This is a genomic window from Kribbella sp. NPDC055110 (assembly GCF_053607525.1).
Genome location: NZ_JBSGTS010000008.1, coordinates 164363 through 220917, shown reverse-complemented (window position 1 = coordinate 220917; position 56555 = coordinate 164363). Strand labels below are relative to the sequence as shown.

Below are 56555 nucleotides of genomic sequence, written 5' to 3'. Positions count from 1 at the left end.
CTTCGTGCGGGCCTGCCCGACGAGCTTCTTCAGCGGGTCGCCGGAGTCCAGCAGGCCGGCGACGTCCGGGTCGCCGTACGGCAGCAGCACGACCTGGTTGCCGCGGGCTCGGCCAGCGTCGAACTCCCTGAGCCAGTTGGTCGCAACGGCCTGTCCGGTGCCGGGCGTCGTCTGACCGTTCTCGCCGACCACCACGTATCCCTTGGCCAGCTGCCGGATCTCGTCGAGCATCGCCGGGTCGACCAGCCACGTGACCTGGTGCTGCAGGCCGAGCGCGAGCAGCCGCCCGAGCGGTCCGGTCGGAGCCAGCGAAGTGGCCAGCGACTCGTTGGCGAAGTTCTTGCCGCCGAGCTGGGTCGGACGGTGCCGCAGCGGTACGACGAGGGCGGTGTTGACGGTCCGGGTCAGTGGTTCCTTGCCGAGCACCGGCATCAGGGTGCGGGCCCGGCCGGCCATGATCCGCGAGCTGTTCGGCGGCTGCCCCCGGAACGCGACGCCGACGACGTACACACCGGTCTGGTCGGAGATCCGCCATTCCTTCCACGGCACCGTGAGCGTGAACTCGACCGTTTCCTTCGGCGCCAGCGGCTGGTCGAACGGCTGGAAGGTCTGCTCGTCGTTGGTCAGGTTGCGGCAGCTGTCGCGCTCGCTCATCGGGACGTTCTGCTCGGCCGAGATCGCGTCCAGCGCGGTCGTGCTGGCCAGGCGGGTCCGGTCGATACACGCCAGCGCCTGCGGCTCCTCGAACGTCACCGAGCTGGTGTTCGTCACCCGGCCCTTGATCACGACCGGCTGGTTCGGCTTCGGCGCGGTCGGGCCGAACGAGTCGATGGTCACCTGGACGGTCGGCTCGTCTAACGGCGCGGCTTCCGCCTTCGCCGGGGCGCCCAGAGTCGCTGCCGACGCAGCAACCACAAGGCAGGCTCCCGCCACCGCGGAGAGCCTCAGTCGCCGTCTGAACACGCCGTCACCGTAACCTAGTTCCCCGTGTCACCCTTTGCCGACCAGTCACCCTCCGCCGGATCGTTGCCCGCCGCACAGCGCCGAGCCGTCCAGGCCTTGCTGGAACTCGCTCCAGTGGTCGACGAACTGGGCAACCGGTTCGCCGACGCAGGCCACGAGATCGCCCTGGTCGGCGGTCCTGTCCGGGACATTCTCCTCGGCCGGGGGAGCAAGGATCTGGACTTCACCACGTCAGCGCACCCCGATGTGATCGAGCGGTTGCTGTCCGGCTGGGCGGACCATGTCTGGGATATCGGCAAGGCGTTCGGCACCATCGGCTGTCGTAAGGGCGAGTGGGTCCTGGAAGTCACGACATACAGGTCGGAAACCTACGATCCCACCTCGCGCAAGCCGGAGGTGTCGTACGGCGACAGTCTCGAGGGCGACCTGGCCCGCCGGGACTTCGCGATGAACGCGATGGCGGTCCGGCTGCCGTCGCGGCAGTTCGTCGACCCGTACGGCGGGATGGAGGACGTCGCGCACCAGCGGATCCGGACCCCCGGTACGCCGGAGGACTCGTTCTCGGACGACCCGCTGCGGATGATGCGCGCGGCCCGTTTCGCGGCGCAGCTCGGATTCACGCCCGACCCGGCCGTAGTGACGGCGATGACCGCGATGGCCGACCGGATCACGATCGTGTCCGCCGAGCGGGTCCGCGACGAGCTGGAGAAGCTGATCTGCGCCGACCACCCGCGGATCGGGCTCGACCTGCTGGTCTCGACCGGGCTCGCCGAGCACGTGCTGCCGGAGCTGCCGGCGCTGCGGCTGATGAAGGACGAGCACAACCGGCACAAGGATGTGTACGAGCACTCACTCACCGTCCTGGATCAGGCCATCGACCTGGAATCGCGTCTGTCTGTTCCGACGCCCGATTTCGTCGTTCGGTTCGCGGCACTCATCCACGACATCGGGAAACCGAAGACGCTGAAGTTCGAGGGTGCGCGGAAGGTGACGTTCCACCACCACGACGTGGTCGGCGCGAAACTCGCCCGGAAGCGGATGAAGGCGCTGCGATTCAGCAACGAGCAGATCGAGCAAGTCAGCAAACTGATCGAGCTGCACCTGCGCTTCCACGGGTACGGCGACGGCGAGTGGACGGACTCCGCCGTACGCCGCTATGTCCGCGACGCCGGGGACCAGCTCGAGCGCCTGCACATCCTGACCCGCGCCGACTGCACCACCCGCAACCGCCGTAAGGCCGAGTCGCTCCGCGCCGCCTACGACGACCTGGAAACCCGCATCGAGCGCCTGCAGGAGCAGGAAGAACTGGACGCCCTCCGCCCCGACCTCGACGGCAACCAGATCATGCAGATCCTCAACATCCCCCCAGGCCGCGAGGTGGGCGAGGCGTACAAATTCCTCATGGACCTCCGCCTCGACGAAGGCCCCCTAGGCGAGGCTGCGGCCCGCGAAGCCCTCCTCCGCTGGTGGGCCGACCGCGGGTAGTACGAACCGCCAGGCCATCACAATCACCGGTCGGCGACCGAGTCACGCCTGCGGTGAGCCCGACGGTGACGATTGTGATGGCTTGGCGGTCCGGTTCAGATCGGCTGTGCGGGCTGGGTCGCGTAGGCGACCGCGATGGTCTCGGCTGACTGGGCGTGCGGTTCGTACGTTGTCGTGTGGCCGTTAGCGGTGATGGCCGCGACGGGGAGGGCTGGGTCGATGGAGTTCGTGAGGTAGGCGGCGTCGTACGTGGGGAGGTCGGTGACGGGGATGGGGGCGGTGTCGAAGGAGTCGAGGCCGCGTTGGAGGAGTTGCTGGCGGATGCCTGGGAGGGTTGGTGCAGTGGGGAAGACGAGGTGTGGGCCGCGGGCGAAGCAGATGTTCCAGATGGAGGCTTCGGAGAGCTCGGCCGTCGCGGTGTAGAAGACCGCGTCGTCGTACCCGGCCTGCTTGGCGGCGCGGGCGTAGTACGTGAGGTCGAACGTGCCGGTGTGCTTGAGGTGCGGGACGGCGCGTTCGTGCTGGTACGCGAGCAGGCGGAGCGGACGGGTGCCGGCGGCCACGGGCGGGCCGACGCGCGTCAGCAGGTGGAGTTCGTCGTCGGCGAAGACGTTCACGCGGATCGAAAGGTCGCCGGAGCCCGCCTGGTCGAGCGCCGCGCGGAGGTCGGCGCGGACGCGGTCCTCGGGCAGCGGCCGGCCGAAGACCTCCCGCGTACTGCGGTCCAGACGCTCGAAGTGCAGGTCCAGCCCGTCGACATGACCGTCGCGGACCTGCATCGAGGTGAAGTGACCGTACGACGTTGCTCGCAGCAACATCGGGTCGACCATCGGTAACAGGGTCCCGTCCAGCAGCAGGAAATCGCTCACGCGCACTAGTCTCCGGGTGTGGACGTGTGGAGCATCATCGGGTGGGGCGGATCCGCGCTTGTCGTGTGGTCGTTGTTGCAGACCCGGATCCTGCGGTTGCGGGTCCTGAACCTGATCGGCTGCGTGATCCTGGTCGGATTCAACGTGGCGGTCGGCGTGTGGCCGATGGTCGGGATGAACGCGGTCCTCGCGGTCATCAACGTCGTCCATCTCTGGCGGCTGCTCCGGCACCGGCACGACGAGACGGCGTACCAGGTGCTGCCAGTGAACGCCGCGGACGCGTACCTCGGGTACATCCTGCAGCGGCACTCGAAGGACATCACCCGGTTCAACCCGGGCTTCACGCCCGCCGCGAGCCCGTACGCGTTCCTGGTCCAGCACGGTGACCGCACCGTCGGCGTCGTCCTCGCCCACGACGCGGGCACCGGCCGCGCGCAGATCGACCTCGACTACGTGGTGCCGAAGTACCGCGACTTCACCCCGGGCGAATTCGTGTACCGCCGCAGCGACGTCTTCACCGACCAGGGCTTCCACCAGGTCATCGCCCCACCCCGCATGCGCGACTCCACGCCGTACCTGAAAAACCTAGGCTTCCACCACGAAGGCAACGCCCTCGTCCTCAACCTCCCCCAAAGCTAGCCACCCACCCTCGCCAAGAGCGGCTACCCGGTCTCCTGTCCGGCCTGTGGGTGAACTGCAGGCCCGTGAGACAGGTTCTGGTGGGCTGGAACCCGGTATTCCCTGTCCGCGGCCCCCAGAAGATGTCTCTCCCCCCGGCAACCGGGCGACCCACGCATCCAACACGCGAGCGGATATCCCCTGGTCTTGTGGGTTCTCCGCTCGTGCACCAGGGGAGAACCCACAAGACCAGGGGATAACCGCTCGCGTTTAGAGGTTCTTGGCGTAGCAGAGGGAGTTGGGTTCGTTTTCGAAGGGTGGGTATGGCGGGGTGGGGTGGTAGCCGTGGTTTGTGTAGAGGGCGATTGCCTCGACTTGCTTGGTGCCGGTTTCGAGGCGGAGGTGGGTCAGGCCGGTGGTCCGGGCCTGGTTCTCGACGACGTCGAGGAGCATGCGGGACAGGCCCCAGCCGCGGGCGGAGGGGGCGACGTACATCCGTTTGATCTCGCCGAGACCGGGCGCGACCGGCTGTAGTCCGACGCACCCGACCGGCGTTCCTTCGAGCGTCAGCACCGTGAACGCGATGTCGGGATGCAGCGCAACCAAAGGCTGGTCATCGCCGTACATCGCCGCCAGTTCGGCCTGTTGCGCGGCGGTCAGGGCCAGCACCTCCGCGTCGGTCGGCGGTGCCGTTCGCAGTTCCACTCCCTCGATCACCATGCCATCGGACGGTAGCAAGATGGCATGACGCTCCTGTTTCCATTTCCTCTCTGGTCCGTCGGCCGACCGTGAGGTTCAGCGATAGATCCGGAGATCGGCGAGACTCCACCAGTTCCCGGCGGTACCGGTCTGCGTGACGCGGACGTAGCGGGCCCGGGTCGGAGGTAGATCGATCGTCGTCAACTGGCTGCTCGACGTACCGCTGGCGACCGTCCGCCAGTTGCTCCCGTCGTTGCTGACGGCAACCGTTTGACCGTGGGCGTAGTCGCCGATGTTGCCGCCGCTGTCCAACGCAATCTGCCGGAACGTCTGCGCCTTGCCCAGGTCGGCCTGCACCCACTGACCGGGTGCCTGCGCCGCCTTGCTCTGCCACACAGTCGATCCGTCCGCGTCGACCAGCAATCCAGCATCGGCCCCGTTGACGCTAGCCGTCGCGCTCTGAATCGACAGCTCATGCGGTACGTCGGCCGCCGTCCGCCCCCAGGTGTACGTCGCGATCGACCCACCGGGCAGCTCGTACTCGAAGGACTGGTCGCCGACCGCCACCGCGAACGACCGCGGGTCGTCGTTCTCGTTGTGCACCACGAGCGCCGTCGTACCGTCGGGGTTGCGGAATGCGGCCGACATCAGTTGCCCGTTCCATCCGGTCGTCCCGTACGACGTACTCCCGATCCGCACCGCACCGGGTTTCACGAACTTCGACAGGTGGCCGATCGTGTAGTACTCCGCATCCGTCGACACGGTCCCGTCCGGCTGCAGCGTGACCAGGCCGGTGCACGTGTCGCAGCCGCCGAGGTGCGGGCCGCCGGTCGAGTCGAGGGCGATGTTCCAGTTGACGACCGACTTCGCCCAGTTGCGCGTCGTACCGAGCATCAACGTGCGCGCGTGCCAGGTGAGCGTGCCGCGGAAGATCTGCGGCGGGGTGTCGTTCGGCCCGTGCGAGCCGGAGCACTCGGTGAACCAGATCCCCTTCGACGGGAACGCCTTGTGCAGATCGGTCTGCTTGGACGGGTCGCCGGAGTAGCAGTGGTACGCCGTACCAGCGATCCACTTCGCCGCCGACGTCTGCAGCAGCTTGTACGGGTAGTCGGTCTCCGGGTCCTCACCAGGCGGAGTGGACGCGACGTCACCGGGATGCGTGGTCCAGTTGTGGTCGTAGCCGAGGATCTTCGTCCGCGGGCTTACCTTCTGCAGCAGCGGACCCAGGGCGGTGATCATTGCAGCTTCCTGCCGGACGGGCAGGTCGGTGCCCGGGTACGCGCTCGGCTTGCGGTTCTGCGGCTCGTTCTGGATCGAGAGGAAGTCGACCGGTACGCCGGCCCGCGTGTAGGCCTGCACGAACTTCACCAGGTAGCGCGCGTAGGCGTCGTACACCTTGGGGTCGTCCTTCAGCCGCCCGCCGACGAGCGAGTCGCCGGTCTTCATCCACGCCGGCGGACTCCACGGCGTCGCCATCACCTTGAGCGCGGGGTTGAGCTGCTTGGCGCGACGCAACAAAGGCAGTACCTGCTGCTCGTCGTGGGCGATGCTGAAGTTGCGCAGTCCGAAGTCGGTCTGACCGGCCGGTATGTCGTCGTACGTGTAGTGCTCGGCCGCGGCCGTGAAGTCGGACGAGCCGACCGGCTGCCGCAGGAAGCTGACGCCGATGCCCTGCTGCGGGTCGAACAGCTTGCGCAGCGTCTGCTCGCGGTCCGCCGGGCTGAGGCGGTACAGGACACTCGCCGACGAGTCGGTGATCGAGGCACCGAAGCCGTCCATGGTCTGGTACGTCGTCCGCGGGTCGACCGTGATCGTCGTCCGGTCGCTCGCGCCGTCGTGGAAGGAGACCGGCGCGCGCTCGTGGAGCAGCTCGGCGCGATCGGGCGTGGTGACCCAGACGTTGACCTGAGTCGTCGGGGGATGGGCCTGGGCCGGGCCGGTGAGTGACGCCACCGCGAGGGCAAGGGCGACGCCGAAGGCGGGTGTTCTCATCGCACACTCCTCTGGATGAAACAAACGTCCACAGAGAACGCTCGCCGCCAGGGACTGTCAAGGTCTGGGAGCGTGGGTCTAGAGTGCTGAGCGTGAAACAAAGCGATGTAACAAATGCCACGCGCTAGAGCGACGATGCGCGACGTCGCGGCGGCCGCCGGGGTGTCGCTCGCGACTGTGTCCCGCGTGGTCAACCAGATCGGCGGCATCGCGCCGGAGACTCGGCGGCTGGTGGAGCAGGCGATCGAGGAGCTCGGGCTGCCCGGGCCTGTGCCCCGCGGCGGTACGCCGAAGCCGGTCGACGGAGCCGTCTACGTGCGCTGCCCGTACGTCCTCACCGACTACTTCGGCCTGATCGTGTCGTCGATCGCCGAGACGCTGGACCGCCACGGCCGCCAGGTCGTTCTCAATGCGGGCGAGGCCACGCAGCACGATCCCGCGCTCGCGAGTCTGGCCTCCCGCCGCGGGATCGGCGGCGCGATCCTCATCCTCCCGCCGGAGCCGGGCGAGGATCTGGTTCGGCTGAGCGCGCGGCGCTTCCCGTTCGTCGTGGTCGATCCGCGTACGACGCTGCCGCGGGACATCCCGTCCGTGTCCGCCGCTCACCACTCCGGCGCTCGGCAACTCACGACGTACCTGACGGGGCTCGGGCACACCCGGATCGGCGTGATCGCCGGTCCGCGCGAGTGGCTCGCCGCCGACGCGCGGCTGAGCGGTCATTCGGCTGCGCTCGCGGACGTCGGCATCCTGCCCGACCCGTCGCTGGTGCGGCACGTGCAGCCGACCACGCTGCATGGCTACCGCGCTGCCGGCGAACTGCTTGACCTCGATCCGCGGCCGACCGCGTTGGTCGCGTTCAACGACAAGGCCGCGATCGGTGCGCTGCAGGCCGCGACCGAACGCGGACTCTCCGTCCCGCGAGATCTCTCGATCGCCGGCTTCGACGACCTCGACCTCGCCCGCGCGACGACCCCGCAACTCACCACCGTCCGTCAGCCGCTGCAGGAGATGGGACGGATGGCCGTCAGCCTGCTGATCCGGCTGCTGGAGCGGCACGAGGTCGAGGCGCTGCACGTGGAGCTGGCGACCGAGCTCGTCGTCCGGGGGTCGACCGGTCCGCGAGTGTCCACAATCGACAGATAGGCAGTGCGCAAAACGGCTCGATTGTGGCAGGTTTTAGACATGAACCTTCGGATCGGCATCGCCGGGATCGCCATCGAGTCCAGCACGTTCTCGCCCCACCGAGCCGGCCTGGCCGATTTCGACGTACGGCGTGGAGACCACCTGCTGGAGCGGTACGACTTCCTCGGCAAGGACTGGGCGCAGGGCATCGAGTGGGTCCCGCTGCTGCACGCGCGGTCCCTCCCCGGCGGTGCGGTGCTGTCGGAGGTGTACGACGAGCTGTCCGCGGAGATCATCACGCGGCTCGAGAACGCCGGCCCGTTGGACGGGTTGTTCTTCGACATCCACGGCGCGATGAGCGTCGTCGGGCGGCAGGACGCGGAGGCCGACCTGGCGACGCGGATCCGTTCCGTGCTCGGTCCCGACGTACTCGTGTCGGCCTCGATGGACCTGCACGGGAACGTGTCCCGCGAGCTCGGTACGGCGGTCGATCTGATCACCTGCTACCGGATGGCGCCGCACGAGGACGCGATGGAGAGCCGCGAGCGGGCGCTGCGGAACCTGGTGGAGCGGCTGCGGTCCGGGCTGGGGAAGCCGGGGAAGGCGTGGGTTCAGGTGCCGGTGCTGCTGCCGGGCGAGAAGACGTCGACGCGGCTCGAGCCGGCCAAGTCGATCTATCGGCGCGTGGGCGAGATCGCGGACGAGCCCGGCGTACTGGATGCCGCGGTCTGGGTCGGGTACGCGTGGGCCGACGAGCCGCGGTGTCGCGCGGCCGTTGTTGTCACCGGCGACGACCATGCACTGATCACCGAGCGCGCCACCGAGTTGGCCAAGGCCTACTGGGACGCCCGCGACGGCTTCGCCTTCGTGGCGCCCACCGGGACTCTGCACGAGTGTGTTGCGGCCGGGCTCGCTTCTACCGCCCGCCCGTTCCTGATCAGCGACTCCGGCGACAACCCGACCGCCGGTGGCGCGGGCGACACGTCCTGGACGCTCGGTGAGCTCCTCACGATCGAGGAACTGACCTCCGGCAAGGCCACCGCGATCCACGCGAGCATCGCCGACGCCGAGGCTGTCGCCGCCTGTGTTGCGGCCGGCGTTGGGAATCCGGTCGAGGTCGCCGCCGGTGGCAAGGTCGACTCCGGCCCCGCGGGTCCGGTCACGCTCTCCGGCATCGTGTTCTCGATCTCCGAGGATCCTGTCGGCGGCACAGTCGCGGTCGTGCAGATCGGCGGCCTGCACTCAATCCTCACCACCCGCCGCAAGCCGTACCACCACCTCGCCGACTTCACCCTCCTCGGCCTCGACCCGGCAGCCACCGACCTGGTCATCGTCAAGATCGGCTACCTGGAACCAGAGCTCTACAACCTCGCCGCCGACTGGCTCCTCGCCCTAACCCCCGGCGGCGTAGACCAAGACCTCCTCCGCCTAGGCCACCACGCCGTACGCCGCCCGCTCTTCCCCTTCGACCCGGAAATGTCAGCCCCCGACCTGACCCCAGAACTCCTACCGCCGGCCTGACCGCCCCACGAACCCGGCGGTTGAGGAGGATTGCCCACCCGAAACGGGAAGAAATCCTCCCCAACCCGCCGCTTTACAGCTTGCGGAGGAGGTGGAGGGCCTCGATCGCGTGGTCGATCAGGTTGTTGGCGGTGTAGGTGCGGTCCTTTTCGGGGAGGCCGGACCATTCGATGGCGAGGTCTTCGGTGTACGAGAGCCACGCGTGGACGCGGAGGTACTCGCGGGACGTGGGTTCGTCGGCGACCTCGGGGGTGCCCAGGTACGTGAGGATGCGCTTCGTGAGCCGCGCGCGCGTCTCGTCGTACACCTCGACGGCGAAGTCGTCGCCGCCCGCCGCGCCGCGGACGAAGGAGATATACGCGGTACGCCGACGTGAGATGAAGGCGACGAACTGGACCAGCATCTCGCGGAGCTGCTGCTCCGGCGCCAGCGTCTCGTCCGGTTTCGTGACCCGGAGCAGGCGGCGGCCGGCCGCGGAGATGACGGCGAGGTAGTAGTCGCGTTTGCTCGGGAAGTAGTGGAACAGCAGCCCGCGGGAGATTCCGGCCTCGCCGGCGATCGCGTCGATGGACAGCTCATGGATCGGCTGGTCGCGAAGCATCATCAGGCCGATCTTGACCAGTTGCTTCTTGCGGTCCTCCGCTGACATCCGGTGATCCATGCTATTGAGCATTGCTTAGAAGCTGAGCTACGGTCAAGGCGAGGGAGAGGAGTCTTGATGGGGTTCGAACCTTCGACCCGGGCTCAGGATCTGATCGCGCGCGTGGACACCTTCCTGCGCAGCGAGATCGAGCCGGTCGAGGCGGATCTGCACACCGCGATCCGCACTGCCGGTGACCCGTGGCAGCCGCAACCGATCATAAAGGACCTGCAGGCGAAAGCCCGTGACGCAGGCCTGTGGAACCTGTTCCTCCCGCCCGCCGAGCCGGGGAACGAGCAGTACGGCGAAGGCCTCAGCAACCTCGACTACGCCCCGATCGCGGAGCTGACCGGCCGGTCGTTCATCGCGCCGTACATCTTCAACTGCAACGCGCCGGACACCGGGAACATGGAGGTCCTGCTCCGGTACGGCAACGACGACCAGAAGAAGCGCTGGCTCGAACCGCTGCTGGACGGGACGATCCGTTCCGCGTTCTGCATGACCGAGCCGGACGTCGCGTCCTCCGACGCCACCAACATGCAGGCGACCGCCGTCCTCGACGGCGACGAGGTCGTGATCAACGGCCGCAAATGGTGGAGCACGGGCGTCGGCCACCCGGACTGCGAACTGCTGATCTTCATGGGCCTCACCGATCCCGACGCCCACCGGTACGCGCGCCACACGATGGTCCTCGTCCCGCGCGACACCCCGGGCGTGAAGGTCGAGCGCCTGCTGCCCGCGATGAGCAGGTACGACGAACCGCACGGCCACGGCGAAGTGTCGTTCACCGAGGTCCGCGTGCCTGCCGCGAACATCCTGGTCGGACCGGGCAAGGCGTTCGAGATCGCCCAGGGCCGGCTCGGACCGGGGCGTGTGCACCACTGCATGCGGCTGGTCGGCCTGGCCGAGAAGGCGCTCGAGCTCGCCCTGCAGCGCGGCACCAGCCGGACCGCGTTCGGCAAGCCGCTCGTCAACCTCGGCGGCAACCGGGAGCGGATCGCGGACGCGCGGATCGCGATCAACCAGGCACGGCTGCTCGTGCTGCAGACGGCGTACCTGCTGGACACGCAGGGGCTCGCGGGCGCGGTGAGCGAGGTCAGCCAGATCAAGGTCGCCGTACCGCGGATGGCGCAGGACGTCATCGACATGGCGATCCAGCTGCACGGTGGCGGTGGGCTGTCCGACGACTTCCCGCTCGCTGCCGCGTGGACGAGCGCACGGGCGTTGCGGCTGGCCGACGGGCCCGACGAGGTGCATCGTGGGGTGATCGCGAGGATCGAACTCGCGTCGTATCTTTCTGCGGTTCAGGAGGCCAAGTGAGTCGGGTCCTCGTCACCGGCGCGGCCAGCGGGCTCGGTGCCGCGCTGGTTGCGCGGTTCGTTGCCGAAGGCCACCAGGTGCTCAGCACGGACATGGCCGAGGACGACGGTACGACGACGTACCTGAAGCTCGATGTCCGCAGCCCGGACGACTGGGACGCGGCGGTCGCGTGGTGCTCGGACAACTGGGGTGGTCTGGACATCCTCGTGAACAACGCGGGGATCGCGACCGGTGGACGGATCGACGTCGAGACGCTCGACGAATGGGACCGGGTCGTCGACATCAACCTGATGGGCGTGGTCCGCGGCTGTCGCGCGTTCGTGCCGCTGTTCAAACGGCAGCGCTCCGGCCAGATCGTCAACACCGCGTCGGCGGCCGGTCTCGTCCACCCGCCGATGATGAGCTCGTACAACACGGTGAAGGCCGGCGTCGTCGCGCTCTCCGAGACGCTCTCGCACGAGCTCTATCCGTACGGCGTGAACGTGTCGGTGGTCTGCCCGTCGTTCTTCCGGACCAACCTCGCGAACTCGATCCGCGGCGCGGACAGCGCGATGGGCGCGACCGCTCGGCAGCTGATCGAGAAGTCACCGCGGTCCGCGGACGACATCGCGGCCGCGGTGCTCGAGGGCGTCAAGAAGAAACGGTTCCTAATCATCCCCGACCGGCCGGCCGCGATGGCCTGGCGCACCAAGCGGTTCGCCCGGCCGCTGTACGACCGGCAGATGCGGAAGATCGCGGCGCGAGCGCGGCAGCGGGCCGAGGGCACGGATGGGTGATGGTGCGCGGGCAGTCCGCGAGGAGGACGCGTTCGACGTGCCGGCGGTCGACACCTGGCTGCGCGCGCAGACCGCTTTGCCGGCCGGACTTCCCGAGGTCAAACAGTTCTCCGGTGGTGCGTCGAACCTCACCTATCTGTTGCGGTACGGCGATCGCGACCTGATCCTGCGCCGCCCGCCCGCGGGCACGAAGGCGAAGAGTGCGCACGACATGGGCCGCGAGTACCGCATCCAGGCCGGCCTCAAACCGGTGTTCCGGTACGTCCCGGAGATGGTTGCCCACTGCAACGACGAGACGGTCGTCGGTTCCGAGTTCTACGTGATGGAGCGGGTGGTCGGGACGATCCCGGGGCATCACGCGCTGGGCGTCGACCTCACGCCGATCCAGACCCGGCAGCTGGGTTTCACGTTGATCGACACGCTCGCCGAGCTGCACGCGGTCGATCCCGCGGCGGCCGGGCTGTCCGATCTCGGCCGCGGCGCGGGGTACGTCGAACGCCAGGTCACCGGCTGGTCCGAGCGTTATCGCAAGGCGAAGACGTGGAACGTACCGAGCTACGAGCGCGTGATGGAGTGGCTCGCCGCTCATCAGCCGGCTGACGTGCGCACGTGCGTTATCCACAACGACTTCCGGCTCGACAACGTCGTACTGGCCCCGGACGATCCGCTGCGCGTGGTCGGCGTACTCGATTGGGAGCTAGCAACGCTAGGGGATCCGTTGATGGATCTCGGGAGTGCGCTCGCGTACTGGGTGCAGGCCGACGACGACTGGGCGTTCCGCCGGTTCCGGCTGCAGCCGTCCGACGTGCCCGGCATGCCCACACGGGACGAGATCGTGCAGTACTACGCGAAGCGGTCCGGGCTCGAGGCGGAGAACTGGGCGTTCTACGAGGTGTTCGGGTTGTTCCGGCTGGCGGTGATCGCGCAGCAGATCTACTACCGCTACCACCACAAGCAGACCCGCAACCCGCGGTTCAAGAACTTCTGGCTGCCGGTCAATCTGCTCGAGCGGCGCTGCCGCAAGATCACCCGGCAGGCGTGAGTGGCTGTCATCTACCTGATTCGGCACGCGCAGGCATCGTTCGGTGCGCGCAACTACGACAAGTTGTCGGAGTTCGGTGAGCAGCAGGCGAAGCGGCTCGGTCAGACGCTCGCTTTCGTGCAGCCGGAGCTCGTGATGTCCGGCTCGATGCACCGGCACCAGCAGACGGCATCGCTGGCGGGATTCACCGCGGAGGTGGATCCGGGCTTCGACGAGTTCGACCACCAGGAGGTGCTCGTCGCGCACAAACCGGCGTACAAGCGGCACACCGTGATGGTCGCCGACCTCGCTCGCACCGGGAATCCGAAGCGCGCCTTCCAGGACGTCTTCAGCGCGGCGACCCAGCGCTGGATCGACGGCGGCGACGGGTACACCGAGACGTTCCACGCGTTCTGCGACAGGTCCGAGGCCGCGGTACGACGGACCGCCGAGCGGCTCGGGAAGAGTGAGACGGCGCTCGTCTTCACCTCCGGCGGGCCGATCGCGGCCGTGGTGAGCCGGCTGCTGTCCGGCGGCGACGGGCTGTGGGCGAAGCTGAACCCGGTGACGATCAACACCGCGATCACCAAGGTCGTGTCTGGCCGCCGCGGGCTGACCGTGGTGAGCTACAACGAGCATGTCCACGTCGGTGCCGACCTGCTCACGTACAGATAGGACTCCGATGCGACGGAACCTCCTGATCACCGGCGCCAGCTCCGGCCTCGGTGCCGAGATGGCCCGGCAGTTCGCGGCGAAGGGCCACAACCTGGCGCTGACCGCGCGCCGGACCGAGCGGCTGGACGCGCTCAAGGCCGAACTGACCGCGCGTTATCCACAGGCCACGATAGTTGTCCACAGCCTGGATGTGACCGATCACGACCAGGTGTTCAAGGTGTTCCGGGAGATCGACGCGGAGCTGCTGCTGGACCGGATCGTCGTGAACGCCGGCCTCGGCAAGGGCGCGCCGCTCGGCACCGGCCGGTTCGACGCCAACCGCGACACCGCATTGACCAACTTCGTCGGCGCGCTCGCCCAGGTCGAAGCCGCTCTCGAGCTGTTCCGGGCGCGGAACGCCGGTCATTTGGTGCTGATCGCGTCGATCTCTGCGCTGCGCGGGTTCCCGAAGACGGTCACGACGTACGCCGCGACGAAGGCCGGGCTCGCCTCGATCGGGGAAGGGCTGCGGCTGGAGCTGCTGGGCAAACCGATCAAGGTCAGCACGATCTACCCCGGGTACATCCGGTCCGAGATGAACGAGCGGGTCGCGAACGCGCCGTTCATCGTCGACACCGAGCCGGGGGTGCGCGCGATGGTCGCCGCGATCGAGGCCGAGAAGGCGAAGGCGTACGTGCCGGCGCGGCCGTGGTGGCCGCTCGCCCAGGTCATGCGGTTCGCGCCGCTGCCGTTGCTGAAAAGGATGATCTGAATGCGCTGGGGTCTGACTGTCCCGCTGACCGGCGTACCGCTGCGTGATCACCGCCCGCTGATCTCGGAGCTGTACGAGTTGGGGTACACCGACCTGTGGTCGGCGGAGGTGGCCGGCGCGGATGCGTTCACGCCGCTGGTGCTCGCGTCCGAGTGGGACTCCTCTTTGCGTTTGGGGACGGCTGTCGTACCGGTGCACACGCGCGGTCCGGCGGCGCTGGCGATGAGTGCGGCGGCGTTGGCGGATCTCGCGCCGGGGCGGTTCGTGCTCGGGATCGGGGCGTCGTCGGAGACGATCGTGACCGGGTGGAACGGGATCGCGTACGACCCACCGCTGGCGCGCACCCGCGACGTACTGCGATTCCTGCGGCAGGCGTTCGCGGGGGAGAAGGTCGACGGCGAGTTCGACAGCTTCACCATCCGGCGGTTCCGCCTGGAGAAGGCGCCCGACGTACCGCCCGCGATCATGCTCGCCGCGCTGCGACCGCAGATGCTGCGCCTGGCCGCCCGCGAGGCCGACGGCGCGATCACGAACTGGTTGTCCGCGGACGACGTACCCCAGGTCCGCGAGGAACTCGGACCGGACAAGGAACTCGCCGCGCGCATCTTCGTCTGCGTCACCGAGGACGCCGACATGGCCCGCAACATCGGCCGCTTCCTGATCGCGACGTACCTGACCGTGCCCGGGTACGCCGCCTTCCACGACTGGCTCGGGCGCGGCGAAATCATGAAACCGATGCGCGACGCCTGGGCCACCGGCGACCGCAACGCCGCCATGGCAGCCATCCCCGAAGACCTCATCGACGCCCTGATCGTCCACGGCACCCCCGCCGAATGCCGAGCCCACATCAACCGCTACGTGGACAACGGCCTCGACACCCCCATCATCGCCACCCTCCCCACCGGCACCAACCTCCTACAAACCGCCCGCGCCCTAGCCCCCCGCTAAGCGGTCTGCGGCGCGTGGCCGGTGACAGTCCGGGGAGTCCTACCCACCGGAAACGACCAGCAGAACTCCCCACACGATCAAGCCACGGCTACGGCCCGTCCATCTGGTCGCACATCCTTCGCGCCGAGACGATCCCGGTAGCCGGCAGTCGCGCTGCTACTGGCGGGTGGTGATTTGGAAGGCGCTGATGCAGAGGGGTTCTGGGGGGATCTCGTGGATGACGATCATGCCGGTGACCGTGGAGCGCTTGGTGGTGCCGGTCAAGGGGATGACGAAGGTGGTTTGCTGACCGACCAGCTTGCCTGCGGTGAGTCTTGTGGGCGGAGTGAGGAACGTCTGCATCAACGTCGGGATCAGTTGCCGGGAGCTCTCACAGGCCAGTGCGGTCGCCGCTGCGGAGTTGTTGGCGTTGAGCTGGGTGATGAAACGGCGGGCGAGGTTGGTCGCACCTGCTGCGCCCGTCCCGGTCGCGCTTGGGCGCGCAGTCGTCGGGCGGGCAGTTGGGCGCACGGCAGTTGCGTGGGCGGTGGTTGGGCGGGTGGTTGTTGTGGGCTTGCCGGGGGTGGAGGTGGGGTGGTTGTTGACGAGGCGGTAGGTGAGTAGGCCGATTGCGCCGAGGGCTACCAGGGTTAGTACGACGATCAGGGCGATGATCAGTCCGGCGCGGTTCTTTCGCGGCGGCTGCCCGTACGTGGGCGCAGATTTGTAGTCGCCCGACTGAGGTTGCCAGCTGTAGTCGGGGCCGGGAGGCGGTGAGCTCACATGTTCAGTGTGGCAGCGGGATCAGCTCAATCGGTGCTCTCGCAGCCACATCGTTGCGCGCCTGGTGGAGGCTCGGGAGAGCCATGCGTCCTGGATGACCTCAGTGAGTTCCTGCTTGGTGAGTTCGCCTAGTTGGCTGGCCCGGACGAGGACCGAGGGATGGCCGTCGAAGTGTGGAGTGGAGAAGAACGGGTTCGAGTCGTCCGACAGCAGCGCCAGCTTCTCGTTCTCGGACTCGACCCAAACCATGATCACGTCGTCGTACTTGTCCCCGCTCACCGGATCCACCGCATCCGGTCGCGGCGTACGGAAGAACACGAACGACTTCCCGCCGACCTGGTAGACGGGGCGATCCGTCCCGTCGTCGCGCTCCCACTTGGTGACGTACGGCATCGCTGACGCGATCTCGTGGACGTCGGCCACGCTGGCTTTCCTCGGCGCCATCCGGATCAGTCCAGGATCGATCAGCGCGAGCGTGACATCAGGCGGACACAGAGCGGTTGGGACGGTACGTCCATGATGTCGACGGTACCGGCCCACGGGACACTGCCGTTGTTCGTGCCGGCGAACGGGACCGAGATCCGGGGGTAGTAGCTGCGCACCGAGGCGGCGGGTCCGGTGACCGACAGCTTGGTCGGTGGGTCGACGAAGACCAGCAGGCCTTCCAGCAGTTGCTTGCTGTCCGTGCAGCCGAGTGCCAGCGCGCGCTTCTTGTCGTTCGCGTTCAGGAGTGCGAGGAACCTGGTGGCGAGTGTGCCGGCCTCGGTGAGGCGCGGTGCGGGTGTGGACGGCGCGGACGTGGGTGCGGACGTGGGTGCGGATGACGGTTCGTACGACGGCTCGGAGGAGGTGGGCTGTGGCGCTCCGGTCGGTTGGCTCGAGGCAGGGGACGGCGCTGCGGGGCCGCCCTGGTTGTCGTCGCCGGTGAGCCCCGGGAGGATCAGGGCGACGATGCCGAGCACCGCGAGTACGCCGACGACCGCGATCGCGACGTACAGCAGCGTCGGCGGCCGCCGCGGTCCGCCGGGGCCGTAACCACCCGGTCCATAAGCAGGGCCTGGACCGTAGCCTGGTCCCGGTGGGCCGTAGGGCGGCTGGGTGGGTTGTTGCTGCCAGCCACTGTTTGGTGGGCCGTAGGGGTTCGGGGGCTGCGTCACGGCGACAGTGTGGCAGCTCCAGGGATCCAGATGGTGAAGGTCGAGCCGGAGCCGAGGCGGCTGGTGACGGTGATCAGGCCGCCATGAGCTTCGGCGAGGTGTTTGGTGATCGCGAGGCCGAGGCCGCTGCCGCCGGTGGTGCGGCTCCGGGAGTGTTCGGCGCGGTAGAAGCGGTCGAAGACGTGCGGGAGGTGGTCCGCGGCGATGCCGGTGCCGTTGTCCGTGACGGTCAGGCTGTAGCCGCCGTCGACCGGCCGTACGCCGACGACGACCTGGCCGCCGGGTGGCGTGTAGCGGATCGCGTTCGAGACCAGGTTTCCGAGGGCCTGGCGTATGCGAGCGCTGTCGACCACTGCAAGGGACGGGCCGTCGACCGCTGCGCTGAGGGTCACCCCGGCCCTGTCGGCGGCTGGTCCGTGGGCGGAGACGATCTGCTGGACCAGCTCGGACAGGTCGCGTTCGCCCGGATGCAGGCGGAGCATGCCCGCGTCGGCGAGGGCGAGGTCCTGGAGGTCGGCGACCAAGTGCTCCAGCAGCCCGGTCTCCTCGAGCAGAGAGGTCACGAGCGCCTGATCGAGCGGTACGACGCCGTCCTCGGACGCGACCAGATATCCCTTGATGTTCGCCAACGGTGTCCGCAACTCATGCGCAACATCGCTGACCATCGCCTTGCGCTGGAAGTCGTGCCGCTGGATCGACTCGGCCATGTCGTTGAACGCATGCCCGAGCCGCGCCACCTCGTCCTTCCCGCTGACCGGCACACGCGCAGCGTGGTCCCCGTTCCGCATCCGCTGCGTCGCACCCGTCAACGCCACGATCGGCCGGACCAGCCGACGTCCGGCGAAGAACATCACCAACGCCGCGATCAGCAGTACACCGAGCGCGGTCGCGGCCGTCCGCAACAGTCCCTCGCCGGAGAAGACGTTGAACGTGCTCTTCGCCCCGAGGTACAGCTTCGCGGGCGGAGCGACGTACGGCGTCAATGCCTGGACGCGGGCCTGGGTGGTGCAGTCGATGAACTTGTCGGTGACGTCGCCCTTGGCCTTGGGCTCGATCGACTTCAGTCCCTCGAAGTCGTTGATCTGGTACTTGATGCTCGCGGCATCGAGGCAGGCGACCGCGCGCCGGACCTCGTCGTCGTTGACGATCTTGGCCTTGGCGCTCGGGGCGTACAGCCCGGGCTGGTAACAGCTGTCGTCCTTCGAAGAGATCCCGGGCTTCTCCATCACGCGCGCGCCGGCGAGCGACTCCGTCGACTCGATCATCACCTGCGGGACCGCCCCGGCGGTCTGCGCGACGCTCGCGGGCCTGCCCTTCGCGGTGTAGCAGTCGGCTGCCTGTTGGGCGAGCTTTGCCTGCTTCTGTTGCTCCTCCTCGGTCAACCCCCAGTCGGGCGCGGCCACGAACGGCGGGATCGCGGTCGCGGTCGTGACGAACCCGCCCGCCGCGCCGGCCGCCACCGTCTTGCGGGCGGTGTACACGTTCATCACGCTCGAGATCCCCGCCAGCTTCGCACCACCGGAGTTCCGGACGTCGATGGTTGCCGCCGGCACCGACGGGAGGTCCGGCGCGGCGCCGAGCATCCGGGCCGAGTCCGCGATCACCGAGCCGTCGTCGGCGGTGACCGCGACCCGGCGGCCGAGTTTGTCGGCCAGCTCGTGCACCAGTTTGTCCACGCCCGACCAGGTCGGATGATCCGCGGCGTACTTCGACAGCTGGCCGTAGATCTCGCCGTCGACCTGCAGTTGTCCCGTGTTCGCGTCGATCTCGCCCTGCAGCTTCTCCGACGTGCTGTACGTCGCGATCACCGCAGTGGCGATGACAGCTCCGAGCGCGACCGCGAGCGACAGTCCGAGGAACCGGACCAGCACGCTACGACGCATGACTCACCGCCTTGTCCGCGAGTTTGTACCCCACGCCGTACACGGTCTTCAGGTACGCCGGTGCGCCCGAGGACGGCTCGATCTTCTTCCGCAGGTTCATCACGTGGACGTCGACGGTCCGGTCGAACACGTAGTGGTCGAAGCCGAACGCGTGCTCGAGCAGCTGCTGCCGCGAGAACGCCCGCCCCGGCGAGGCCGCGAGACAGGCGAGGATCTTGAACTCGGCCGGTGTCAGCTCGATCAGCTCCCCGGTCAACCGAACCTCGTGGCGTGAAGGATCGATCTCGAGGTCGCCGACGCGGTACACCTCACCTTCTGCTCTACTCCGAGTCCGCCGCAGTACCGACCGGACCCGCGCGACGAGCTCGCGCGGGTTGTACGGCTTGGTCAGGTAGTCGTCCGCGCCGAGGTCGAGCCCGAGCAGCAGGTCGTCCTCGGTGGAGCGGGCGGTGAGCATGATGATCGGCACGTCGCCGTCTGCCCGCAGGACCCGGCAGACGTCCAGACCGTCGACCTTGGGCATCATCACGTCGAGCACCAGCAGGTCCGGGCTGCGCCGGCGGGCCTCGTCGATGGCCTCCCGGCCGTCGTGCACGACGACGGTCAGGTGCCCTTCCCGCTCGAGGTACCGCCGGATCAACTCCGCCTGCTTGAGGTCGTCTTCGGCGACCAAGATCCTGGCTGGCATACCCCTCAATGTCCCCGAAGTTGATGAGAATCCGATGAAGATCGGCTGAGAGCATCAGGTGCAAACGGGACCTTCACAGGTTCTTCACGGCCGCGGCGGCACGCTCCACGGCATGAAGAGAACAGCACTCGCCGTGATGGCGGTCCTGGCATTGGCCGCCTGTGGGAACGACAAGGCGCCGGTCGCGTCCGATCAGCAGAGCGACAAGAGTCCGCTCGCGGAGTACATGGGCGACGGCTTCGTCAGTTCGTCCGGCGGCGGGTTCAAGATGGCGGTCCGGGCCGGCGGCGCGCAGCAGCCGAGCGAGGAGGAGCTGGCCAAGCAGCGCAAGGTCGAGGACGCCACCGTCACCTGCATGAAGGCGGCCGGCTTCGAGTACGTCGCCGTACCGCCGGAACAGAACGCGAAGAGCAAGTTCAGCGAAGCGTTCAACCTGCCGCCGGACAAGTTCGCCGAGCAGTACGGGTACGGCATCAGCACGATCGACTGGTCCAAGGCCGGAGAGGACGACTCGAACCCGAACACCAAGATCCGCAGCGCGCTGTCGGCGGCCGCGCAGAAGGCGTACGACAAGGCCCTGAACGGACCGAACGCGACCGGGAACGGCGCGATCGTGATCGAGGGCGGCAAGGACGGCCCGAGCTCGAGCGGTCAGCAGGACCTGGGCTGTCGCGGCAAGGCGGTCAAGGAGGTGTACGGCGACGGGGCGGACCGGAGCGTCGACTTCAAGAAGTTCGACAGCCTGTTCAAGGACATCCAGGCGCTGCAGAAGCGGATCGACGGCGACCAGCGCGTGGTGGACGCGACCAGCGCCTGGTCCGACTGCATGGCCGACGCCGGGCACTCCGGTCTCAAGAAGGTCGACGACCCGCGTGAGCAGATCCAGAAGAAGCTCGACGAGCTGACCGGGAACAAGCCGCCGGCGAAGAACGGCCCGTCCAAGACGATCACCGGCCCGCCGTCGTTCGACAAGGTCGACTCGGCGAAGCTGTCCGAGCTGCGCAAGTCCGAGATCGCCCTCGCGGTGGCGGACCAGAAGTGCAAGGCCAGTGGGTACGACGATGCGTACAAGAAGGTGCAGTACGCGGCCGAGAAGGAGTTCGTCGACCAGCACAAGGCCGAGCTCGAGTCGTACCGCGACGAGACGGCGAACCGGTGACCGCTTCGCCCAAGTCCCGGCGCCGGGTGCTGGTCGGGGTGTCCGCGGTTGCCACCGTCTCGCTCGGAGTCGGTGTCGCCGCGGGCAGCCGGATCAGCTCGCCGGAGGACGCCGCCGCGAAGACCGCGGCACCGAAGGCGTCCCAGATCACCGTGCCGGTGGCGAAGAAGGCGCTGTCCAGCAAGGTGGTCGGCCGGGGTGACGCGTCGTTCGACGGCGCGGTGAACATCCGGGTCGAGACCAGCGGGCTGACGACACCGGCGATCGTGACCGGGAAGGTGCCGGCTGTCGGGTCGACGATCACCGAGGGCAAGGCGCTGCTCGAGATCACCGGGCGGCCGGTGATCGGACTGGCCGGCGTACTGCCGATGTACCGGACGCTGTCGCCCGGGTCCAAGGGGCCGGACGTGCTGCAGCTGGAGCAGACGCTCGACCGGCTCGGGTACGACCCGGGAACGGTCGACGACGAGTACACGCTCGACACGTCGGGTGCGGTGGAAAACCTGTACGAGGACGCCGGATACGACGCTCCGACGCCGGACGAGAAGTTCACGCAGGCCGTCGACCAGACGAAGAACCAGGTCGACGCGGCGAAGAAGCAACTCCGTCAGGCTCAGTCGCAACTGAAGGCGGCCAAGGACGCAAAGGCTAAGGACACGTCCGTGCAGCAAGGCGCTGTCGACGACGCGGAGCAGAACCTCGCGGATGCTCAGGATGCGCAGAACGAGGCCGAGTTCAAGGCCGGTACGCCGCTGCCGGTGTCCGAAGTCGTCTACGTCAAGACGCTGCCGCGCCGCGTCGACGACGTGAAGGTCGAGCGCGGCGGGACCGTGAACGGCGTGGTGATGTCGGCCAGCGGTGCGTCGCTGGTCGTCACGGTCAAGGTCGACGCGGAGACCGCGCAGCGCCTGAAGGCGGGTATGCCGGCGACGCTCGATCTCGGTGACAGCGTGTCCGTCGCCGGGAAGGTCCGCCGGGTCACGAAGAACGGGAACCAGTACGACGTGGTGGTCGCGCCGAACGCGTTGACCGCGAGCCAGTTGGCTCTGCTGCGGGACGCGAACGTGCGGGTGACGATCCCGATCAAGAGCACCAGCGGCAAGGTTCTCGCCGTACCGGTGGCTGCCCTGTCGTCCGGGTCCGACGGTGCGTCGCGGGTCGAGGTACTGCGGAACGGGAAGGTGGAGCTGATCCCGGTCACGGTCGGGCTGACCGCCGACGGGTTCGCGCAGGTCACCCCGAAGGGCGACGCGAAGTTGTCCGAGGGCGATCAGGTGGTGGTCGGACGATGAGTACCGCGGTCGCGTTGCCGGCGCCGGTCGTCGAGATGATCGGCGTACGACGGTTCTTCCCGGGGCCGCCCGAAGTACAGGCGATCAACGGGATCGATCTGACGATCGGGCAGGGGGAGTACCTGTCGATCGTCGGGCCGTCCGGGTCCGGGAAGTCGACGTTGCTGCACCTGCTCGGGTTGTTGGACAACCCAACGGGTGGGGTGTACCGGCTGGACGGCGTGGACACGATGAGCCTGCGCGAGCGGCGCCGCGCCGTACTGCGAGGGGAGCGGATCGGGTTCGTGTTCCAGTCGTTCCATCTGCTCGATCACCGCACCGTGCTGGAGAACGTGGCGCTTTCGATGGTGTACGTCGGAGTGCCGCGGCGGCAACGGATGGCGCGGGCGCGGGTCGCACTGGAGCGGGTCGGGCTGTCGCATCGGATGGAATTCGCGCCGACCACGCTGTCGGGTGGTGAACGGCAGCGCGTCGCGATCGCGCGGGCGCTCGTCGCGGAGCCCAGTCTGCTGCTCGCGGACGAACCGACCGGAAACCTCGACACGGCGAACGCGGAGGCGATCCTGCAGGTGTTCGACGAACTGCACTCCGAGGGCATGACGCTGGCCGTCATCACCCACGACGACCACGTCAGCCGCCGGGCGCAACGCCAGGTCCGCATCGTCGACGGAACCCTCCAGTGGTAACCCAAGCAGGCCCCCCGGATCCCGCCGGCGGGCCGTCCACGTCGCCGGGAGCGGCGTCGTCCTCCACCCCGACCCGCTCCCGGCGTCGCCGGCTCAGATCTCGTCCCGCCGTGCGGGACCTGCTCGACGAAGCGCTGGCTGGCGTCGCGGCCCGGCCGACCCGATTGATTCTCACCACCCTCGGCACCGTGCTCGGAGTCGCCGCACTGGTGGGAACGGTCGGGCTCGGCCAGACAGCGGCCGGACAGATCACGCAGCGGTTCGACCTGGCCGCAGCGACCCGGGTAGTCGTGCAACCGGACGACAAAGGCGGGCAGGAAGGGGAGGCGGCGACCCAACTGCCGTGGGACGCGCCGGACCGGATCAAGAGGCTGAACGGCGTGGAAGCGGTCGGGACCGTCAGCAATCTCGTGATCGGTGACGACCTGGTCGAGAACGTCACCGGCCTGGACGGCGGTGCGGGCAAGGCGCTCCAGGTGATGGCCGGGTCATCCGGTCTCTGGGACGCCGTACGCGCGGTGCTCAAGACCGGCCGGTTCTTCGACGACGGTCACGACCGGCGCGCCGACAAGGTGGTTGTCCTGGGCAAGCATGCGGCGGAGCGGCTCGGTATCAACCGGGTCGACTCGCAGCCGGCCGTGTTCATCGGCGACGAGCCGTACACGGTGATCGGGATCCTCGATTCGGTCACCGGCCGCGCCGACCTGAATGACGCGGTGATCATGCCGAACGGGACGGCGAAGCAGGCCTACAACCTGGAGTCGCCGGACGCGGTCGAGATCCGTACGGCGGTCGGCGCCGCGCAACTGATCGCGGAGCAGGCCCCGATCGCGATCGAGCCGAACAACCCGAGCACCTTGACCGTGGACGCTCCGCCGAAGCAGGGCGCCGTACGCAAGGGTGTGGAGTCCGACCTGAACGCGTTGTTCCTGCTGCTCGGTGCGGTCGCGCTCCTGGTCGGCGGGCTCGGCATCGCGAACGTCACGCTGCTGTCGGTCCTGGAACGCATCTCGGAGATCGGTCTGCGCAGAGCACTCGGCGCGGCCCGAAGACACATCGCGGTCCAGTTCCTGGTGGAGAGCGTGATCGTCGGCTTCCTCGGCGGACTACTCGGTACGGCGGTCGGCGTCATCCTGACCGTCGGCGTGTCCTGGGTCCGCGACTGGACACCGATCCTGGACAACCGGCTGGCGTTCGGTTCACCCCTGCTGGGTGCGTTCATCGGTCTGGTCGCCGGTACTTATCCCGCCTGGAAAGCCTCCGCCATCCAGCCGATCACCGCCTTGCGAGGCACGTGAGTAGACCACGGCGGTGATCGCGAAGCCGACCACGATCAGCGCGAGCACCGGGTAGGACTTCCCGTTGTCGGGCAGGATCGCCGCGCCGAGTGCGGCCGCGGAGACCTGCCCGACGTTGAAGATCATGTCGTACAGCGAGAAGACCCGACCGCGGTACACGTCGTCGACACGCGTCTGCACGAGCGTGTCGACGCTGATCTTGATGCCCTGCGCGCAGAACCCGGTCAGGAACCCGCCGACCACCATCGCGGGCTTGGTGTAGAACCCGATCGGTACGGCGCTCACCACCGCCGCGGCCGCGAACAACACAGTGATCCACTGCCGCAACGCCATTACCCGAGTGCCCCACGGCGTGACCAGCGCGGCGACGAACAGGCCCGCGCCGACCGCACCGGTCGCGATCGCGAGGCCGCCGAACGCTTGATCCAGCTGACCGGGACCGTAGAAGTAGTTGCGGTACAGCAGGATCATCGCGACCGTCATCAGCCCGAAGAAGAACCGCAGCGACCCGATCGCGGCGAGGCCGAGTGCGGCCTGCCGGCGTTCGCGGAGGTGCCGGCCGCCGTCGACGAGACCGGTCGCGATCGTGCGGAGGGCCTCGAGGATGCCGGGCTCGTCACCGTTCAGGTCCGGGCCGAGCTGGTCGCGCCGCAGCCGGAGCGCGAGGAGGGCGGCGGCCGTGTAGATGACGACGGTCAGCCCGAGGACGACCAGGTCGGAGTCGACGAGCAGCTTCACCCCGGCGCCGATCCCGCCGCCGATCAGGAACAACGCCGTACCGGACGTCGGGGTGACGGCGTTGGCCATCACGAGCTCGTCGCGCTCGACCACGTGCGGGAGACCTGCGGACAGGCCGGAGAGCAGGAAGCGGTTGACGCCGAGGGTGAGCAGTACGGCGAGATAGAACAGTGCACCGGCGTTCCCGGCCGCGACGATCGCGCCGACGCCGATGACGAGCGCGGCCCGGGTCAGGTTCGCCGCGAACAGGATCTGGCGGCGCGACCAGCGGTCCAGCAGTACGCCGGTGAACGGTCCGAGGATCGAGTACGGCAGCAGCGACACCGCGAACAGCCCCGCGATCGCCGCGGCGTCCGGCGCCCGCTCCGGCGAGAACAGCACGTACGACGCCAGCGCGACCTGGAAGACCCCGTCCCCACACTGCGACGTCAGCCGAACCGCAAACAGACGCCGGAAATCACGCCGCCGGAGAAGCGTCGAGAGGTCCCGCATAAACCGCACGACTGCACTGTAGCTATTCCGCTTGATGCAGGCGTTCGGCGGCGGTATCACCCCGCTTGCCGACCGGCTCGACGCCGGTGACCTTGCCGAGCCCGAGCAGGGGCATGTTGCCGTAGATGGTTTCGGTGTTGCCGGCCGGTACGACGTACGTCTCGTGCCAGATGCCGACCGCGCCGCCCTTGAACGACTTGCGGAAGTACTCGACCCAAGCGGGCCGATGCGTCCGGCCGGTGTCGTTCGCGAACGCCTGGAGCTTCTCCACCGACTCCCAGTACTGGATGAGCGTGATTCCACGCCACGTCGGCAGCGTCCGGAACCCGAGCAGCCCGCTGTCCTTGTCCTTCATCAGCTCGCGCAGCATCGGCCCCATCGCCCGCAGCACCGGCACCCACTCGCGCACCTTGACCAGCGAGTTGACCCGCATCCCGATCAGGAACACGACCAGCTCCCCGTCGTACGCCGCCGTCTGCCGCCCCTGAATCACGTCGCCCATGTCGTCCCCTCACGTTGTGGAGTTAGTCCACCACGACCCGGCGGGCGGCGGGAATTCAATCCTGTGTAAAGGCCGTCGCGGGACGCGCCGGAGCTGGTGGCATGGCCGCCGGGGAGCGATAGTGTCGTTCTGCCGGTGTCACGGTCCGTTGTGCACCGGTTACGATGGCTGCTCAGTTCTGAGCCGCAGCGCGGATGGGAATTTCATGGCTGAATCGCAGGATATCGACGTCATGTGCAGCCTCTGGGTGGGTGTCGGCCGCAAGCCGTGAGCCGGAGCGAGTATCCGCACCACCTGGCGATCACGCTGCGGTGGAAGGACAACGACGTCTACGGGCACGTCAACAACGTCGAGTACTACAGCTTCTTCGACACCGTGATCAACGACTTCCTGATCCGCGTCGGCGGGCTCGACATCCATCGCGGCGACGTGATCGGGTTGTGCGTGGACTCGCAGTGCACGTTCAAGCAACCGCTCGAGTTCCCGGGGGTCGTCGACGCCGGGTTGCGGTGCGGGCAGCTCGGCAACTCCAGTGTGCGCTACGAGATCGCCTTGTTCCGTGAGGGCTCGGACGAACCGGCCGCGACCGGCCGGTTCGTGCACGTCTTCGTCGGGCGGCACGATCGCGTCCCCGTCCCGGTGCCGGACGAGATCCGCGCGGCCCTCGAAGGGATTACGGGATGATCGTGCGCGGCGCCGTACTGCGGGAGATGGGCCTGCCGGCGCCGTACGCCGAATCGCGGCCGCTGTACGTGGAAGAGTTGGAGCTCGCGCCGCCTGGTCCGGGGGAGCTGCTGGTCCGGATCCGCGCGGCCGGGTTGTGCCACTCGGACCTCTCGGTGATCGACGGTTCGCGCCCGCGCGTGATGCCGATGCTCCTCGGTCACGAGGCGACGGGTTCGGTCGTCGAGTCGAACGCGCCGGGGTTCGCGGTCGGCGACGTGGTTGCTTGTGCCTTTGTGCCCGCGTGTGGCGGTTGCGGACCTTGTGCTGAGGGCAGGGCTGCGTTGTGCGAACCCGGGGCCGCCGCCAACGCCGCCGGCACGCTCCTGAACGGCGCCCGCCGCCTGTCCTCCGACGTGCACCACCATCTGGGTGTCTCCGGGTTTGCGGATCATGCGGTGATTTCCGCGCGTTCGGCCGTGAAGATCGATCCGTCGCTGCCACCCGAGATCGCCGCGCTCTTCGGCTGTGCCGTGCTGACCGGGGTCGGCGCGGTCGTCAACACCGCTCAGGTCAGGGCCGGTCGCAGTGCGGTCGTCTTCGGGCTCGGCGGCGTCGGACTGTCAGCGCTCCTCGGCGCTGTCCTCGTCGGAGCGCATCCGATTGTCGCCGTCGACGTCGTACCCACCAAGCTGGAGCTGGCGCAAGCGCTGGGGGCTACGGCTGTTGTGGATGCCCGAGACGCCGACGCCGTCGAGCAGGTACGGGCGGCGACGTCAGGCGGGGCGGACTACGCATTCGAGACGGTCGGGAGCGCGAAGGTGCTCGAGCAGGCGTACGCCGCCACGCGCCGTGGCGGGACCACAGTCACCGTCGGACTCCCGCATCCGTCGCAGACGTTCAGCGTGCCCGCGGTGAGCCTGGTCGCGGAGGAGCGCACGGTGAAGGGCTCGTACCTCGGCTCGTCGGTGCCGTCCCGCGACATCCCGCGGTACGTCGACCTCTACCGAGCCGGCCGCCTACCCGTCGACCGGCTGCTGACCGCGACGGTCGGGCTCGACGACCTCAATCAAGCCTTCGACGACCTGGCCGCCGGCGTGTCGATCCGTCAGGTGCTGCTCTTCTGAAGGTTCTCGGCGGCCTTCTGGAACGTGTGTTCGTTACGGTCCCGGGCCTCGTCGGTGTAGTTGTCACCGAAGAAGTCGGCGGTGGGGACCGGCCGGATCTCCAGCAGCCCGGACGTCTCGGGGTCGCCGGCGCCGAGGGCGTCCGCCGCGATACAGCGCCAGCCCCACTCGACCGCTTCCTCGCGGGACCCGACGTCGATCAGGCAGAACCCGGCGATCAGCTCCTTGGTCTCGGTGAACGGACCGTCGACCACCCGGCGCTTCCCGGCGTCCAGCTGCAGCCGGAAGCCGTGTGAGCTCGGCAGCAGCCCGTCGCCCGCGAGCAGGACGCCCTTCTCCGCCATCTCGGCCATCACCAGGCCCATCGCGGTCAGGCTCTCCTCGCTCGGCAGCTGACCCGCCTCGGACTCTTCGCTGGCCTTGAAAACCATCATGAAACGCATCGGAACCCTCCCAAGTCGACGTTAAATCCCGAGACGAATCTATACACCGGCATAGACCTTCGGGCAGGCTACGCACAGTGCGCCCCCACGCACGAGATGTGATGTGCCGCCCCGGAGTCCTTGAGGAGGACCCCAGTTATGCCCACCCGCCCCCGCCGGATCGGTGCCCTCGCCGTCGCCGGTGCCGTTGTTTTCGGAGCACTGGCCGTCGTCGTCGGTAACCAGGCCGACGCCCAGCAGCCCGCTCCGCTTCCCATCGACCAGCTGCTCGGCCAGGAGTTGCAGGGCAAGGCCGCGCTCGGCCGCGTCCAGTCCCGGCTCGCCGAGATCGCCGATCAGAACAAGTTGTCCACAGACCACCTTCGGCAGATCCTGGCGAGCGACCGCACCGCCTGGCTGGACCGCGCCGGCAAGCTGTTCTACCGGGAGCCCGGCCTGACTGCCGCGCAGAAGGCTCCCGAGGCGTCACCACGCTGGGCGCGTACGGCGGCCGCCGCCGCGACCGGCCCGGCGTTCGAGCTGCACAGCAAGCCGGGCTCGAATCGGGTCATTTACCTCGACTTCGACGGCCACACGATCACCGGTACGGCGTGGAACACCAACGGCAAGCCGTCCACCGTGAACGTCACGGCGTACGACACCGACGGGAACACCAGTAGCTGGAGTACGGCGGAGCAGGACGTCGTACGCGATGTCTGGGCTCGCGTCGCGGAGGACTACGCGCCGTTCGACGTGGACGTGACGACGCAGCAGCCGGCGCAGTCCGCGATCACGCGGTCCGGTGCGTCCGACCTGCAGTACGGGACGCGGGTGCTGATCGACCCGACCACCTGGTACCAGTCCGGTTGCGGTTGCGGCGGGGTCGCGTACGTCGGCGTGTATGACAACACCAGCCAGCACGACTACTACCAGCCCGCCCTGGTCTTCACGAAGGGCGTCGGGACCGGGGCGAAGAACATCGCCGAGGCGGCGGCGCACGAGGCGGGTCACAACGTCGGCCTCTCGCATGACGGCACCGCGTCCGTCGGGTACTACGCCGGTCACGGCTCCTGGGCGCCGATCATGGGCGTCGGCTACTCGAAGGCGATCAGCCAGTGGAGCAAGGGCGAGTACACCGGGGCGAACAACAAGGAAGACGACTTCGTGGTGATCGGCCAGAACGGGCTGGCGCTGCGGGCCGATGACTACGGCAACGGTACGTCGGATGCCACCGCGCTGACGCTCGGGACGAGTGTGAAGGGTGTGTACGCCGACGACTCCGACGTCGACACCTTCCGGATCGACCTCGCGGCCGGCACGTTCAATTTCGCTGCTGCCTCCGGCGGGGACCTGGACATCAAGCTCCAGTTGCTGAACTCGTCGGGTGGGGTCGTCGCCACCGCGGACCCGGCCTCCGGTCAGACCAACTCGGCCACCCCGACCGGGCTGAGCGCGAGCATCAGTCGCCAGGTCACGGCCGGCCGCTACTACCTCCGGATCGAGAACACCGGATACGGCAGCCCGCTGAACACCGGCTACTCGACGTACGGCAGTCGCGGCGCTTACACCGTCCGCGTCACCGCCGGCTGACCTTGAGCAACCCGGGGCCGTCGATCCCACCGAGATCGACGGCCCCGGGTTTTGGGGGGAACCCGCCCCGCGGGGGGGACGTGAGGAGGAACCCGTAGTGAACAGAATCCGCCGCACCGGCGCGCTTGCGTGTGCTGGTGCTGTTGTTTTCGGAGGTCTGGCTGTCGCGCTCGGCACCCAGGCCGATGCGCAACAGACACCGATCGACCAGTTGCTGTCGCAGCCGTTGGCCGGCGGCTCGGCGCTCGGAAAGGTGCAGTCGCGGCTGGCCGAGGTTGCCGCGCACAACGGTCTGCCGACGGACCAGTTGCGGCAGATCCTTGCCACCGACAAGACCGCGTGGCTCGATGCCGATAGCAAGCTGTTCTTCCGCGAGCCCGGCCTGACTGCGGCGCAGAAGGCTCCCGAGGCGTCACCACGCTGGGCGCGTACGGCGGCCGCCGCCGCGACCGGCCCGGCGTTCGAGCTGCACAGCAAGCCGGGCTCGAGCCGGGTCATTTACCTCGACTTCGACGGCCACACCATCACCGGTACAGCGTGGAACGCGTCGAAGGGCGTCGATCCCGTCAACGTCTCGGCGTACGACACCGATGGCGATCCGGCTAGTTGGAGCACGGCCGAGCAGGACGTCGTACACGAGGTATGGGCGCGGGTCGCCGAGGACTATGCGACCTTCGACGTGGACGTGACGACGCAGGAGCCGGCGCAGTCCGCGATCGACCGGTCGGGCGCGTCGGACGAGCAGTACGGGACGCGCGTACTGATCGATCCGGACACCTGGTACCAATCCGGGTGCGGTTGCGGCGGCGTGGCGTACGTCGGCGTGTACGACAGCACCAGCCAGCACGACTACTACCAGCCGGCGCTCGTGTTCACGAAGGGTGTCGGCACCGGTGCCAAGAACCTCGCCGAGGCGGCGTCGCACGAGGCCGGCCACAACGTCGGCCTGTCGCACGACGGCACGTCGACGGTCGGGTACTACCAGGGCCACGGCGCATGGGCGCCGATCATGGGCGTCGGGTACTACCGCGGCATCAGCCAGTGGAGCAAGGGCGAGTACGCCGACGCGAACAACAAGGAAGACGACTACGCGGTCGTCGGCTCGCACGGACTCGCACTGCGCGCGGACGAGGCCGGTGACACCGCCGGCGACGCCGCCGCACTGACCGTCGGTACGCCGGTGTCGGGCGTCATCGCGGCCGAGACCGACACCGACGTCTACCGCGTCGACGTGAGTGCTGCCGGCAACTACACCGCGACGGCAAGCTCCGCTCCCAGCGGTGGCAACCTCGACATCAAGCTGGACCTGCTGGACAGCTCCGGCGCGGTCGTTGCCTCGAACGACCCGGCCTCCGGACAGAGCGACGCCGGTACGCCGACGGGTCTCGGTGCGAGTGTTAGCGGCAGCCTTCAGCCGGGTACGTATTACCTGCGGATCGACAACGTGGGCTACGGCGACCCGCTGAACACGGGCTACTCGACGTACGGCAGCCGGGGCGCCTACACCCTCGGAGTTTCGCCCTCCTGAACCCTGTGGCTGGTCGGCCTCTGGCGGACCGACCAGCCACAGGCCGTTTCTACAGCGCGCGGTCGAGCGGAGCGGTCAGTGCGACCGGGCTGACCTCGAGCTGGTCGAAGCGCCAGCCCTTCTCGGTCCGGCGCGCGCGGTAGTGGTGTATCGCAGCCGCGATCGCCTCCGTCTTGTCGTCGAGAACGTAGACCGCGGTGTCATGTGCGCGCACGGTCGCGGTCTCGCCCTGGATCTCGATCACGAGGTTCGACTTGTTGTGCAGCGTGCGGACGTAGTCGTCGTGACGCTCCCGCGCGGTGTCGACGAGCGCCTGGATGCCCTCGACCTCGCCTCGGCGGGACCTGAGGACCACGTCCTCGGTGAAGAGGCGGTCGCTCTCGTCGTACCGGCGCTCGTCGATCCACAGGCTGTGGCGGTAGACCAGGTCGGCCAGCTCGCTGCGGTCGGCGAGCTCGCGGAGCAGGGTTTCGGTGGCGGTCATCGCGGAACTCCTTGAATTGTTAGTAGGGCTAACGTTGGCCCTACCAATGAATGTAGATCGTTAGTCCGACTAACGCAAGAGGCGTAGGCTAGCGCCATGGAGGACGGCGACGAACTGCGTTTCGACCGTGGCGCGGAGACACCGGAGCGCATCAAGGCGCAGCTGTCACGGCTGGTCGGGCTCACGGCGGCCCAGACCGCCCGCGCCTCCGGCGACGCGCTGCGTGCGGTCGGCGCGCACAAGGACCACTTCGTGGTGCTCGCTGCGCTCGCCGAGTTCGGTCCGGCGAGCCAATCGGCGCTCGCCGGCCGCGCCCGCGTCTACAAGAGCGATCTCGTCGCGGTTCTCAACGAGCTCGCGGACGGCGGCTGGATCCGCCGTACGCCGGACCCGGCCGACAAACGCCGCAACGTCATCACGATCACGGAAACCGGCGTACGGCGGCTCGCCGAGCTGGACCAGGTGCTCGCCGGCGTGAATGCCCGCATCACGGCGCCGCTGACCAGCGAGGAGCGCGATCAGCTGTTCGCGCTCCTCAACCGAGTCAACTCACACCTCGCAGGGCCGACTAGCTGATCAGGTGCTTGGCGGCCAGCTGGGCGAGGGCGGTCGCCTGGTCGGCCAGGACCGCATCGTCGAACCGGACGAGGCTCGAATGGTTCGACGGCGCTTCCTCCTCCGGGACGTCGTCCGGCCGGGCGCCGACCATCACGAACGTTCCCGGCACTTCGCGCAGCACCATCGAGAAGTCCTCGGCGCCCATCAACGGGTTGTCCAGCTGCTGCACCCGCTCCGCGCCGAACAAGTCGGTGAGGAGGTCCGCGGTTTCCGCCGTACGTCCGGCATCGTTGACCGTCACCGGGTACTGCGGGTCGAGCCGCGCCTCGACCGTGCATCCGTGCGCGGCCGCGATCCGCTCCGCCAGCGCCGGCAGTTCGCGGGTCAGCTGCTCGAGCATCGCGTCCGACAAGGTCCGGACGGTCGCGCCGAGCCGGGCCGTGTTCGGGATGACGTTGATCGCGACACCCGCCTCGAGCTGCGTCACCGTGATCACCACCGGGTCGAACACGTTCACCCGCCGCGTCGCGTACGTCTGCAACGCGAGCACCAGCTCCGCCACCACCGGCACCGGGTCGATCGTCTTGTCCGGCGATGACCCGTGGCCGCCCTTGCCGCGCACCGTGATGTGCAACTGGTTCGAACTGGCCATGATCGTGCCCGGACGCAGCTGGAACGTCCCCTTCGCCGCCTGCGACCAGACGTGCAACGCGTACGCCGCGATGGGCTTGTCGCCGGTGGCGTCGAGAAGGCCTTCCCGCAGCATGTACCCGGCACCGCCGAGGCCTTCCTCGCCTGGCTGGAACATGAAGATCACGTTCCCGTTCAGCTCCTCGCGGTGTGCACTCAGCAGCTGCGCCGCTCCCACCAGTCCCGTGGTGTGGAGATCGTGGCCGCAGGCGTGCATGTTCCCGTTCTCGGCCGCGTATGAGAGCCCGGTCTCCTCGACCACGGGCAACGCATCCATGTCGCCCCGCAGCAGCACCGTCGGCCCGGGGCGGCCGCCGCGCAGTACGCCGACCACCGAAGTCAGCTCCTTGCCGGTACTGACCTCCAACGGCAATCCGGCCACCGCGTCGAGCACCAGCGCCTGGGTCTTCGGCAGATCGAGACCGACCTCAGGAACCTGGTGCAGCTCCCGCCGTAGCTCGATCAGCCCGGGCGCGATCGCGGTGGCTTCCTCGATGAGACTCATCAGTTCGCTCCTTCGAATGCCCATTGGCCGATGTTCGCCACGGTTCCCGGCCAGAACGGAGTCGCCCCGCCCACCGCCACCGACTTGCTGGTCGCGGCGACGGCGTGGTCGGAGTACAGCGTCAGGACCGGCATGTCAGCCTGCCACAACGCCTGCAACTGGTTGTAGATCTGGTGCCGCGCGGCCGTCTTCGCCTCGGACTTGCCGGCCAGCAGCAGCTTGTCGCTCTCCGGCGAGTTGTAACCGGTCAGGTTGAAGGAGCCGGTCGAGGAATACATGTTCGACACGTCAGGGTCGATGTTGAAGGTCAGGCCCATCAGTACCATGTCGTGGTCCTTCGCCCGCGCCTTGGCCAGCGTGGTCGGGAAGTCGTAGTTGGTCTGGACGACGTTCAGGCCGATCGCCTTGAAGTTCTGCAGCAGGATGTCGGCCGACCGCTCCCGGATCTTGTTCCCGGTCGGTACGACGAAGTTGATCTTCCGGCTGAAGTCCCAGCCCGCCTCGGTGAGCAGCTTCTTGGCCAGCGCCGGGTCGTAACTGAACGTCTTCAGGCTCTTGTCCAGGAACGGGCTCTGGCTGGTGTACGGGCCGTCGATCACCTCACCGTTGCCGAGCAGCAGCTCGTCGACGATCTGCTTGCGGTTGATCGCATGCGCCAGCCCCGCCCGCATGCGGGGGTCCGCGAACGTCGTCACGTTGAACTGGATCGTCTGGAACCCGATGGTCGGGTTGACCTTGGTGGTCACGTCCTTGAACGCCTGGACCGTCTTCAGGTCCTGGAACGGGATGTTCCCGATCCCGCCGCCGGAGTTCATCATGATCGACCCGGTCTGCAGCTCACCGGCGAGGTTCGAGGCCGGCATGATCTTCATGATCAGCTTCGCGATCTTCGGAGCGCCGCCGTAGTAGTCCGGGTTGGCGGCGTACTCGATGCTCGCGTTCTGGGTGTACTTCGTGAACTTGTACGGACCGCTCGTGACGTCAGGCAGTTGCGCGAACTTGCTGTCGTCGATCTGCGCCGGTGCGGTCTTCGCCAGCACGTGCTCGGGCATGATCACCACCTTGGTGCCGATCATCTCCTTGACGTAGTTCGGGTCCACCGGGGTCTTCGTGGTGAACACGACCGTGGTGTCGTCCGGCGCGGTCAGCCCCGGTACGGCGGTCTGTCCCTTCGGAAGCTTGCCGGTGGCATCGACTCCGGTCAGGGTGGTGACGTTCCCGCCGAGGGTGGTGAGCGAGTCCCGGTTGGCGATCAGGTTGATCGTGTACACCACGTCCTTCGCGGTGATCGGCTGCCCGTCGCTCCACTTGGCGCCGGCGTGCAGCTTCACCGTGAAAGTCTTGTTGTCCTTGCTCTCCATCGACTCGGCCAGCTTCGGGACGAACTTCAGCGGCTCCGGCTGGTCCAGCAGCGTGTCCATCGCGAACCGGACGGCGAACTGACCGCCGACATCGGACTGGTTGATCGGGTTGAAGCTGGCCGGCGGATTCACCGTGCCGACGTACAGCGTGTCGCCACCGCCCCCGCCGCTGCCGGCAGTGCCCGTGCACGCAGTCGGTATCAGCAACAGGCCGATCGCGGCCAGTCCGGCGCTGAGCCGGTAGGTGGTCCGTGCAGACATAGCGGGTCCCTTCTCGACAAGGATGGGGGTCAGGTATCGGATCGGGACTCCATGGAGTCGCGCAGGCCGTCGCCGACGAAGTTGATCGCGAGCACGGCGAACAGGATCATCAGGCCCGGCGGGATCCAGATCCACGGCTGGCTGGACAGCACAGTGATCGACTGCGCCTCGCTGAGCATGTTGCCCCAGCTGGCCGCCGGCGGGCGGACGCCCATCCCGAGGAAACTCAGGCCGGACTCGAGGATGATCGCCTGCGCGACGCCGAACGTCGCGTTCACGACGATCGGCGACAACGCGTTCGGCAGGATGTGCCGGAACAGGATCCGCGGCGTGCGGTACCCCAGCGCCACCGCGGCCTGCACGTAGTCGCTGCCCTTGATCGACAGCACGCTGCCGCGGACCAGCCGGCCGATCATCGGCCAGGCCAGCGCACCGATCACCACGATGATCGTGAGCAGACTCGGCCCGAGCACGCTGACCAGGATCAGGATCACCATGAAGTACGGGAACGACATGAACACGTCGGTGATCCGCATGATCACCTGGTCCACCCAGCCGCCGTAGTACCCGGCCAGTAGACCGAGCAGGACGCCGATCACGACGTACACGACGACCGCTCCGACGCCGACGCTCATCGACACCCGGGCGCCGTAGATCAGCCGGCTGAGCACGTCCCGCCCGACCGAGTCGGTGCCGAGCAGATGCGCGCCCGACGGCGACGACTCGAACTTGTCGAAGATCTGGTTCGGGTTGTGCGGTGCCAGGAGCGGCGCCAGCGCGGCGATCAGCACCATCAGGACAACGACCACCAGTCCGGCGACCGCCAGCCGGTGCCGCCGGAACCGCCGGATCATCAGCCGGGTGGACGACTGGCCGGTCTCGGGCTCGCGGCGCTTATGCATAGGCAACCCTCGGGTCCACCACCGCGTAGGCGATGTCGGTGAGCAGGTTGGCGGCGAACACGGCGATCGCCGCGATCAGGTTGATGCCCATCAGTACGGCGTAGTCGCGGGCGCCGATCGACTGGATGGTCAGCAGCCCGATACCCGGCCACTGGAAGATCTGCTCGGTCACGATCGCGCCGCCGATCAGCGCGGACAAATCGATACCGATCACCGTCACGACCGGGATCAACGCGTTCCGCAGAGCGTGCTTGTTGGTGATGGTCGCCGCGCCGAGACCCTTCGCCTTCGCGGTCCGGATGTAGTCCTGGCCGAACGCGTCGATCATGCTCGACCGGACGTACCGGACCATGCCGGCCGCGACCGCGGTGGCGAGTACGACGACCGGCAGGACGAGATGCGAGACCCGATCGGCGAACCCGCCTCCGCGTCCCAGCGTCACCATGCCGCCGGTCGGGAACCAGCCCAGGGTGAGCGCGAAGACGTAGATCATCGCCAGGCCGAGGAAGAAGTGCGGCACCGAGATGCCGAGGAACGACGCCCCGACGACCCCGTAGTCGGCGGCCGTGTTGCGGCGGCGCGCTGCGAAGATCCCGATCGGTATCGCGATCAGGTAGGCGACGACGAGCGACGTACCCATCAGCAGCAGGGTCGGGCCGATCCGGTCGGCGATCAGCTGGGTGACGGGCTCGCGGTTCTGGAACGAGACGCCGAGGTTGCCGTGCAGCAGTTGGGTGAGCCAGTTGAGGTACTGGACGAAGACGGGCTTGTCGAGCCCGAGCGCGGCCTCGGTACGCGCGACGTCCTCGGGCGTTGCGGTGGGGGAGAGGTACAGGTCAGCCGGGCTGCCGGGCGCGAGGTTGATGATCAGGAAGTTGATCAGCGTCACACCGAGCAGGACCGGGATCCCGATCAGGATGCGCCGGACGAGGTAGGCAACCATCAGCTCGCCTCCTGGGCCAGCGGGAAGTGGCAGGCCACCTGATGCCTGGCACCTCCCGCGGCGTCCAGGGCCGGACTCTCGGTCCGGCAGAGGTCCTGTGCGTAAGGGCAGCGGGTGTGGAAGACGCAGCCGGGCGGGGGATTCGCCGGACTCGGTACGTCGCCCTCGACGATGATCCGCTCCCGGTCGCGCAGCCGCGGGTCGGGTTCCGGGTAGGCGTCGAGCAGGATCTCGGTGTACGGATGCCTCGGCCGGGCGAAGATCTCCGCGGTGGACGCGGTCTCCATCACCTTGCCCAGGTACATCACCACGATCCGGTCGCTGATGTACTTGATCGCGCCGAGGCCGTGGCTGATGAACACGTAGGTCAGGCCGAACTCGCCCTGCAGGTCCTTGAGCAGGTTCAGCACCTGGGCCTGGATCGACACATCGAGTGCGGACACCGGCTCGTCGCAGACGATCAGCCTGGGCTCGAGCATCAGCGCCCGCGCGATGCCGACCCGCTGCCGCATCCCGCCGGAGAGCTCGTGCGGGTAGCGGTCAAGGGAGAGCTTCGGGAGCCCGACGGTGGCGAGCATCTCGGCCGCCTTCGCCCGCGCGCCGGCGCGATCGAGGCGCTTGTGCGCGATCAACGGCTCGGCCAGCAGATCACCGATCCGGATCTGCGGATTCAGCGACGAGTACGGATCCTGGAACACCATCTGCAGCTCGGTCCGCAACCGCCGCATCCGCGCGGTCGACAGCGTCGCGATATCGGTCCCGTCGAACAGCACCGAGCCCGAGGTCGGCGGCTCCAGCCGTACGACGGCACGCCCGGTGGTGCTCTTCCCGCACCCGGACTCGCCGACGATGCCCACCGTTTCACCCGGGTACACGTCGAAGGTCACACCGTCGACAGCGCGCACGTGTCCGACCGTGCGGGCGACGACACCTTTGCGGATCGGGTAGTACCGCTTGAGATCTCGCACCTGCAGTAGGGGGCCGACGTCTTCCACTACCGTCATACCGGGACCGCCGTTTCGGTTTCGTCGTACAGCCAGCAGCGGACCGAGTGCGCCTCGCGGCTTGCCAGCGGGCGGAGGGCCGGGAGGTCCGTCGTACAGCGGTCCATTGCCTGCGGGCAGCGCTCCCGGAAGCGGCAGCCTTGCGGTAGGTGCAGCAGGCTCGGTACGGAACCGGCGATCGGGGTGAGGCGGTCCCCGGCCGGGGTGGTGATGTGCGGGATCGACTTCAGCAGGGCGACCGTGTACGGGTGCTTGGGCTGGTCGAACAGCGTGTAGACATCGGTCTCCTCGACGACCTGCCCGGCGTACATCACCGCGACCCGGTCGGCCATCTCCGCGACCACGCCGAGGTCGTGCGTGATGAAGATCGTCGCCGTACCGGTCTCCGCGCTCAGCTCCCGCATCAAGCGCAGGATCTGCGCCTGGATCGTCACGTCCAGCGCCGTCGTCGGCTCGTCCGCGATGATCAGCTTCGGCCGGCAGCTCAACGCCATCGCGATCATCACCCGCTGCCGCATCCCGCCGGACAGTCGGTGCGGATGGTCGTCGACGACCGCGTCGGCCCGCGGGATGCCGACCTTCTCCAGCAGCTCGATCGCCCGTTGCCGGGCCTGCGCCTTGGTCAGCCCGAGATGCAGGATCATCGTCTCGGCCAGCTGGTCGCCGATGGTCAGCACCGGGTTCAGCGACGTCATCGGCTCCTGGAAGATCATCGCGATCGCGTGCCCGCGGATCCGCCGCAACTCCGGCTCCGGCATCCCGGCCAGGTCCTGGCCCTCGAACATCACCGAGCCCTCGGTGACCCGGCCGTTCCCGGGCAGCAGCCCCATGATCGACAGCGCGGACACCGACTTACCGCTGCCGGACTCGCCGACCAGGCACAACGTCTCCCCGGCCGCCACGCTGAATCCGACTCCGTCCACCGGCGTGACCGGACCCTGATCGGTCGTGAACTCCGTCCGCAGGCCGTCGACCCGCAGCAGGGTGGACGCAGTGACAGCAGGCGTAGTGACAGAAGGCGTAACTGACAAGCGATCCTCCGTGGGGCGTCGAAGAACTCACTGGCCGGAGCCGGAACAACGGCTCTGGACATTGGATACTGTCATCCGCGCACTCAGGATGCTCCTCCCTCCGCGTATTCGATCAAATCCTTGTCATGACATCGCAGGGAACTTGCGTGACGGCCGTGACGCATGCGGGGATTTTGAGTTGTGGACGACGTAGATTTCCTGCTGATTAACGCTTTACAGCACCGGCCGCGTGCGAGCTGGTCGCAGCTCGAGGCGATCGTCGGCTGTGACGCGTCGACGCTGTCGCGCCGCTGGAGCCGACTCGTCGACAGCGGCCTCGTCTGGAGCTCGTGCTTCGCGGTGAGCCCAGGTGATCCGGATCGCCCGGACGGTCGCTTCGACTCCGCGGTGCACCCGTTGACCGGCGTCCTCGCGCTGGTCGAGGTGTACTGCGCGGCCGGCAGCCGCGAGAGCGTCATCGCCGGGATCGCGAAGACGCCGTCGGTGCTGACCGTCGAGTGCACGTCCGGCGGACCCGATCTGATCCTGACCTTGTCCTGCCCGTCGGTCGCCGAGGTCGACGCCTACGTCGCCACGGAGCTGGCCGCGGATCCCGGCGTACGGCGGACCCGGACCCACTTCACCCGTACGTTCTTCAAGGAAGGAACGAGCTGGCGGCCCGGCATCCTCAGCGAACGTCAGATGAAGGCACTGCAGGCGTTTCCGGCGACCGGCATCGACGCGCCTGCGATACCGACCCGCCTGCATGAGCTCGTCATCAACGCCCTGGCTGGTGACGTGCGCCGATCCGCGACGTCGATCGCCGACGAGATCGGGCGGAGCGTCGCCACCGTCACCCGCGCGATCGGGCAGATCCTGCATGCACCCTGGGCTCGCACGCGGGTCGACTTCGCGCACAACCTCGTCGGCTACAACGCGTCCGTGATGGTGTGGTTCAGCGTGCCGCATCATCAACTGGAGATGGTCGGCGCCGGTCTCGCGCTGATGCCGGAGACCCGGATGTGTTGCTCGGTGGTCAGCCGCGCCAACCTGGCCGTCACCTTCTGGCTCCGCACCCTCCGTGATCTCGACGCCGTCGAATCCAAGATCGCCCGCGCCTTCCCCATCGCACGAACCGAAGAACGCTGGCTCCTCCCACGCTTCCCCAAACGCCTTGGCCACACCCTCACCCCCACCGGTCACCACGCCGACTTCATCCCACCAACCCAGCCCTTGCCCACAGCCGACTCCTGACCACTCATCCAGACGCGACGGCATCCTGCAGCACACGACCCAACTGGCTGCTGCCGGCTCTTGGCCAGTCCCAGGACGCGGAGCTGGCTCAGTTGCTTCGTGTGCAGGAGTTCCGCGGCGACCCGGAGCTTGCCACCGCGCGTACGACGGTTGTCTGGAGCAACCAGCCATCGCTCAACCGGCCGTTCGGCTCACGCCCGAGGCAACCAGCGAGCCATGTGCGGGATGGGGACGGGTGGGCGATGTGTTGGGAGTTGCGAGGTGTCTGAGGGTTGGGGGTGTGATGCCCGACAGGGCTGTCTGGTGGGGTGAGGGCGCGCGGCTCGGTGTGGGTGGAGGGAGGGTGCAGTCGTCGGGGCTTCTGGTGGGGGCTGGGGTCAGTGGGCTCGTCGGGGTGGGACAGCTGGATTCGGCAGTGAGGGTCTCGTGGTGGAGGTGGGTGAGGATCTGGTGGGCGGTTGCCTTGGAGTGTTCGGTGGCGAGGCCGGGTGGGTTGAGTTCGTAGGTTTCCAGGTGGGCCAGGCCGGAGCGGAGGATCGACTCCAGGCGGGATCGGGTGTCGGCGCCGGGTGGTTCGAGGTCGGGGAGACGGGTGGAGTTGTAGACGAGGTCGAGCAGGACCGGCAGTTGGCCGGCGGCGGTTTGCCGGTTGAGGAGGCTGAGGGTCTCGCCGGGTGGGAGGCCGTTGCGGGTATCGAGGTCGGTGGTGAGTTCGCGGACGGCGGGGACGAAGGCGGCGTAGTACCCGTCGGACCGGACGGAATCGATGCCGGGGGCAACCTTGTCGATGCCGAGTCGGTGGATGAAGTCGTCGAGGTGGTCCTGGGCCCAGGCTTCGGTGACACCTTCCTCCAGTTGGCGGCTGCCGAGTTTCGTGAAGGCTTCGCGGGCTGCTTCCTGGGTGGCGTCTTCAGGGCCGAGGAAGTGCGCGTGCTCGTGGAGCAGGGTGGCCAGGGACTCGCGGTAGGCGATCAGTGTTTGAGTCGGACGTTGCGCGCCCGCGTGTTCGTAGAGGTGACGGAGTGGGTCGACGATCGACTCGCGATCGAGGTAGAGGGTGCCGTCCCAGTGGGCGAGGCCGAGCATGGCGCTCGACGACTCGATGATGTGACCGTTCCAGGCGGAGCGTTCCGCGCCGGCGAGTGTGCGAGCTGTCTCCCCGCTCATCGCGAACAGCTCGAGGACCGAGGTGGGGTGGGGCGCCACCGCCGTTGTCGTCACGAGCGGAACGCGATCGCGAGCCGCACGAGGGAGTCGGCGGTGCGGCGGATTCGCACCCGATCCTGCGGGTCCTCGGCCTGCGCCGCGAGCCGCCCAAGCTCGGTGATCAGCCAGTCGGCCCGCGCCTGCCGCTCAGCCCGCGCCTGCGTGGAGGCTCGTGCTTGCGCGGTGGGTCGTGCCTGCGTGGAGGCTGGTGCGTGCGCGGTGGGTCGTGGCTGCGCGGTGACTGGTGCCTGCGCGGTGACTGGTGCCTGCGCGGTGGCTGGTGCCTGCGCGGTGCCAGGCGGCGGGTCGAGTGGTGCGTGCGGGGTCGCGTGGGTCGGCGTACCGATCGAATGGTCCATGAGATGTCCTCCCGAGTCGTGAAGTCGGCGGAGAACATACGGAGATCAGACCCCAAATCTGCAGGCCACTTTGGAACTGTGGATAACCCCGCGCGGAGGCGCACCACCCCGACCACAAACCCGCCAACAAGACCGGATATCCGGCCCTCCTGTCCGATGCGTGGGTGAACTGCAGGCCCGTGAGACAGGTTCTGGTGGGCTGGCACCTGGTATTCCCTGTCCGCAGCCCCCAGAAGGTGTCTGTCCCCTCGGCAACCGGCCGCCTGTGCTCACCGTGCTCACCGTGCGGACGCAGTCCGCCGAAACGGCATCTCGACAGGACATATACGTCAACTACCTGCCGCCGCGCGCCGGCGGCAGGCTGGATCGCCGGGGCAGTGGACGTATACGTACTGTCGACCTGACAACATCCGCAGCACCCACGCCCAAGGCCCCGGGCAACGAGGGGCCAGCCGAGGCGACCGGGGTGACTGGGGACGATGGCTGGTCATTTCAGGTGGGCCGCAGTCCCCAGTCCCAGTCCCAGTCCCCAATCCCGGTCCCTGGACCGGGCCTGGACTTGGGATCTGGCCACCCTCGGCCATACCGACCCACACATCCAACACAAGACCGGATATCCCCTCGTGTTGGGGGTTCTCCCCTGGTGTACGAGCAGAGAACCCACCATTCGAGGGGATATCCGGCCTTGTGACTGAGGTGTAGGAGGTCGCCGGTTTTAGCGGCGGCGCCAGGCTGCAGCTCGGCAGGATGTGTCGGGTGGACGGGTAGTGCACCTGGGCGTGAACGTGCCTGTGCGTACAGCGTTTCGCCGGCGCACTACCTGTCGAGCGTGCACATCTCACCGCCGTGGGCGGGTGGTCGGGGAGGTTAGAAGAGCGTCGGTGGTTCGGGTTCGACGGGCTCGGGGAGGGGCGGGAGGGTGGGGATGGCGGCGGCGACGGTTGCGTGGAAGTGGCGGGCGAGGTTCAGGGCTTCGACGTTGTCGGGGGTGTGCAGGAAGATCGTGGGGGAGCGGCCCTCGGAGAGCCAGGTGACGACCAGGTCGACGAGGTACGCCCAGCCGGCGACGGTTTCGGCTACGGAGTCGCGTCCGATGTAGCGGACGATCGGATGGCCGGTCAGGGCGCGGGTGCGGCGGGCTACTCGTGGCTTCTTCATCCAGGCGTCGCGCTCGGCGAGGCTGGTCGGGCGCTGGGCGAAGAGTGTGCCGGTGTCGAACGGGATCCACTCCGCGTTCGCCCGCGCGAGCACGCGTTCGAGGTTGACCGCGGCGCGGGGGTCTTCGAAGAAGTCGCGGTGCCGGACCTCCACGGCGTACCGGTGTTCGCGGGGTGCCTGGTGGAGGAACGCGGCGAGGGCGCCGAGGTCGGTCGGCGCGAACGCGGCCGGCAGCTGGATCCAGACCGCGTGGTTTCGGGGTCCGAGCGGCTCGATGGCGGTGAGGAATGCGCGGAGTACGGCGTCGACGTTGTTGAGGCGGCGTTCATGGGTGATGACCTGCGGCAACTTCACCACGAACCGGAAGTCGGGCGGCGTCTGCGCGGCCCAGGAAGCAACCGTCGACGCGGACGGTGTTGCGTAGAAGGTGGTGTTGCTCTCCACCGCGTTGCACCACGAGGCGTACGAACGCAACTTGTCCCGGGAAGGCTGCGGCCACGCGGCATGAGTCCACTGCGCGCAGCCGACGTACAGAGGCATGTTCAAAGCCTACGAACGTACTGGCGGCAGACATGCACGCGGGAGAACCGCTCACGCATCGAAGCCTCAGCCGAGATCGGCGCATGCAAGAACGCCGTGACCACCTTCCCCGGCGCCTCGAAGCCGTCGGCGTCGTCCTGCGAGGACTTGTAGACATGGAGATAGCGGAAGTTCTCCGTGAACCCCGACCGCCGATACCAGTCGTTCGCGGACGCATCCCCGCGCGTCCATGCATCCAGTACGTCGACCTGAAGCCGAGGGAGAGCCGCGTCGAGCAGCCGCGTGCCCAGACCGCGGCGCTGATACGAGGGATGGACGGCGAGGACGTCGATGGTGGCACGGTCCGTGAAGATCTCGACGTCCATCAGGCCGACCACCGTGTCGTCGTCGACGGCCACGAGACGATGTGCCGGGTTGTCGAAGACCGGGCGCTGCGTCACGACGTCGTCGTAGTACTCGGTGCTGAAGAAGCTCAGGAGGCGGCAGCGCAGCCAGCTGGTTGCGTCGGAGTTGTGGTACTCACGGATGTCGGTCATCCGGCGTCATGATGGCACGCTGCCCCGGCACCCGGGGTGGGTGTCGGGGCAGCGTTCGGTGCCGAGGGGTCAGCGCTCTACTTCGCCGCGGATGAACTTCTCGACCAGGTCGCGGCAGACGTCGTCGGCGTACTGCTCCGGCGGCGACTTCATGAAGTACGACGACGCGGACAGGATCGGGCCGCCGATGCCGCGGTCCTTGGCGATCTTCACCGCGCGGATCGCGTCGATGATGATGCCGGCCGAGTTCGGCGAGTCCCAGACCTCGAGCTTGTACTCCAGCGACAGCGGTACGTCGCCGAAGTTGCGGCCCTCGAGCCGGATGAACGCCCACTTGCGGTCGTCCAGCCAGGCCACGTAGTCCGACGGGCCGATGTGCACGTTGCGCGGGTCGATCTCGTCGCGCAGCTGCGACGTGACGGACTGGGTCTTGCTGATCTTCTTGGACTCCAGCCGCTCGCGCTCGAGCATGTTCTTGAAGTCCATGTTGCCGCCGACGTTCAGCTGGTACGTCCGGTCCACGGTGACACCGCGGTCCTCGAACAGTTTGGTCAGCACGCGGTGCGTGATGGTCGCGCCGATCTGCGACTTGATGTCGTCGCCGACGATCGGCACGCCGGCCGCGGTGAACTTGTCGGCCCACTCCTTGGTGCCGGCGATGAACACCGGCAGCGCGTTCACGAACGCGACACCCGCGTCGATCGCGCACTGCGCGTAGAACTTCGCCGCCTGCTCCGAACCCACCGGCAGGTAGCAGACCAGCACGTCGACCTGAGCTTCACGCAGAGCTGCGACCACGTCGACCGGCGACGCGTCGGACTCGGTGATGGTCTCGCGGTAGTACTTGCCGAGGCCGTCGAGGGTGTGACCGCGCTGGACGGTGACGCCGGTCGGCGGTACGTCGCAGATCTTGATCGTGTTGTTCTCGCTGGCGCCGATCGCGTCGGCGAGGTCCAGGCCGACCTTCTTGCCGTCGACGTCGAAGGCGGCGACGAACTCCACGTCGCGGACGTGGTAGTCGCCGAACTGGACGTGCATCAGACCGGGGACGCGCTCTTCGGGCTTCGCGTCACGGTAGTAGTGCACGCCCTGGACGAGCGAGCTTGCGCAGTTGCCGACACCGACGATCGCTACACGGATCGAGGTCATCTGGAATCTCCTTGGATAGGCGGTTGGTGCTGTTCAGGGGGCCGCTGTTGGCGCCGCTCGCCGTCGATCAGCTCGTTCAGCCAGCGGACCTCGCGCTCGGCCGACTCCAGGCCGTGCCGTTGCAGCTCGAGGGTGTAGGCGTCGACCCGCTCCGCCGTCCGGCTCATCGCCGCCCGGAAGTTGGCCAGCCGCTCCTCCATCCGGGCCCGGCGGCCCTCGAGGATGCGCAACCGGGTGGCCGGATCGGTCCGGCCGAAGAACGAGAAGCGGACGCCGAACGTGTCGTCCTCCCAGGCCGACGGGCCGGCTTCGTGCATCGCGTGTGCGAAGTAGTCCTTGCCGTCGGCGGTGATCGTGTACACGATCTTGGGCCTGCGACCCGACTCCGGCGTCCCGGGGTCGGCTGTGATCAGCCCGTTGCGGAGCATCGCCTTCAGACACGGGTACAGCGATCCGAACGACAGCACGCGTCCCCAGCCGAACTGGGCGTTGACGCGCTTGCGGAGCTCGTAACCGTGCATCGGCGCTTCGTGCAGCAGACCGAGTACGGCGAGCTCCAGGACCCCACTGCGGTTTCCCATGAGCCACCTCCCTCGGTCCAGTTTGTCATGACCTGATGTATCGGTTCGATACATCAGGTCGCCACTGTAAGCAGACCGGTGGCCTGTGGACAACTCTTGACAAACCAGACCTTTGTCACCTTCGCCGAGCGGCACGCCCAGGAAACCTGTTACGTCAGTCGCCGATCTGCGTTAATCGAATGACACTCAGCGTCGTAGCCCGGGAGCGGACGGTAATGACCGACAGTCATGGGAAGCACGCCAAGTCCGAGGTGGAAGCCGAGGGCGCCCTCGCCCGGCTGGCGCTGAGGTTCACCGCGTTCACCGAGAAGTGGCTGCCGGACGCGTTCGGGTTCGTCCTGGTCGGCACGTTCGTGGTGCTGTTGTTCGGACTCGTCACCGGCGAGCCGCTGCTGAAACGACCCGACGACCCGGCCGCGACCAAGGGTTTCGGGATGATCGATGCCTGGGGCATCGGGTTCTGGTCGCTGATCACGTTCACGCTGCAGATGGCGATGATCATCATCGGCGGGTACGCCGTCGCGACCAGCGGACCGATCGCCCGGTTGATCACCCGGCTCGCCCGGATTCCCAAGAGCCCGCGGACCGCAGTCGCTTTCGTCGCCGCGGTCGCGATGCTGGCGTCGTACCTGAACTGGGCCTTCAGTCTGATCTTCGCGGCGATCCTCGCTCGCGAGGTGGCCCGCAACGTGCCGAAGGCGGATTATCGCGCGCTCGGTGCGATGGCGTTCCTCGGGCTCGGGACCGTGTGGGCGCAGGGGCTGTCCGGCTCCGCGGCGCTGCAGGTGGCGAGCGCGAGCAGCAGTCCGCCGCCGGTGCAGGAGGTGATCAAGGCCGGCGGTCATGCCAGCGGCCTCATCCCGCTCAGCGACACGATCTTCACCTGGCAGGCGGTCGTCGCGACGTTGATCGTGTACGCCGTCGGCGTCGGGATGGCGTGGTTCGTCGCGCCGGGCGAGGGCAATGCGCGGACCGCGGAACAGATCGGGATCGAACTCAAACCGCTCATCGGCCGCGGGTCGGCGTACAACGGTCAAAGGAGCGAGACGCGTAGACCCGGTGATTGGCTCGAGCATTCACCACTGTTCAGTTTGCTGATCGTCCTGCTCGGCGCGGTCTACCTCGTCCGCTACTTCAGTGGGAAGAGTTTCTTCAACGCGCTGGACCTCAACACGGTCAACCTGATCCTGTTCCTGCTCGCGATGCTGCTGCACTGGCGGCCGTGGCGGATGGCGCGTGCGGTGCGCGACGGTGCTCCCGCGGCAGCCGGCGTACTGCTCCAATTCCCCTTGTACGGCGGGATTTTCGGGATGATCGCGTACACCGGGATCTCGGCGCGCCTCGCCGGGTGGCTGGTGCACGCGAGCAACCAGTTCCTGTTCCCGCCGCTGGTCGCGATCTACTCGTGCGTCCTCGGCATCTTCGTCCCGAGCGGTGGCAGCAAGTGGGTGATCGAGGCGCCCTACGTGCTGCAGGCGGCGAACGAACTGCGGGTCGACTCGGGCTGGATGGTCGTCGTCTACGACCTCGGCGAGGCGAGCGCGAACCTGCTGCAGCCGTTCTGGATGCTGCCGACGCTCGCCATCCTCGGCCTCAAGGCGCGCGACATCATGGGCTACACGTTCACGATGTTCCTGGCCTGCTTCCCGGCCGCGCTGATCGCCGTGACTTTGCTCGCACCGCACGTCACGGGGTAACCGTTTGCAGCGACTTTGGGTCCGGCCGGACCTGCTTGCTAGCATCCGGAGCGGATTCGGGCCTGTTACCACACCCACCGTAGTCTGTGGGGCAATGACTTCAGCGAGATCGTCGAGGATTGCACAGTGAGTGAAGCTCGTAGGAAGGCCGCCCCGCCGCGCAGGCGGAAGAAGCACTGGGCGGTCCGGGTGCTCGGTTGGCTGACCGCACTCGTCTTTCTCGGCATCATCGGCGCGGTCGCGGCCTTCTTCGTCATCTACCAGACGACGAAGATCCCGGACCCGAACAAGGAGTTCGCCACCAACACCACCACGGTGAGCTACTCCGACGGCAGTCAGCCGCTCGGCTCCTTCTACGAGCAGAACCGGCACACCGTGCCGCTGTCGCAGATCCCGAAGCGCGTCCAGGACTCGGTGATCGCGGCCGAGGACCGGACGTTCTGGACCAACCCGGGCATCTCGCCGAGCGGCATGGTCCGCGCGGCCGTGAACATCGCCCGCGGTCAGCAGTTGCAGGGTGGTTCGACGATCACCCAGCAGTACGTGAAGATCATGTACCTGACCCAGGAGCGGACGGTTTCCCGCAAGCTCAAGGAACTGTTCATCGCCACCAAGCTGGGCCGGCAGCAGGACAAGAGCAAGACGCTCGAGGGCTACCTGAACACGATCTACTTCGGCCAGGGCGCGTACGGCATCGCCGCCGCGGGGGCCACCTACTTCGATGTGAAGGATCCGAACAACCTGTCCGTCCAGCAGGCTGCTCTGCTCGCGACGGTGCTGAACAACCCGACGCTGTTCGACGTCACGGACCCCGACCCCCGGACCAAGGCGCGGATCATCGAGCGGTACCACTACGTCCTCGACGGCATGCAGCAGATGGGCACGATCACGGCGGCTCAAGAGAAGCAGTACGCCAACAGGCTCCCGGACCTGTCGAAGATGAAGAAGAAGAGCAGCCGGTACGCCGGCCCGAACGGCTTCCTGCTCGACATGGCTCGCAAGGAACTGGTGCAACGCGGCTTCGACGAGGACGCGATCACCGGCGGCGGCCTGAAGGTGACCACCACCTTCAATTACAGCCAGCAGAAGAAGATCCTGGCCGCCGCCAAGGAACAGCCGAAGAAGAACGCCGGCTTGCACGTCGGGATGGCCGCCGTACAGCCGGGCACCGGTCAGTTGCTGGCGATGTACGGCGGACCGGACTTCCTGAAGAGTCAGTTGAACTGGGCCACGACCAAGGCGAGACCGGGTTCGTCGTTCAAGCCGTTCGCGCTGGCCGCGGCGCTGAAGGACGGGAAGACGCTCTGGGACATCTACCAGGGCGACAGCCCGATCGTGGTCAAGGGGCAGAAGTTCGGCAACGAGCTCAGCACCGACTACGGCGACGTCACGCTGATGAAGGCGACCGAGCAGTCGATCAACACCGCCTTCTACGATCTGGTCGACAACGCCATGGAGAACGGCCCGGCGAAGGTGGTCGACGCTGCGGAGGCGGCCGGCATCCCGGCGTCGAAGACGCTGGAGAAGGACAGGGGCGCACCGGCAACGGTGCTCGGGCCGGACGCGTACGCATCGCCGGTCGACATGGCCAACGCCTACGCGACGTTCGCCGCCGAGGGCAAGTTCACGCCGCTGCACGTGATCAAGGAAGTCCGCGGCCCGGACGGCAAGGTGCTGTGGTCGGACGCGAGCGTCATGAAGCAGCAGAAGCAGGCCTTCACGCCGGAGATCGCCAACCTGGTGAACTACGCCCTGCAAAACGTGGTCAAGAAGGGCACCGGCACCGGCGCCAAGGACCTGGACCGTGCGGTGGCCGGCAAGACCGGCACCGCCGGTGGTGTCGCGGTCGAGGACCGCGCGGCGAACGCGAAGTGCGACGGCTGTAAGGACGGCTCGGCGACGCTGACGTCGTGGTGGACGGGCTACACGCCCCAGGAATCCACCTCGGTGCTGTACCGGGCCGGCGCGACCGGTGAATCGGACCTCGACCCGTACAGCAACGACCCGGCCTTCTTCGGTGGCAACTGGCCGCTGCAGACCTGGCTGGCGTTCATGAAGACGGCCCTCGACGGTGTGCCCCAGGCCGAGTTCAACGCTCCGGACAAGGACCAGATCAAGGACACGTCGACCCCGACGTACACGCCGCCTCCGAGTACGCCGCCGCCGAGTACGCCTCCACCCAGTACCCCGCCTCCGAGTACGCCGCCGCCGAGCACCCCGCCGCCGAGCACGCCGACCGGCAGGCCGACGAAGACCAAGCCGACGCAGACGACGACAACTCCGGTCATCCCGTCATTGCCGACCGGTGGGCCGACCAAACCCACCGATACGCCCAGAACGCCTGCCGGCAGTCAGTAGCGTCTGGGCACGGCTCCGGCCGGTGCATCCCGGATGAGGGACGATAGGGCTGTGACTCGGGCGGACTGTGGTGTGCGGCGGTGGTGGCGTGTTTGAGCGCTCCGCTGCCGGTGAGCCCCGGCCGCGGCGGGCTCGACGGGCGCGGGTCGACGGGGTTGGCTGGCAGCGGTGGATGCCGACGCCGCTGGCCCGGGAGGTGCTCGGGTGGTGGCTGGTCACCCGGGTGGCGCTGTTCGTGCTGTCGCTGTCCGCGCCACTCATGTTCAACCGGGGCAGCGACTACCCGAACGTGTGGAAGGCCTGGCTGCAGTGGGACGTCTGGCACCTGAAGGCGGTCGCCGAGTTCGGCTACAACAACGGTGAGCCGTCCGGTGCGCCGCTGGCCGCGTTCTTCCCGGGCTTCCCGTTGCTGGTCCGGCTGGTCAGCTACACGGGTATCGGCTACGTTGCCGCGGGCATCGTGGTGTCGGCAGTCGCCAGCGCCGTGGCGGGCGTGTACCTCGCGCGCCTGGCGCAGTACGAGTTCCCGGAGCTGAAGGGCATCGGCCCGAACGCGGCGATGATCTGGTACGGCGCTCCGGTCGGGGTCTTCCTCGCGGCCGGGTACACCGAGGCACTGTTCTGCGCCTTCGCGTTCCCCGCCTGGCTGGCCGCACGACAGGGACGCTGGGCGCGTGCCGCCGTCTTCGTCGCGCTGGCGTCCACAGTGCGGGTGTCCGGGCTCTTCCTGATCTTCGCGCTGCTCGTCGAGTTCGTGACCTCGAAGAAGCGTGACTGGCTGTCGCTGCCATGGCTGGCGCTGCCCGTCGTACCGGTCCTTGGCTTCATGGCGTACCTGAAGCAGATCCACGGCTCCTGGTTCGCCTGGCAGGACGCGCAGGAGAAGGGCTGGGCGCGGGAGTTCACCTGGCCGTGGATCTCGCTGATGCATACGTTCGAGGCCGCGAGCAAGGGCCACTTCCCGGCTGACCGCAGTGACTGGACCTGGATGTTCCGGGCCGAGCTGGTCACGCTGTTCGTCGCACTGGTGCTGCTCGCCTGGCTGTTCTGGCGCCGGTCCTGGGGTGAGGCAGCCTGGGTCGCCGCCACGATCGGTGCGTTCTGTACGTCGTTCTGGATCTACTCACTCACCCGGGCCACCCTGCTGATGTGGCCGCTGTGGATCGGCCTTGCGGTCCTGGCCAGACGCAGACCGTGGATCGGCCGCCTCTACCTGGCCGTGGCGATACCCCTGGCGGCCATCTGGGCGGCCGGCTTCTTCACCGGCCGCTGGTCCGGCTGAGTAGTTCTGCTCAGGCGCTGGACCTGTCCCGTACCTACCGTGGTGCCATGGAAGCCCGGACGATCGGCAGGGTCGCCCTGCAGGCGGTCTTCGTCGGCGTGATGGCAGGGGTCGCGTACGCGCTGATGCGTCAGTTCGGTGCGCCGCTGTGCCCGCCGACCGGGGTGAGTTGCGCGGTGGAGAACGGTGGCGCGCTGTTCGCCGTACAGCTCGGGGGTGTGGCGACGGCTCTGGCCCTGCCCGTGCTGGCGTTGCGGGCCGGTCTCGGGTGGGTGTTCGCGGTCGTCACGACGGCCGGAGTGCTGGCCGTGAACCTGGTCTGGTTCCTGTCGTTGTCCGACATGCGGACAGTTCTGGGCTGAGGCAACCCTCGGCAGGGTTCGAGCGTCGATAGGGATGAAGGGGTGGCAGTCCGGGCGGGGACCGCCACCCCTCATTAAGTTCCGTCGGAACCTCTCAGGGGCAGGCTCCGGCGGTGGACCACAGCGAGGGCGACGGCAGGTGCCGCCGCCCTCGGGTCATGTTCAGCCGTAGTTCCGGTCGATCGGCTGGGACGGGGTCGGGCTCGGCTTCGCCTCGGCGACGCGCTGGTCGCTCGGGTGGGTGCCGGTCTCGACGCCCTTCAGCGTGCCGAGCAGTTCGATCTCGGACAGCGTGACCCCGTCGGCGCCTGCCGCCGGGGTGAGCACCAGCCGGTACTGCGTGTACGCCTTGGGCGAGCTGATGCTGAAGGACCTCGTGTACGACGCCCACGCCCAGCTCTGCCCGGTACGGCGGTCGACTGTCGTCCACGTCGTACCGTCGTTCGAGCCCCCCAGCGTCCACGCCGACGGACCAGTGCCGGTCGCACCGCTCGTCAGCGTGTACATGCCGACCGGACGGCCCTGCGGCAGGGCGACCGTGACCGTCGGCGCGGCTCCGGTCAGGGTGACCTGTGTCTTCGAGTCGTTGTCGATCAGCGCAGAAACGTCGGCGCCGCCCGCACCGATCACCGCGCCGGTGTCGGAGGTCGAGTCCCGCCAGGTCGTCGGGTCCTCGCCCGGCTTGGTGATCGACGGCGGAGCGTCGTTGCGGCCGGTGCCCCACTTCGACGGCTGGTCGGTCATCTCGAACTCGATCTTGCCGCCGTTTGCGATCAGGTCGTGCGGCAGCGCGGTCGAGGTCCAGTTCTTCCCGTTGACCTTGACGCTCTTGACGTAGACGTTCTTCGAGGAGTTCTGCGGCGCGCTGATCACCAGCTTCTTGCCGCCGGCCAGCCGGACCGTCGTCTTGGTGAACAGCGGCGAGCCGATCGCGTACGACGGTGAACCGACCTGCAGCGGGTAGAAGCCGAGCGAGCTGAACAGGTACCACGACGACATCTCGCCGTTGTCCTCGTCACCCGGGTACCCCTGCCCGATCTCCGAGCCGGTGTACAACCGCGACAACGCCTCGCGCACGAGAGCCTGCGTCTTCCACGGCTGCCCCGCCACGTCGTACATGTAGGTGATGTGGTGCGACGGCTGGTTGCTGTGGCCGTACTGCCCCATCCGGACGTCACGCGCCTCGAGCATCTCGTGGATCGTGCCGCCGTACCCGCCGGTGTGCAGCGCGTCTTCCGGCGTACCGAAGAACTCGTCGAGCTTCTTCGCCAGACCGTCCCGCCCGCCGTAGATCGCGGCCAGGCCGGCCCCGTCCTGCGGTGTGGAGAACGCCATGTTCCACGCGTTCGTCTCGGTGTAGTCGTGACCCCAGTCCCGCGGGTCGAAGGTGCTCGGGGAGTTGCCCCAGACACCGTCCGGGCCCTTGCCCTGGAAGAAGCCGACGGTCGGGTCGTAGAGCGTGACGTAGTTGCGGGCCCGGTTCAGGAAGTACTTGTAGTTGTCCAGGTACTCCTGCTTGCGCGGGTCGTTCTTCTTCGCCTTGTCGTACAGCGCCTTCGACAGGTTCGCGATGCCGAAGTCGTTGATGTAGCCGTCCATCGACCAGCTGAAGCCCTCACCGGTGGTGTTGGCGGTGTAGCCGTTGAACGTGGACAGGTCCATGCCCTTGCGGCCGACGTTCTGCGACGGCGGTACGACGGACGCGTTCTTGACCGCCGCGTCGTACATCGCCTGGACGTCGATCCCCTTGATGCCCTTGAGGTAGGCGTCCGCGAAGGCGACGTCGGACGACGTACCGACCATCAGGTTCGCGTAGCCGGGGGAGGACCAGCGCGAGATCCAGCCGCCGTCCTTGTACTGCTGCACGAATCCGTTGACCAGATCCGCCGCCTCGTCCTGCGCGAACAGCGAGTACGCCGGCCACACCGTGCGGTACGTGTCCCAGAACCCGTTGTTCACGTACGTCTGGCCGGCCACGATCTTCGAACCGGTCGTGGTCGGGGTGTCGGTCCCCACCTTCGGCGAGGTCGGCGACGCGTAGGTGATGACCGGCTTGTCTTTGGATCCCGTGTTCTCGGAGCCGTTGTTCGGGTAGAGGAACAGCCGGTAGAGGTTCGAGTACAGCGAGGTCAGCTGGTCGGCTGTCGCGCCCTCGACCTCGATCGTGCTCAACTTGGCATCCCAGGCAGCCTGCGCGGCGTCCTTCACCTTGCTGAACTTGGATCCGGCCGGAAGCTCCATTTCCAGGTTCTTCCGAGCCTGATCGGTACCGATCAGCGAGGTCGCGAGCCGCAGCTGGACCTGCGTGGTCTTGGCGTCGAACATGAAGTAGCCGCCGACGTTCGCGCCGCCGCCGTTGGACAGTTTGCCCGAGGCAATCACCTTCTGGTCCACGACGCCGTACACGAAGAGCCGGCCGGCACCGGTGGACAGGCCGCTCTTGATGTCGCTGAACCCCGTGACCACACCGGTCGCCGGGTCGAGCGTCAGGCCGCCGCCGTTGTTCGCGTTGTCGAAGACCAGCGACGCCTTGCCGGCCGGGAAGCTGAACCGCAGCATCGCGGCGTGGTCGGTCGGCGCGATCTCGGCCGCGTTGCCGTTGTCGAACGTGACGCCGTAGTAGTACGGACGGGCGATCTCGTTGTCGTGGCTGAACGACCAGGCGCGAGCCTTCCGGTCCGCGGTCGGGGTGTCGGCCGTCGACGGCATCACCTGGAAGGTCTGCCGGTCACCCATCCACGGGCTGGGCTCGTGGCTGATCGACAGCGCCTGCATGGTCGGCCGGTTCGTCTCGTTGTTGCCCTTGGCGTAGTCGTACAACCAGGATGTCGACCCGGCGTTCGTCACCGGCGTCCAGAAGTTGAAGCCGTGCGGTACGGCGGTTGCCGGGAAGTTGTTGCCCCGCGAGAAACCGCCGGTCGCGTTCGTGCCGCGGGTGGTCAGCGCGAGATCCGACGGATGCTTGGCCGCGGTCTTCTGCGCCGCGCGGTCCGGGTTGATCGCGGCGGCGATCCGGACGTCGTCGATCCAGCCGCGGAAGTCGGCCGGCCCGGACGGCTTGTCGTACCCGACCAGGATCCGCGTGATCGTTTTGCCGGCGGCAACCTTGCCGAGATCGGCCTCGATGTTGTTCCACTGGTTCGTGTAGAGCGCCTTGGAGTCGCCCTGGCCGCGTGGGCTGAGGTCGAAGCCGTGGTGGTCCTTGGCCTTCAGGTCGCTCAGGTACGTGCCGTCGTCGAACGCGAGGTCGAGCGCCGCGTACGTGCTCGGGTAGCTCAGATCACCCTCGACGTGCTCCGGGAAGATCTTGTACGACAGGCGGGTGTCCTTGCCCACCAACAGGTCGACGTCGGACACCTTGTTCCAGGTGTAGCCGCGGCCGGTGCTGTCCTGGTGTCCGGCGTACCGGAAGGACTTGACGCCGGTGAAGCCGACGCGGGCGCGAGCGTTGTAGGCGCTGGTCGGTCCGGAGTCCAGCCGCGACTCGGCGACCGGACCGGGTGGTGGCAGCGGGGCGCCGTTCGACAGGTACCAGTCGGCGAGCTGGACGATGCCCTCGCCGTGGTTCAGCGTGATGTCCAGCTTGAAGTACGTGTACGCCGTGTCGTTGGCGAAGCTGTACTCCTTGGTCTGGAACCGGTTCTCGAAGCTCTGACCGGTCTGGGTATCCAGCGTGGTCCACGTGGTGCCGTCGTTCGAACCTGAGATGGTCCAGTTCTGCGGGTCGCGGCCGTCCGCGTCGTTCGCCGAGGTCAGCGCGTACTTCCTGATCACCACCGGGGCCGAGGTCTGGTAGACCAGCCAGCCGGTCGGTTGGAACACCAGCCACTTGGTGAACTTGTCGCCGTCGGCGGCGTTCGTGGCGATCTCGCCGCCACCGGTGTTCTCGCCGTTCGCGGTCACCTTGGTGACCTTGTCCATCTCGCTGCCGCCGATCCCGGTCGGCGTCGGGCCGCGCACCCCGTCGGTGCGGGGCTTCCCGTCCGGGCCGCTCTCGACGGCGTCGGTGTACCCCGGTTGCGGCTGACCTGGCTCGAACGAGGTGAAGTACGACGAACCGCTCACCACCGGCTGCTCCGAGGCAGCAGGTGACGCGGCATGCGCTGGCGTCATGGCAACAGACAGTGTCACAACCAGCGTGAGAGACGTGACGAGCCCCAGTGGGCGGCGGAGATTCATCGACGCTCCTTGCACATCTGGCCGGCACCACGGGACGCCCCCGTCCACCGGCATAGGTACGCGGCCCCGATGACAAGGTTGTCAGCCCACGCCCGGCCGGAATCGTCTCCCGCCGATCACGCGCGGTCAAGACTTCGTCGCGTTCGGTCCGCATCGGGCCGGAGTTTTCCACAAGTGGCAACGGGATCGGGCTGCGACAGGCACAGGCGGTAACTACAGTTACCTTGCGCGGTCCGCTGGGAGGCCGCACATTCTCGGGAGGATGTCGTGGCTGTGGAGCGTGCCGGGACGGTCCGTCGGCAGCACACCCATCTGCTCCTGCCCCACGCGGCGCTGGACGCACCGCAGCGAGCGCTGTTCGAGGTGGCGCTGCGCCCGGCCGGCTGGACCGCGGATCCGGACGACGCCTCGACCATGTCCCTGCGCTGGAATCGTGGCGACGCGGCGCTGCGCCTGCAGACGCTCGGCTGGTTCCCGCTGCTGGTGACGGTCGGTCCGATCGGGAAAGCGACCGGAGTCCACCGGGACGCCGCCGCGAGGCTGACCTCGGCGGCGCTGGCCGGCGGTGGGAAGAGCTTCACGGATCGGCAACTGGTCGAGTACCTGCCACAGGCACAGGCGCGCTGGCAGCGTGCGCTGCTCGAACGTCGACGGTTGTCCACAGCCGAGCGCCTCCTCCAGGCACGGCGTTGCTCGTACTGCGGGGCGTGGTCCGACATGGCGGCGACGCACTGTGCCGGATGTCGCCGGCGGTTCACCACAGCCGACGATGCGGAGCGGGACTCGACA

General features: G+C 67.8%; 52 protein-coding genes (2 of these 52 running past the window's edge). 25 read left to right on the top strand and 27 right to left on the bottom strand.

Annotated features, from left to right (window positions below):
* Positions 1-963, bottom strand: the start of a protein-coding gene (locus tag ACWF0M_RS15520; protein ID WP_452236322.1) for a hypothetical protein. It extends 1329 nt beyond the left edge of the window; the window shows 963 of its 2292 coding nt (coding positions 1-963); the start codon lies at positions 961-963; the stop codon falls past the left edge of the window.
* A 24-nt stretch (positions 964-987) separates the two neighbouring features.
* On the opposite strand from ACWF0M_RS15520, the gene ACWF0M_RS15515 reads away from it, so the two are divergent.
* Entirely contained in the window at positions 988-2448 is a 1461-nt protein-coding gene (locus ACWF0M_RS15515) for a CCA tRNA nucleotidyltransferase (protein ID WP_452236321.1), read from the top strand.
* Between the two features lie 95 nt (positions 2449-2543).
* On the opposite strand, the gene ACWF0M_RS15510 is transcribed toward ACWF0M_RS15515, so the two are convergent.
* On the bottom strand, positions 2544-3317 hold the full coding sequence (locus ACWF0M_RS15510; protein WP_452236320.1) for an aminotransferase class IV: 774 nt from the start codon (positions 3315-3317) through the stop codon (positions 2544-2546).
* Positions 3318-3335: 18 nt separating this feature from the next.
* Here ACWF0M_RS15510 and ACWF0M_RS15505 point away from each other — a divergent pair, with 18 nt between their 5' ends.
* On the top strand, positions 3336-3956 hold the full coding sequence (locus ACWF0M_RS15505; RefSeq protein ID WP_452236319.1) for a hypothetical protein: 621 nt from the start codon (positions 3336-3338) through the stop codon (positions 3954-3956).
* Positions 3957-4205: 249 nt separating this feature from the next.
* Here ACWF0M_RS15505 and ACWF0M_RS15500 read toward each other — a convergent pair whose 3' ends face one another.
* Positions 4206-4655 carry a GNAT family N-acetyltransferase gene (locus ACWF0M_RS15500; protein ID WP_452236318.1) on the bottom strand — a complete coding sequence of 150 codons (450 nt, stop codon included), beginning with the start codon at positions 4653-4655 and terminating at the stop codon, positions 4206-4208.
* Between the two features lie 75 nt (positions 4656-4730).
* Positions 4731-6626 carry a discoidin domain-containing protein gene (locus tag ACWF0M_RS15495; protein ID WP_452236317.1) on the bottom strand — a complete coding sequence of 632 codons (1896 nt, stop codon included), beginning with the start codon at positions 6624-6626 and terminating at the stop codon, positions 4731-4733.
* 114 nt (positions 6627-6740) lie between these two features.
* Here ACWF0M_RS15495 and ACWF0M_RS15490 point away from each other — a divergent pair, with 114 nt between their 5' ends.
* Both ACWF0M_RS15490 and ACWF0M_RS15485 read left to right on the top strand, forming a co-directional pair.
* A complete protein-coding gene (locus ACWF0M_RS15490) occupies positions 6741-7769 on the top strand; it encodes a LacI family DNA-binding transcriptional regulator (protein WP_452236316.1) in 1029 nt (342 codons plus the stop codon).
* A 39-nt stretch (positions 7770-7808) separates the two neighbouring features.
* Positions 7809-9269 carry a M81 family metallopeptidase gene (locus tag ACWF0M_RS15485; RefSeq protein WP_452236315.1) on the top strand — a complete coding sequence of 487 codons (1461 nt, stop codon included), beginning with the start codon at positions 7809-7811 and terminating at the stop codon, positions 9267-9269.
* A gap of 73 nt (positions 9270-9342) precedes the next feature.
* On the opposite strand, the gene ACWF0M_RS15480 is transcribed toward ACWF0M_RS15485, so the two are convergent.
* Positions 9343-9918, bottom strand: coding sequence for a TetR/AcrR family transcriptional regulator (locus tag ACWF0M_RS15480; RefSeq protein ID WP_452236314.1), 576 nt, complete (start codon positions 9916-9918; stop codon positions 9343-9345).
* A 69-nt stretch (positions 9919-9987) separates the two neighbouring features.
* On the opposite strand from ACWF0M_RS15480, the gene ACWF0M_RS15475 reads away from it, so the two are divergent.
* From ACWF0M_RS15475 to ACWF0M_RS15450, 6 genes are read left to right on the top strand one after another with little or no spacing between them, the layout of a single operon-like run.
* Positions 9988-11229 (top strand): acyl-CoA dehydrogenase family protein, encoded by a 1242-nt coding sequence (locus ACWF0M_RS15475; RefSeq protein ID WP_452236313.1) that lies wholly within the window; start codon positions 9988-9990, stop codon positions 11227-11229.
* Positions 11226-12005 (top strand): SDR family NAD(P)-dependent oxidoreductase, encoded by a 780-nt coding sequence (locus ACWF0M_RS15470; RefSeq protein WP_452236312.1) that lies wholly within the window; start codon positions 11226-11228, stop codon positions 12003-12005. Before ACWF0M_RS15475 ends, ACWF0M_RS15470 begins: the two co-directional genes overlap by 4 nt.
* Positions 11998-13047, top strand: a complete 1050-nt coding sequence (locus tag ACWF0M_RS15465) for a phosphotransferase family protein (RefSeq protein WP_452236311.1) — start codon at positions 11998-12000, stop codon at positions 13045-13047. Before ACWF0M_RS15470 ends, ACWF0M_RS15465 begins: the two co-directional genes overlap by 8 nt.
* On the top strand, positions 13048-13701 hold the full coding sequence (locus ACWF0M_RS15460; protein WP_452236310.1) for a histidine phosphatase family protein: 654 nt from the start codon (positions 13048-13050) through the stop codon (positions 13699-13701). It abuts the gene before it with no gap.
* Between the two features lie 7 nt (positions 13702-13708).
* The gene (locus ACWF0M_RS15455; protein WP_452236309.1) at positions 13709-14452 is read left to right on the top strand and encodes an SDR family oxidoreductase; all 744 of its coding nucleotides are present in this window, start codon (positions 13709-13711) and stop codon (positions 14450-14452) included.
* Complete coding sequence (locus ACWF0M_RS15450) at positions 14453-15400, top strand: LLM class F420-dependent oxidoreductase (RefSeq protein ID WP_452236308.1); 948 nt, start codon at positions 14453-14455, stop codon at positions 15398-15400.
* Positions 15401-15556: 156 nt separating this feature from the next.
* Here the strand turns inward: ACWF0M_RS15450 and ACWF0M_RS15445 are convergent, their stop codons facing one another.
* From ACWF0M_RS15445 to ACWF0M_RS15425, 5 genes are read right to left on the bottom strand one after another with little or no spacing between them, the layout of a single operon-like run.
* Positions 15557-16162: a hypothetical protein gene (locus tag ACWF0M_RS15445; protein WP_452236307.1), complete on the bottom strand. Its 606-nt coding sequence runs from the start codon at positions 16160-16162 to the stop codon at positions 15557-15559.
* A 21-nt stretch (positions 16163-16183) separates the two neighbouring features.
* Entirely contained in the window at positions 16184-16606 is a 423-nt protein-coding gene (locus ACWF0M_RS15440; protein ID WP_452236306.1) for an MmcQ/YjbR family DNA-binding protein, read from the bottom strand.
* Between the two features lie 20 nt (positions 16607-16626).
* Complete coding sequence (locus ACWF0M_RS15435; protein ID WP_452236305.1) at positions 16627-17319, bottom strand: hypothetical protein; 693 nt, start codon at positions 17317-17319, stop codon at positions 16627-16629.
* Entirely contained in the window at positions 17316-19202 is a 1887-nt protein-coding gene (locus ACWF0M_RS15430; protein WP_452236304.1) for a sensor histidine kinase, read from the bottom strand. The genes ACWF0M_RS15435 and ACWF0M_RS15430 overlap by 4 nt, the downstream gene beginning before the upstream one ends.
* Positions 19192-19890 (bottom strand): response regulator transcription factor, encoded by a 699-nt coding sequence (locus ACWF0M_RS15425; RefSeq protein ID WP_452236303.1) that lies wholly within the window; start codon positions 19888-19890, stop codon positions 19192-19194. The genes ACWF0M_RS15430 and ACWF0M_RS15425 overlap by 11 nt, the downstream gene beginning before the upstream one ends.
* A gap of 112 nt (positions 19891-20002) precedes the next feature.
* Between ACWF0M_RS15425 and ACWF0M_RS15420 the strand changes: the two genes are divergently transcribed.
* The 4 genes from ACWF0M_RS15420 to ACWF0M_RS15405 all read left to right on the top strand — a co-directional run bounded on the left by ACWF0M_RS15420 (position 20003) and on the right by ACWF0M_RS15405 (position 24325).
* Positions 20003-21049, top strand: a complete 1047-nt coding sequence (locus ACWF0M_RS15420) for a hypothetical protein (protein WP_452236302.1) — start codon at positions 20003-20005, stop codon at positions 21047-21049.
* Positions 21046-22341: a peptidoglycan-binding protein gene (locus tag ACWF0M_RS15415; RefSeq protein ID WP_452236301.1), complete on the top strand. Its 1296-nt coding sequence runs from the start codon at positions 21046-21048 to the stop codon at positions 22339-22341. The genes ACWF0M_RS15420 and ACWF0M_RS15415 overlap by 4 nt, the downstream gene beginning before the upstream one ends.
* Entirely contained in the window at positions 22338-23027 is a 690-nt protein-coding gene (locus ACWF0M_RS15410; RefSeq protein WP_452236300.1) for an ABC transporter ATP-binding protein, read from the top strand. Before ACWF0M_RS15415 ends, ACWF0M_RS15410 begins: the two co-directional genes overlap by 4 nt.
* A 110-nt stretch (positions 23028-23137) precedes the next feature.
* Entirely contained in the window at positions 23138-24325 is a 1188-nt protein-coding gene (locus ACWF0M_RS15405) for an ABC transporter permease (RefSeq protein WP_452236299.1), read from the top strand.
* Here the strand turns inward: ACWF0M_RS15405 and ACWF0M_RS15400 are convergent.
* Complete coding sequence (locus tag ACWF0M_RS15400) at positions 24227-25555, bottom strand: MFS transporter (protein ID WP_452236417.1); 1329 nt, start codon at positions 25553-25555, stop codon at positions 24227-24229. The two genes, ACWF0M_RS15405 and ACWF0M_RS15400, sit on opposite strands and share 99 nt — an antisense overlap.
* Before the next feature lie 22 nt (positions 25556-25577).
* A complete protein-coding gene (locus tag ACWF0M_RS15395; protein WP_452236298.1) occupies positions 25578-26057 on the bottom strand; it encodes a DUF4188 domain-containing protein in 480 nt (159 codons plus the stop codon).
* Positions 26058-26324: 267 nt separating this feature from the next.
* Between ACWF0M_RS15395 and ACWF0M_RS15390 the strand changes: the two genes are divergently transcribed.
* Together ACWF0M_RS15390 and ACWF0M_RS15385 are read left to right on the top strand one after the other, a co-directional pair.
* Positions 26325-26741, top strand: coding sequence for an acyl-CoA thioesterase (locus tag ACWF0M_RS15390; RefSeq protein WP_452236297.1), 417 nt, complete (start codon positions 26325-26327; stop codon positions 26739-26741).
* The gene (locus ACWF0M_RS15385; RefSeq protein WP_452236296.1) at positions 26738-27847 is read left to right on the top strand and encodes a zinc-dependent alcohol dehydrogenase family protein; all 1110 of its coding nucleotides are present in this window, start codon (positions 26738-26740) and stop codon (positions 27845-27847) included. Before ACWF0M_RS15390 ends, ACWF0M_RS15385 begins: the two co-directional genes overlap by 4 nt.
* On the opposite strand, the gene ACWF0M_RS15380 is transcribed toward ACWF0M_RS15385, so the two are convergent.
* A complete protein-coding gene (locus ACWF0M_RS15380) occupies positions 27829-28290 on the bottom strand; it encodes a YciI family protein (RefSeq protein WP_452236295.1) in 462 nt (153 codons plus the stop codon). The genes ACWF0M_RS15385 and ACWF0M_RS15380 overlap by 19 nt on opposite strands.
* A gap of 138 nt (positions 28291-28428) precedes the next feature.
* On the opposite strand from ACWF0M_RS15380, the gene ACWF0M_RS15375 reads away from it, so the two are divergent.
* Positions 28429-29859, top strand: a complete 1431-nt coding sequence (locus ACWF0M_RS15375) for a zinc-dependent metalloprotease family protein (RefSeq protein ID WP_452236294.1) — start codon at positions 28429-28431, stop codon at positions 29857-29859.
* Positions 29860-29956: 97 nt separating this feature from the next.
* Complete coding sequence (locus ACWF0M_RS15370) at positions 29957-31387, top strand: pre-peptidase C-terminal domain-containing protein (RefSeq protein ID WP_452236293.1); 1431 nt, start codon at positions 29957-29959, stop codon at positions 31385-31387.
* A gap of 49 nt (positions 31388-31436) precedes the next feature.
* On the opposite strand, the gene ACWF0M_RS15365 is transcribed toward ACWF0M_RS15370, so the two are convergent.
* Positions 31437-31871 (bottom strand): nuclear transport factor 2 family protein, encoded by a 435-nt coding sequence (locus ACWF0M_RS15365; protein ID WP_452236292.1) that lies wholly within the window; start codon positions 31869-31871, stop codon positions 31437-31439.
* A 96-nt stretch (positions 31872-31967) separates the two neighbouring features.
* On the opposite strand from ACWF0M_RS15365, the gene ACWF0M_RS15360 reads away from it, so the two are divergent.
* Positions 31968-32447 (top strand): MarR family winged helix-turn-helix transcriptional regulator, encoded by a 480-nt coding sequence (locus tag ACWF0M_RS15360; RefSeq protein WP_452236291.1) that lies wholly within the window; start codon positions 31968-31970, stop codon positions 32445-32447.
* Here the strand turns inward: ACWF0M_RS15360 and ACWF0M_RS15355 are convergent.
* From ACWF0M_RS15355 to ACWF0M_RS15330, 6 genes are read right to left on the bottom strand one after another with little or no spacing between them, the layout of a single operon-like run.
* The gene (locus ACWF0M_RS15355; RefSeq protein ID WP_452236290.1) at positions 32440-33624 is read right to left on the bottom strand and encodes a M20 metallopeptidase family protein; all 1185 of its coding nucleotides are present in this window, start codon (positions 33622-33624) and stop codon (positions 32440-32442) included. The genes ACWF0M_RS15360 and ACWF0M_RS15355 overlap by 8 nt on opposite strands.
* A complete protein-coding gene (locus tag ACWF0M_RS15350; RefSeq protein ID WP_452236289.1) occupies positions 33624-35246 on the bottom strand; it encodes an ABC transporter substrate-binding protein in 1623 nt (540 codons plus the stop codon). The genes ACWF0M_RS15355 and ACWF0M_RS15350 overlap by 1 nt, the downstream gene beginning before the upstream one ends.
* A gap of 29 nt (positions 35247-35275) precedes the next feature.
* Positions 35276-36148 carry an oligopeptide ABC transporter permease gene (opp4C, locus tag ACWF0M_RS15345; RefSeq protein WP_452236288.1) on the bottom strand — a complete coding sequence of 291 codons (873 nt, stop codon included), beginning with the start codon at positions 36146-36148 and terminating at the stop codon, positions 35276-35278.
* Complete coding sequence (locus ACWF0M_RS15340; RefSeq protein WP_452236287.1) at positions 36141-37091, bottom strand: ABC transporter permease; 951 nt, start codon at positions 37089-37091, stop codon at positions 36141-36143. Before ACWF0M_RS15340 ends, opp4C begins: the two co-directional genes overlap by 8 nt.
* On the bottom strand, positions 37091-38095 hold the full coding sequence (locus ACWF0M_RS15335; RefSeq protein ID WP_452236286.1) for an ABC transporter ATP-binding protein: 1005 nt from the start codon (positions 38093-38095) through the stop codon (positions 37091-37093). Before ACWF0M_RS15335 ends, ACWF0M_RS15340 begins: the two co-directional genes overlap by 1 nt.
* Positions 38092-39126 (bottom strand): ABC transporter ATP-binding protein, encoded by a 1035-nt coding sequence (locus ACWF0M_RS15330; RefSeq protein ID WP_452236285.1) that lies wholly within the window; start codon positions 39124-39126, stop codon positions 38092-38094. The genes ACWF0M_RS15335 and ACWF0M_RS15330 overlap by 4 nt, the downstream gene beginning before the upstream one ends.
* Before the next feature lie 180 nt (positions 39127-39306).
* Here ACWF0M_RS15330 and ACWF0M_RS15325 point away from each other — a divergent pair, with 180 nt between their 5' ends.
* Positions 39307-40359 carry an Lrp/AsnC family transcriptional regulator gene (locus ACWF0M_RS15325; RefSeq protein ID WP_452236284.1) on the top strand — a complete coding sequence of 351 codons (1053 nt, stop codon included), beginning with the start codon at positions 39307-39309 and terminating at the stop codon, positions 40357-40359.
* Positions 40360-40533: 174 nt separating this feature from the next.
* Here the strand turns inward: ACWF0M_RS15325 and ACWF0M_RS15320 are convergent, their stop codons facing one another.
* From ACWF0M_RS15320 to ACWF0M_RS15295, 6 genes are all read right to left on the bottom strand, one after another.
* Positions 40534-41580 carry a hypothetical protein gene (locus ACWF0M_RS15320; RefSeq protein ID WP_452236283.1) on the bottom strand — a complete coding sequence of 349 codons (1047 nt, stop codon included), beginning with the start codon at positions 41578-41580 and terminating at the stop codon, positions 40534-40536.
* Positions 41577-41924, bottom strand: a complete 348-nt coding sequence (locus tag ACWF0M_RS15315; protein ID WP_452236282.1) for a hypothetical protein — start codon at positions 41922-41924, stop codon at positions 41577-41579. Before ACWF0M_RS15315 ends, ACWF0M_RS15320 begins: the two co-directional genes overlap by 4 nt.
* A gap of 867 nt (positions 41925-42791) precedes the next feature.
* Positions 42792-43622 carry a DUF72 domain-containing protein gene (locus ACWF0M_RS15310; RefSeq protein WP_452236281.1) on the bottom strand — a complete coding sequence of 277 codons (831 nt, stop codon included), beginning with the start codon at positions 43620-43622 and terminating at the stop codon, positions 42792-42794.
* A gap of 2 nt (positions 43623-43624) precedes the next feature.
* Positions 43625-44158: a GNAT family N-acetyltransferase gene (locus tag ACWF0M_RS15305; RefSeq protein WP_452236280.1), complete on the bottom strand. Its 534-nt coding sequence runs from the start codon at positions 44156-44158 to the stop codon at positions 43625-43627.
* A 69-nt stretch (positions 44159-44227) separates the two neighbouring features.
* Positions 44228-45307, bottom strand: coding sequence for an inositol-3-phosphate synthase (locus ACWF0M_RS15300; RefSeq protein ID WP_452236279.1), 1080 nt, complete (start codon positions 45305-45307; stop codon positions 44228-44230).
* The gene (locus tag ACWF0M_RS15295; RefSeq protein WP_452236278.1) at positions 45304-45888 is read right to left on the bottom strand and encodes a helix-turn-helix transcriptional regulator; all 585 of its coding nucleotides are present in this window, start codon (positions 45886-45888) and stop codon (positions 45304-45306) included. Before ACWF0M_RS15295 ends, ACWF0M_RS15300 begins: the two co-directional genes overlap by 4 nt.
* 215 nt (positions 45889-46103) lie before the next feature.
* Here ACWF0M_RS15295 and ACWF0M_RS15290 point away from each other — a divergent pair, with 215 nt between their 5' ends.
* The 4 genes from ACWF0M_RS15290 to ACWF0M_RS15275 all read left to right on the top strand — a co-directional run bounded on the left by ACWF0M_RS15290 (position 46104) and on the right by ACWF0M_RS15275 (position 51587).
* Positions 46104-47585 (top strand): short-chain fatty acid transporter, encoded by a 1482-nt coding sequence (locus tag ACWF0M_RS15290; RefSeq protein ID WP_452236277.1) that lies wholly within the window; start codon positions 46104-46106, stop codon positions 47583-47585.
* A gap of 126 nt (positions 47586-47711) precedes the next feature.
* Positions 47712-49943, top strand: coding sequence for a transglycosylase domain-containing protein (locus tag ACWF0M_RS15285; RefSeq protein ID WP_452236276.1), 2232 nt, complete (start codon positions 47712-47714; stop codon positions 49941-49943).
* 172 nt (positions 49944-50115) lie between these two features.
* Entirely contained in the window at positions 50116-51225 is a 1110-nt protein-coding gene (locus tag ACWF0M_RS15280; RefSeq protein ID WP_452236275.1) for a mannosyltransferase family protein, read from the top strand.
* A 47-nt stretch (positions 51226-51272) separates the two neighbouring features.
* Positions 51273-51587, top strand: a complete 315-nt coding sequence (locus tag ACWF0M_RS15275) for a hypothetical protein (protein ID WP_452236274.1) — start codon at positions 51273-51275, stop codon at positions 51585-51587.
* Between the two features lie 162 nt (positions 51588-51749).
* Here the strand turns inward: ACWF0M_RS15275 and ACWF0M_RS15270 are convergent, their stop codons facing one another.
* On the bottom strand, positions 51750-55700 hold the full coding sequence (locus ACWF0M_RS15270; protein WP_452236273.1) for a GH92 family glycosyl hydrolase: 3951 nt from the start codon (positions 55698-55700) through the stop codon (positions 51750-51752).
* A gap of 333 nt (positions 55701-56033) precedes the next feature.
* On the opposite strand from ACWF0M_RS15270, the gene ACWF0M_RS15265 reads away from it, so the two are divergent.
* A protein-coding gene (locus tag ACWF0M_RS15265) for a hypothetical protein (protein WP_452236272.1) crosses the window boundary here: on the top strand, positions 56034-56555 show its 5' portion. The gene runs 102 nt beyond the window's last position; only the first 522 of its 624 coding nucleotides appear in the window; the start codon lies at positions 56034-56036; its stop codon lies off the right edge, out of view.

What these genes read in the sequence shown, in the direction of transcription:
- ACWF0M_RS15500 (WP_452236318.1), bottom strand. Translation starts at nt 4,655, where the DNA reads ATGGTGATCGAGGGAGTGGAACTGCGAACGGCACCGCCGACCGACGCG.
- ACWF0M_RS15495 (WP_452236317.1), bottom strand. Translation starts at nt 6,626, where the DNA reads ATGAGAACACCCGCCTTCGGCGTCGCCCTTGCCCTCGCGGTGGCGTCA.
- ACWF0M_RS15490 (WP_452236316.1), top strand. Translation starts at nt 6,741, where the DNA reads ATGCCACGCGCTAGAGCGACGATGCGCGACGTCGCGGCGGCCGCCGGG.
- ACWF0M_RS15485 (WP_452236315.1), top strand. Translation starts at nt 7,809, where the DNA reads ATGAACCTTCGGATCGGCATCGCCGGGATCGCCATCGAGTCCAGCACG.
- ACWF0M_RS15480 (WP_452236314.1), bottom strand. Translation starts at nt 9,918, where the DNA reads ATGTCAGCGGAGGACCGCAAGAAGCAACTGGTCAAGATCGGCCTGATG.
- ACWF0M_RS15475 (WP_452236313.1), top strand. Translation starts at nt 9,988, where the DNA reads ATGGGGTTCGAACCTTCGACCCGGGCTCAGGATCTGATCGCGCGCGTG.
- ACWF0M_RS15465 (WP_452236311.1), top strand. Translation starts at nt 11,998, where the DNA reads ATGGGTGATGGTGCGCGGGCAGTCCGCGAGGAGGACGCGTTCGACGTG.
- ACWF0M_RS15455 (WP_452236309.1), top strand. Translation starts at nt 13,709, where the DNA reads ATGCGACGGAACCTCCTGATCACCGGCGCCAGCTCCGGCCTCGGTGCC.
- ACWF0M_RS15450 (WP_452236308.1), top strand. Translation starts at nt 14,453, where the DNA reads ATGCGCTGGGGTCTGACTGTCCCGCTGACCGGCGTACCGCTGCGTGAT.
- ACWF0M_RS15440 (WP_452236306.1), bottom strand. Translation starts at nt 16,606, where the DNA reads ATGGCGCCGAGGAAAGCCAGCGTGGCCGACGTCCACGAGATCGCGTCA.
- ACWF0M_RS15430 (WP_452236304.1), bottom strand. Translation starts at nt 19,202, where the DNA reads ATGCGTCGTAGCGTGCTGGTCCGGTTCCTCGGACTGTCGCTCGCGGTC.
- ACWF0M_RS15425 (WP_452236303.1), bottom strand. Translation starts at nt 19,890, where the DNA reads ATGCCAGCCAGGATCTTGGTCGCCGAAGACGACCTCAAGCAGGCGGAG.
- ACWF0M_RS15420 (WP_452236302.1), top strand. Translation starts at nt 20,003, where the DNA reads ATGAAGAGAACAGCACTCGCCGTGATGGCGGTCCTGGCATTGGCCGCC.
- ACWF0M_RS15410 (WP_452236300.1), top strand. Translation starts at nt 22,338, where the DNA reads ATGAGTACCGCGGTCGCGTTGCCGGCGCCGGTCGTCGAGATGATCGGC.
- ACWF0M_RS15400 (WP_452236417.1), bottom strand. Translation starts at nt 25,555, where the DNA reads ATGCGGGACCTCTCGACGCTTCTCCGGCGGCGTGATTTCCGGCGTCTG.
- ACWF0M_RS15395 (WP_452236298.1), bottom strand. Translation starts at nt 26,057, where the DNA reads ATGGGCGACGTGATTCAGGGGCGGCAGACGGCGGCGTACGACGGGGAG.
- ACWF0M_RS15385 (WP_452236296.1), top strand. Translation starts at nt 26,738, where the DNA reads ATGATCGTGCGCGGCGCCGTACTGCGGGAGATGGGCCTGCCGGCGCCG.
- ACWF0M_RS15380 (WP_452236295.1), bottom strand. Translation starts at nt 28,290, where the DNA reads ATGCGTTTCATGATGGTTTTCAAGGCCAGCGAAGAGTCCGAGGCGGGT.
- ACWF0M_RS15375 (WP_452236294.1), top strand. Translation starts at nt 28,429, where the DNA reads ATGCCCACCCGCCCCCGCCGGATCGGTGCCCTCGCCGTCGCCGGTGCC.
- ACWF0M_RS15365 (WP_452236292.1), bottom strand. Translation starts at nt 31,871, where the DNA reads ATGACCGCCACCGAAACCCTGCTCCGCGAGCTCGCCGACCGCAGCGAG.
- ACWF0M_RS15360 (WP_452236291.1), top strand. Translation starts at nt 31,968, where the DNA reads ATGGAGGACGGCGACGAACTGCGTTTCGACCGTGGCGCGGAGACACCG.
- ACWF0M_RS15355 (WP_452236290.1), bottom strand. Translation starts at nt 33,624, where the DNA reads ATGAGTCTCATCGAGGAAGCCACCGCGATCGCGCCCGGGCTGATCGAG.
- ACWF0M_RS15350 (WP_452236289.1), bottom strand. Translation starts at nt 35,246, where the DNA reads ATGTCTGCACGGACCACCTACCGGCTCAGCGCCGGACTGGCCGCGATC.
- opp4C (WP_452236288.1), bottom strand. Translation starts at nt 36,148, where the DNA reads ATGCATAAGCGCCGCGAGCCCGAGACCGGCCAGTCGTCCACCCGGCTG.
- ACWF0M_RS15340 (WP_452236287.1), bottom strand. Translation starts at nt 37,091, where the DNA reads ATGGTTGCCTACCTCGTCCGGCGCATCCTGATCGGGATCCCGGTCCTG.
- ACWF0M_RS15335 (WP_452236286.1), bottom strand. Translation starts at nt 38,095, where the DNA reads ATGACGGTAGTGGAAGACGTCGGCCCCCTACTGCAGGTGCGAGATCTC.
- ACWF0M_RS15315 (WP_452236282.1), bottom strand. Translation starts at nt 41,924, where the DNA reads ATGGACCATTCGATCGGTACGCCGACCCACGCGACCCCGCACGCACCA.
- ACWF0M_RS15310 (WP_452236281.1), bottom strand. Translation starts at nt 43,622, where the DNA reads ATGCCTCTGTACGTCGGCTGCGCGCAGTGGACTCATGCCGCGTGGCCG.
- ACWF0M_RS15305 (WP_452236280.1), bottom strand. Translation starts at nt 44,158, where the DNA reads ATGACCGACATCCGTGAGTACCACAACTCCGACGCAACCAGCTGGCTG.
- ACWF0M_RS15300 (WP_452236279.1), bottom strand. Translation starts at nt 45,307, where the DNA reads ATGACCTCGATCCGTGTAGCGATCGTCGGTGTCGGCAACTGCGCAAGC.
- ACWF0M_RS15295 (WP_452236278.1), bottom strand. Translation starts at nt 45,888, where the DNA reads ATGGGAAACCGCAGTGGGGTCCTGGAGCTCGCCGTACTCGGTCTGCTG.
- ACWF0M_RS15290 (WP_452236277.1), top strand. Translation starts at nt 46,104, where the DNA reads ATGACCGACAGTCATGGGAAGCACGCCAAGTCCGAGGTGGAAGCCGAG.
- ACWF0M_RS15280 (WP_452236275.1), top strand. Translation starts at nt 50,116, where the DNA reads ATGCCGACGCCGCTGGCCCGGGAGGTGCTCGGGTGGTGGCTGGTCACC.
- ACWF0M_RS15275 (WP_452236274.1), top strand. Translation starts at nt 51,273, where the DNA reads ATGGAAGCCCGGACGATCGGCAGGGTCGCCCTGCAGGCGGTCTTCGTC.
- ACWF0M_RS15270 (WP_452236273.1), bottom strand. Translation starts at nt 55,700, where the DNA reads ATGACGCCAGCGCATGCCGCGTCACCTGCTGCCTCGGAGCAGCCGGTG.